The sequence below is a fragment of the Aestuariivirga sp. genome (assembly GCF_037139295.1).
GTDB lineage: Bacteria > Pseudomonadota > Alphaproteobacteria > Rhizobiales > Aestuariivirgaceae > Aestuariivirga.
In genome coordinates this window covers 1-57,058 of record NZ_JBAXGR010000013.1, presented here as the reverse complement: position 1 = coordinate 57,058, position 57,058 = coordinate 1, and the positions used below count along the sequence as shown (strand labels likewise).

Annotated in this window: 46 protein-coding genes and 2 pseudogenes; 19 read left to right on the top strand and 29 right to left on the bottom strand. The window is 62.4% G+C overall.

Annotated elements, in window-relative coordinates:
* Positions 1-350: 350 nt before the first annotated feature.
* From WCJ41_RS06145 to WCJ41_RS06130, 4 genes are all read right to left on the bottom strand, one after another.
* Positions 351-3,803 carry a DUF3971 domain-containing protein gene (locus tag WCJ41_RS06145; protein WP_336904960.1) on the bottom strand — a complete coding sequence of 1,151 codons (3,453 nt, stop codon included), beginning with the start codon at positions 3,801-3,803 and terminating at the stop codon, positions 351-353.
* Between the two features lie 254 nt (positions 3,804-4,057).
* Positions 4,058-4,843, bottom strand: coding sequence for an ion channel (locus WCJ41_RS06140; protein ID WP_336904959.1), 786 nt, complete (start codon positions 4,841-4,843; stop codon positions 4,058-4,060).
* Positions 4,844-4,915: 72 nt separating this feature from the next.
* Entirely contained in the window at positions 4,916-6,928 is a 2,013-nt protein-coding gene (locus WCJ41_RS06135) for a VWA domain-containing protein (protein ID WP_336904958.1), read from the bottom strand.
* Positions 6,915-7,457 carry an RNA polymerase sigma factor gene (locus tag WCJ41_RS06130; RefSeq protein WP_336904957.1) on the bottom strand — a complete coding sequence of 181 codons (543 nt, stop codon included), beginning with the start codon at positions 7,455-7,457 and terminating at the stop codon, positions 6,915-6,917. Before WCJ41_RS06130 ends, WCJ41_RS06135 begins: the two co-directional genes overlap by 14 nt.
* Positions 7,458-7,571: 114 nt before the next feature.
* On the opposite strand from WCJ41_RS06130, the gene WCJ41_RS06125 reads away from it, so the two are divergent.
* From WCJ41_RS06125 to WCJ41_RS06115, 3 genes are read left to right on the top strand one after another with little or no spacing between them, the layout of a single operon-like run.
* Entirely contained in the window at positions 7,572-7,859 is a 288-nt protein-coding gene (locus WCJ41_RS06125) for a DUF1330 domain-containing protein (protein ID WP_336904956.1), read from the top strand.
* A 48-nt stretch (positions 7,860-7,907) separates the two neighbouring features.
* Positions 7,908-8,717, top strand: coding sequence for a 4-hydroxy-tetrahydrodipicolinate reductase (dapB, locus tag WCJ41_RS06120; RefSeq protein WP_336904955.1), 810 nt, complete (start codon positions 7,908-7,910; stop codon positions 8,715-8,717).
* 2 nt (positions 8,718-8,719) lie between these two features.
* On the top strand, positions 8,720-9,337 hold the full coding sequence (locus WCJ41_RS06115; protein ID WP_336904954.1) for a 2,3-bisphosphoglycerate-dependent phosphoglycerate mutase: 618 nt from the start codon (positions 8,720-8,722) through the stop codon (positions 9,335-9,337).
* A gap of 120 nt (positions 9,338-9,457) precedes the next feature.
* On the opposite strand, the gene WCJ41_RS06110 is transcribed toward WCJ41_RS06115, so the two are convergent.
* From WCJ41_RS06110 to WCJ41_RS06085, 6 genes and pseudogenes are all read right to left on the bottom strand, one after another.
* Positions 9,458-10,462: an aromatic ring-hydroxylating dioxygenase subunit alpha gene (locus WCJ41_RS06110; RefSeq protein ID WP_336904953.1), complete on the bottom strand. Its 1,005-nt coding sequence runs from the start codon at positions 10,460-10,462 to the stop codon at positions 9,458-9,460.
* Between the two features lie 42 nt (positions 10,463-10,504).
* Positions 10,505-11,636 (bottom strand): peptide chain release factor 2 gene (prfB, locus tag WCJ41_RS06105; RefSeq protein WP_336904952.1). Its coding sequence is split into 2 segments (ribosomal slippage): positions 10,505-11,566 and positions 11,568-11,636, totalling 1,131 coding nucleotides; the frame shifts between segments, so codons are not numbered across the junction.
* 36 nt (positions 11,637-11,672) lie between these two features.
* The gene (locus WCJ41_RS06100; protein ID WP_336904951.1) at positions 11,673-14,153 is read right to left on the bottom strand and encodes a penicillin-binding protein 1A; all 2,481 of its coding nucleotides are present in this window, start codon (positions 14,151-14,153) and stop codon (positions 11,673-11,675) included.
* Between the two features lie 219 nt (positions 14,154-14,372).
* The gene (locus tag WCJ41_RS06095; RefSeq protein ID WP_336904950.1) at positions 14,373-15,062 is read right to left on the bottom strand and encodes a hypothetical protein; all 690 of its coding nucleotides are present in this window, start codon (positions 15,060-15,062) and stop codon (positions 14,373-14,375) included.
* A 217-nt stretch (positions 15,063-15,279) separates the two neighbouring features.
* Positions 15,280-15,990, bottom strand: a pseudogene (locus WCJ41_RS06090) (DUF1194 domain-containing protein).
* Positions 15,991-16,221: 231 nt separating this feature from the next.
* Positions 16,222-17,475 (bottom strand): N-acetylmuramoyl-L-alanine amidase, encoded by a 1,254-nt coding sequence (locus tag WCJ41_RS06085; RefSeq protein WP_336904949.1) that lies wholly within the window; start codon positions 17,473-17,475, stop codon positions 16,222-16,224.
* A gap of 507 nt (positions 17,476-17,982) precedes the next feature.
* Here WCJ41_RS06085 and WCJ41_RS06080 point away from each other — a divergent pair.
* From WCJ41_RS06080 to aat, 7 genes are all read left to right on the top strand, one after another.
* The gene (locus tag WCJ41_RS06080) at positions 17,983-20,871 is read left to right on the top strand and encodes an Rne/Rng family ribonuclease (RefSeq protein ID WP_336904948.1); all 2,889 of its coding nucleotides are present in this window, start codon (positions 17,983-17,985) and stop codon (positions 20,869-20,871) included.
* 102 nt (positions 20,872-20,973) lie between these two features.
* On the top strand, positions 20,974-22,362 hold the full coding sequence (locus WCJ41_RS06075) for a M48 family metalloprotease (protein WP_336904947.1): 1,389 nt from the start codon (positions 20,974-20,976) through the stop codon (positions 22,360-22,362).
* 59 nt (positions 22,363-22,421) lie between these two features.
* Positions 22,422-23,180, top strand: coding sequence for a DsbA family protein (locus tag WCJ41_RS06070; RefSeq protein ID WP_336904946.1), 759 nt, complete (start codon positions 22,422-22,424; stop codon positions 23,178-23,180).
* A gap of 79 nt (positions 23,181-23,259) precedes the next feature.
* Complete coding sequence (gene aroQ, locus WCJ41_RS06065) at positions 23,260-23,709, top strand: type II 3-dehydroquinate dehydratase (protein ID WP_336904945.1); 450 nt, start codon at positions 23,260-23,262, stop codon at positions 23,707-23,709.
* Between the two features lie 3 nt (positions 23,710-23,712).
* Positions 23,713-24,201: an acetyl-CoA carboxylase biotin carboxyl carrier protein gene (gene accB, locus WCJ41_RS06060; RefSeq protein WP_336904944.1), complete on the top strand. Its 489-nt coding sequence runs from the start codon at positions 23,713-23,715 to the stop codon at positions 24,199-24,201.
* A 6-nt stretch (positions 24,202-24,207) separates the two neighbouring features.
* Positions 24,208-25,551 carry an acetyl-CoA carboxylase biotin carboxylase subunit gene (gene accC / locus WCJ41_RS06055; RefSeq protein ID WP_336904943.1) on the top strand — a complete coding sequence of 448 codons (1,344 nt, stop codon included), beginning with the start codon at positions 24,208-24,210 and terminating at the stop codon, positions 25,549-25,551.
* The gene (gene aat, locus WCJ41_RS06050; protein ID WP_336904942.1) at positions 25,551-26,210 is read left to right on the top strand and encodes a leucyl/phenylalanyl-tRNA--protein transferase; all 660 of its coding nucleotides are present in this window, start codon (positions 25,551-25,553) and stop codon (positions 26,208-26,210) included. Before accC ends, aat begins: the two co-directional genes overlap by 1 nt.
* On the opposite strand, the gene WCJ41_RS06045 is transcribed toward aat, so the two are convergent.
* From WCJ41_RS06045 to WCJ41_RS06030, 4 genes are all read right to left on the bottom strand, one after another.
* Positions 26,195-26,650, bottom strand: coding sequence for a DUF2155 domain-containing protein (locus WCJ41_RS06045; protein WP_336904941.1), 456 nt, complete (start codon positions 26,648-26,650; stop codon positions 26,195-26,197). The two genes, aat and WCJ41_RS06045, sit on opposite strands and share 16 nt — an antisense overlap.
* Complete coding sequence (locus WCJ41_RS06040; protein WP_336904940.1) at positions 26,647-27,414, bottom strand: class I SAM-dependent methyltransferase; 768 nt, start codon at positions 27,412-27,414, stop codon at positions 26,647-26,649. The genes WCJ41_RS06045 and WCJ41_RS06040 overlap by 4 nt, the downstream gene beginning before the upstream one ends.
* Complete coding sequence (gene mlaD, locus WCJ41_RS06035) at positions 27,414-27,962, bottom strand: outer membrane lipid asymmetry maintenance protein MlaD (RefSeq protein WP_336904939.1); 549 nt, start codon at positions 27,960-27,962, stop codon at positions 27,414-27,416. Before mlaD ends, WCJ41_RS06040 begins: the two co-directional genes overlap by 1 nt.
* A 63-nt stretch (positions 27,963-28,025) precedes the next feature.
* Complete coding sequence (locus WCJ41_RS06030) at positions 28,026-28,424, bottom strand: NADH:ubiquinone oxidoreductase subunit NDUFA12 (RefSeq protein WP_336904938.1); 399 nt, start codon at positions 28,422-28,424, stop codon at positions 28,026-28,028.
* A gap of 270 nt (positions 28,425-28,694) precedes the next feature.
* Here WCJ41_RS06030 and WCJ41_RS06025 point away from each other — a divergent pair, with 270 nt between their 5' ends.
* The 3 genes from WCJ41_RS06025 to WCJ41_RS06015 are packed head-to-tail and all read left to right on the top strand — an operon-like array spanning position 28,695 to position 31,317.
* Entirely contained in the window at positions 28,695-29,312 is a 618-nt protein-coding gene (locus WCJ41_RS06025; protein ID WP_336904937.1) for a PepSY domain-containing protein, read from the top strand.
* On the top strand, positions 29,312-29,980 hold the full coding sequence (locus tag WCJ41_RS06020) for a response regulator transcription factor (RefSeq protein ID WP_336904936.1): 669 nt from the start codon (positions 29,312-29,314) through the stop codon (positions 29,978-29,980). The genes WCJ41_RS06025 and WCJ41_RS06020 overlap by 1 nt, the downstream gene beginning before the upstream one ends.
* On the top strand, positions 29,977-31,317 hold the full coding sequence (locus tag WCJ41_RS06015; RefSeq protein WP_336904935.1) for a HAMP domain-containing sensor histidine kinase: 1,341 nt from the start codon (positions 29,977-29,979) through the stop codon (positions 31,315-31,317). Before WCJ41_RS06020 ends, WCJ41_RS06015 begins: the two co-directional genes overlap by 4 nt.
* Positions 31,318-31,324: 7 nt before the next feature.
* Here WCJ41_RS06015 and WCJ41_RS06010 read toward each other — a convergent pair whose 3' ends face one another.
* Entirely contained in the window at positions 31,325-33,343 is a 2,019-nt protein-coding gene (locus WCJ41_RS06010) for a phosphatase PAP2 family protein (RefSeq protein ID WP_336904934.1), read from the bottom strand.
* A gap of 429 nt (positions 33,344-33,772) precedes the next feature.
* Between WCJ41_RS06010 and WCJ41_RS06005 the strand changes: the two genes are divergently transcribed.
* From WCJ41_RS06005 to WCJ41_RS05995, 3 genes are all read left to right on the top strand, one after another.
* Positions 33,773-35,329, top strand: coding sequence for a DHA2 family efflux MFS transporter permease subunit (locus WCJ41_RS06005; protein WP_336904933.1), 1,557 nt, complete (start codon positions 33,773-33,775; stop codon positions 35,327-35,329).
* Between the two features lie 485 nt (positions 35,330-35,814).
* A complete protein-coding gene (locus WCJ41_RS06000) occupies positions 35,815-39,510 on the top strand; it encodes a vitamin B12-dependent ribonucleotide reductase (protein ID WP_336904932.1) in 3,696 nt (1,231 codons plus the stop codon).
* 555 nt (positions 39,511-40,065) lie between these two features.
* Positions 40,066-40,203 carry a hypothetical protein gene (locus tag WCJ41_RS05995; protein WP_336904931.1) on the top strand — a complete coding sequence of 46 codons (138 nt, stop codon included), beginning with the start codon at positions 40,066-40,068 and terminating at the stop codon, positions 40,201-40,203.
* A 126-nt stretch (positions 40,204-40,329) separates the two neighbouring features.
* Here WCJ41_RS05995 and WCJ41_RS05990 read toward each other — a convergent pair whose 3' ends face one another.
* Positions 40,330-41,166 carry a L,D-transpeptidase gene (locus WCJ41_RS05990; protein ID WP_336904930.1) on the bottom strand — a complete coding sequence of 279 codons (837 nt, stop codon included), beginning with the start codon at positions 41,164-41,166 and terminating at the stop codon, positions 40,330-40,332.
* A gap of 136 nt (positions 41,167-41,302) precedes the next feature.
* Between WCJ41_RS05990 and WCJ41_RS05985 the strand changes: the two genes are divergently transcribed.
* Positions 41,303-42,508, top strand: a complete 1,206-nt coding sequence (locus WCJ41_RS05985; RefSeq protein ID WP_336904929.1) for a hypothetical protein — start codon at positions 41,303-41,305, stop codon at positions 42,506-42,508.
* A gap of 76 nt (positions 42,509-42,584) precedes the next feature.
* On the opposite strand, the gene aspS is transcribed toward WCJ41_RS05985, so the two are convergent.
* Positions 42,585-44,363, bottom strand: coding sequence for an aspartate--tRNA ligase (aspS, locus tag WCJ41_RS05980; protein ID WP_336904928.1), 1,779 nt, complete (start codon positions 44,361-44,363; stop codon positions 42,585-42,587).
* Between the two features lie 210 nt (positions 44,364-44,573).
* On the opposite strand from aspS, the gene WCJ41_RS05975 reads away from it, so the two are divergent.
* Entirely contained in the window at positions 44,574-45,638 is a 1,065-nt protein-coding gene (locus WCJ41_RS05975; protein ID WP_336904927.1) for a DUF1615 family protein, read from the top strand.
* A gap of 10 nt (positions 45,639-45,648) precedes the next feature.
* On the opposite strand, the gene WCJ41_RS05970 is transcribed toward WCJ41_RS05975, so the two are convergent.
* A complete protein-coding gene (locus tag WCJ41_RS05970; protein WP_336904926.1) occupies positions 45,649-46,296 on the bottom strand; it encodes a L,D-transpeptidase in 648 nt (215 codons plus the stop codon).
* 140 nt (positions 46,297-46,436) lie between these two features.
* Between WCJ41_RS05970 and rimO the strand changes: the two genes are divergently transcribed.
* A complete protein-coding gene (rimO, locus tag WCJ41_RS05965) occupies positions 46,437-47,762 on the top strand; it encodes a 30S ribosomal protein S12 methylthiotransferase RimO (protein WP_336904925.1) in 1,326 nt (441 codons plus the stop codon).
* On the opposite strand, the gene WCJ41_RS05960 is transcribed toward rimO, so the two are convergent.
* The 11 genes and pseudogenes from WCJ41_RS05960 to tdh all read right to left on the bottom strand — a co-directional run.
* A complete protein-coding gene (locus WCJ41_RS05960) occupies positions 47,759-48,307 on the bottom strand; it encodes a hypothetical protein (RefSeq protein WP_336904924.1) in 549 nt (182 codons plus the stop codon). The two genes, rimO and WCJ41_RS05960, sit on opposite strands and share 4 nt — an antisense overlap.
* Complete coding sequence (locus WCJ41_RS05955; protein ID WP_336904923.1) at positions 48,228-48,656, bottom strand: hypothetical protein; 429 nt, start codon at positions 48,654-48,656, stop codon at positions 48,228-48,230. The genes WCJ41_RS05960 and WCJ41_RS05955 overlap by 80 nt, the downstream gene beginning before the upstream one ends.
* A gap of 226 nt (positions 48,657-48,882) precedes the next feature.
* Positions 48,883-49,683, bottom strand: coding sequence for a hypothetical protein (locus WCJ41_RS05950; protein WP_336904922.1), 801 nt, complete (start codon positions 49,681-49,683; stop codon positions 48,883-48,885).
* A 10-nt stretch (positions 49,684-49,693) separates the two neighbouring features.
* Positions 49,694-50,962, bottom strand: coding sequence for an MgtC/SapB family protein (locus tag WCJ41_RS05945; RefSeq protein WP_336904921.1), 1,269 nt, complete (start codon positions 50,960-50,962; stop codon positions 49,694-49,696).
* A 43-nt stretch (positions 50,963-51,005) separates the two neighbouring features.
* Positions 51,006-52,538: an acyl-CoA carboxylase subunit beta gene (locus WCJ41_RS05940; protein WP_336904920.1), complete on the bottom strand. Its 1,533-nt coding sequence runs from the start codon at positions 52,536-52,538 to the stop codon at positions 51,006-51,008.
* Positions 52,539-52,623: 85 nt separating this feature from the next.
* Positions 52,624-53,319 (bottom strand): ATP12 family protein, encoded by a 696-nt coding sequence (locus tag WCJ41_RS05935; protein WP_336904919.1) that lies wholly within the window; start codon positions 53,317-53,319, stop codon positions 52,624-52,626.
* On the bottom strand, positions 53,316-53,990 hold the full coding sequence (locus WCJ41_RS05930; RefSeq protein WP_336904918.1) for an HAD-IA family hydrolase: 675 nt from the start codon (positions 53,988-53,990) through the stop codon (positions 53,316-53,318). The genes WCJ41_RS05935 and WCJ41_RS05930 overlap by 4 nt, the downstream gene beginning before the upstream one ends.
* Complete coding sequence (locus WCJ41_RS05925; protein ID WP_336904917.1) at positions 53,987-54,973, bottom strand: RluA family pseudouridine synthase; 987 nt, start codon at positions 54,971-54,973, stop codon at positions 53,987-53,989. Before WCJ41_RS05925 ends, WCJ41_RS05930 begins: the two co-directional genes overlap by 4 nt.
* On the bottom strand, positions 54,970-55,353 hold the full coding sequence (crcB, locus tag WCJ41_RS05920; protein WP_336904916.1) for a fluoride efflux transporter CrcB: 384 nt from the start codon (positions 55,351-55,353) through the stop codon (positions 54,970-54,972). Before crcB ends, WCJ41_RS05925 begins: the two co-directional genes overlap by 4 nt.
* Positions 55,353-56,357: a magnesium/cobalt transporter CorA gene (corA, locus tag WCJ41_RS05915; protein WP_336904915.1), complete on the bottom strand. Its 1,005-nt coding sequence runs from the start codon at positions 56,355-56,357 to the stop codon at positions 55,353-55,355. The genes crcB and corA overlap by 1 nt, the downstream gene beginning before the upstream one ends.
* A gap of 225 nt (positions 56,358-56,582) precedes the next feature.
* Positions 56,583-56,789: pseudogene (tdh, locus tag WCJ41_RS05910) on the bottom strand (L-threonine 3-dehydrogenase); the annotation flags it as partial.
* Between the last annotated feature and the right edge of the window lie 269 nt (positions 56,790-57,058).

Below are 57,058 nucleotides of genomic sequence, written 5' to 3'. Positions count from 1 at the left end.
ACCCACCAACGACAAGCAATTGAATTTATTCGGTTTTTAACCGGACACTAGTGAAGCAACAGAGAGTTTCTTAACATGAGGATTGCGCGAGTGAATAGTGCCGAATTGTGGAGTATCCACCCAAAGTTATTTCGTTCTAGATTCTTTCGTTATATGGGAGGGGCGCGTCCGCGAGCCTTTGGGGGCGTTAAAGCTGCAAACATTCAGGAACGGACAATTGCGCGGTGCAGCAGTCCGGGCATGTCGAAAAAAAGCCCGTGCTCTTTCAAAACGGCCGGGTTGGCTCTCACGAAAAAGTGTAAGGCGGGCAGCCGGGCTGCTTACGCGGAGCTCGATGCACCCCACGCAATCTACTGGCCGGGGACTACCGGCTCCTCGGCACCCTTGCCGGTCTTCTTCACCGGCTTCATCGGCTCGCAGCGGCTGCTGTATTCAAAGAACTTCCGCAGGAATCCGGGCGCCACCGCAGAGACCGGGTTCATCTGGAAGTCCGGCTTGTCTACCGTACCCCCCATGGCGAAGGTAACGCCAATGATGCCCTGCCCCTTGCCGCCGGTGATGATGTCGCCGAGCAGCGGGATGTCGCCCAGTGCGGCATTGAGCGCATAGGCAGGGGTGATCGTGCCGGCAATGTCGATGGCACCGTCCGACTTGCGGATGAGGCCAGCCGCGCTGGCGCCGAGCTCGGGCCCGCGCACCAAAGCCTCGCCGATGCAGATGAAGCGACTGTCGGAGGTGAAGGGCAAGGTGAGCTTCTTGAAACTCAGCGCATCGCGGCGTGGGCCGTCGCGCCGGGGGGCGTCGCGCTTCGGCTTGCCGCGGGCATCGAGCTCAGCCAGGGCGGCCTCGTTGCGCACCTCGAAGTCGCGCAAAATCAGCTTGCCGTTGCGCACCGAGGTGCCATCACGATTAAGCAGCGCATAGAACTCGATCTGGCCGCCCGCCACCTTGGAATAGAGATTGGCGGCACGGATCGCAGCGCCGCCGTCACGCCCGTTGATCCGCATCTCGCGACCGCCGTCAACCGGTGTTACCCGGAAGACGATGGGCTGGCCACTGAGGAAAGTGCCGTTGATTTCCGCCGCGGTGAGGCGGGAGGATTGCGAGGTGAGGTTGCCGGTAACGCTGGTGATGATCTCGCCCAAGTTGGCATAGATGCGGCCGATCGAGAGGACGATCTTTACAGTGCGGCCAGAATTGGCCTTGGCCTCTTCCGCCGCCTGGGCGGCTTCGTCCCGGTTCTGGTTGCCGAACAGGCCGCGGATGAGCGGACGCGCGTCGAAGCTGTCACCCGTGACCTGCACATCCATCACGCTGTCGGTGACCGTCACCTTGGCAGCGAAGCGGTTCTCATCGGAGAGCTTCATTTCGGTGAAGGTGGCCGAGCGCAGGCCCTGGCGCTTGGGAGCAAGCAGCATGCTGCCCTTGATCGACAGGCCCTTGCCCTTGATCTCAAGGTCCTCGACGCGCGGTCCCTTGTCGCCCTTGCTGTAGAAGGTCATCTTGGCCGTCGTCTTGGGGATTGCCGGCCGCGACCAGCCGATCTGCTGGATGCGCATGTCAACCTCACCAAGATCAGCCGTGAGGTCCACCCTGCCCTGCGGGTCGGCGAGATTGTCAATCGTGGCTGTGACGGCGACGGGGCCCCTGACGAAGGTTCCGAGGTCAATCCCCAGCTTACGGCGCTGCTCGCCATCGAGCCTAGTTTTCAGCACGGCCGACTGGAGGAACTCCGGTGCCGGACCTCGCTGCCAGGCAATCTCGGAGGGGATGCCCGCAATCTTGGCGGGTCCCTTGGCGGTGAGCATGCCATTCTCCATCGCCACATCGATCTTGCCGTCGGTCACGTCGACGCCTGGCAGCGCATCCTTGAGCGAGGCGTTGACGAGCCTTGCCACGGCAGCGACCTTCACACGCTCCGGCGGGAGCGGCTTGATCATGGGGAAGGACAGATGGACCTTCATCGTCGCGTCGCCCTGGAGATTCGAGGTGTCGAGGCCAGTGTGGCGGATGAGGTTGAGGTCCGGCTGGTCGAGATACTCGATGAGAGCCTGCGCGCCCGCGGCAATATCGAGGTCGAAGTCCGACATGGTCTCGAGGGCGAGAATGCTCTTGGCGGACATGGTGCCAGAGGCGAGGCGGCCCTTTGCGCCAGAGGGAAGCACAACGTCGGCGCCGTCGATCTTGAGCGAAAAATCATTGTCGACCAGATGCGCCTCACCCGAGGCGTTGATGAGCGGCGGCAATTTCTTGAAATAGCCGCTGGTGACGCCCTCCATCTTCATGTTCATGATGATCGAGCCCGGCGGCAGCTTGCGCACGCGCTTGGCCTGGGCCATCGCATCTGCCTGCAGCACAACCTTGAAATCGCCATCGGTGATGATGCCGTCCTTGACGTTCTCATTGACGAAGTTGCGGGTCTTCTCGGCAATGATCGGTGGCCAGAGGCGCTTGAGCAAGGCAGCCGGCATCTGCTGGATGCGTCCGCCCATCGAGATGGCAGGCGACTCATTGCCGCCGGCGATGGCTCCCGTCAGGCGCACCACAGCGTTGCCGGAGATGATCCGGAGGTCACCAATGTCGAGGCGCGCCTCCTCGATCCCGGCGCGGCCCTGGAACAGCACCTGGTCGATCGCCACCGGGTTCTTGATCGAGCCTTGAGCGTCGATTGCCGCATTGCGCGCGCCGAGCGAGATATCGATGGCGGTGAGACGACCATCGGCGGTGCGCTCCGGCGAGAGGCGGCCCGTCATCTGGGCATGCGAGCTGCCGATGAGCAGCGTGGAATCGGTGATGGCGATGCTGCCCGTGGCAGGGTCATATTCGGCGCGCAGCGAGCCTTCGTCGACGTTGAGCTTGCCCGCCAGATATTCCGGAAGCTCCACGACGCCCGCCGCCGCCGTGAACTCGCCCACCGCGCGGGTGACAAGGCCGGTGTCGGTCATCTCCATATCCACCCGGCCCGACAGTGGAACGTCGACGCGGGCGAGTTTCGAAAAGGCATAGACCTGGTCCGAGATCTTGGCCGGCGACACATCCGTCACATGGGCGCTGACGAGGAAGGAGTGGGTGTCGCGCCGGTAGGTGGCGCTGCCACCCGCGGTCCAGCTCCCCTCACTCAGGTCGCCGTTCATGACTGCGGCGTTCGCCTCCACCCGGAAACCGTCCGGCTGGCGGGTAAAGGCCAGGTCGGCGTCACGGATGTTCCAGCTCGCGTCATTGGCCTCGTCATAGAAATTGATGTTGGCACGGTTGATGTTGATGGCGTCGATCGAGCCCATGCCCGCCGCACGCGAACCGCCACTGACCAGGTCAATCAGGGCGGTTCCCGAGCTGCTGAACTTGGGTGGGGCGGAACTCCCCGAGCCCGGCTGCAGGTCGGACTTTCCGCCATCACCCGCATCGATGGTGACGGATTCGTTTTCAGGCGTGGGTTCGTCGAAACCCAGCGCAAAGCTGCCGTCGAGATCCCGGCGGGCGCGGATTCTTGGCCCGATGAGTGTGATGGAGGTGGGCACCACGCGGCCGGAGAAAAGAGCCGCCTCATCGATCCCCAGGGAGGCATGAGGCGCGCTGGCGAGGTAGGTGCCCTGCTTGTCCTCCAGCCGCAGATTGTCGAGCAGCACATGCGGAACGCCGCCCGAGCCGGTTCGCTGCAGCGTCACCCCGCCGACCGTGACGGACATGCTCGGGAGGCTCTGGTTGATCTTGTTCTGTACTGTCGAGCGCAGAAAATCCAGTTGCACCGGCCCCTGCGCCAGGCGGACATAGACGCCAACGGCGAGAACCAGCAGAACGGCCAAGACCGACATCAAGCTGTAAGCGCTTATCTTCACAAGGCGCCGCAACGTCTTCCTGTTCCACTGACCCCATTCAGACCAAACATGTGCCACCGCAGCTTGCCGCAGGCAATCCGGAAAGCCACCGTGGCCGCTTCCCTCGTCATTGGCCACCAAAGATAGGCCAAACCGTGGCTTTCAATCCTGTAATGTTCCGCTGCGGCAAAGCTGTCAATGCAGGGCTGTAAATCGGCTGCAAATGTGACGCCTGGGCGGGGCTAGACCTCGCCCTCGTCGGGAATATTGAGGAGCCGGCCACAAGCCTTGCAGTGGACGGCATCCCGGTCATGCCGGGTGAGGCCGCAATCGGGGCATTTGAAGAACACCTTGTCCGGCCGCAGCATCACCTGGACGAGCCGCAGGAAAAGCGAAATCCCGAAAATCATGATGACGACCGCCAGCAAACGCCCGCCGGTGCCAGTCAGCACCACGTCACCGAAGCCCGTGGTGGTGAGCGCCGTCACCGTGAAATAGAGGGCGTCGGCATAGTCATTGATGTCGGCGTTGGAATGATGCTGGGTCTCATAGACCAGCGCCGTCATTACGAAGACGAATATCCCGAGGTTGAGAGCCGAGCCGATGAGCTGCTCATGCCTCCTGAACCACGGGAAGTCCTGCCGGAGGCGCCTCACCATCGTGTAGGAGCGCAACAGCCGGAACACCCGGGCGACGCGCAGGAAGCCCAGCCCCTCGCCGCCGATCGGCGCCAGCATGGCGATGATCACAACGATGTCGATGAGGCCATAGAAGCTGAACACCATGCGCCAAGGCCGCTTGGCGATGAACAGCCGCGCCGCGAAATCGAACAGCAACAGCACGCCCAGTGCCACGTCGACATACTTGGTGCCCTGCCACTGCAGGAAGGAGGTGGCAATGATGAAGGCGACGGTTGCGAGATCGAAGATGAGGAGCGCGTAGCGGAAGCGATGGCCAGCCGGCACGTTGCCCTCATAGAGGGTCCAGATGCGCTTTCTGAGCGTGTTGGTATTGGCCGCCGCGTCCATCGCCCATGGTTAGGGCAGTCGGAAGCCGCCGTCCAGACCGGACGGCGGCCTTAGTCATCTGAAATCAAGCCGCTACTGCATCGCCCTCGCCGACTTCGCGAGGCGCACCAGGTTGATGAATTCGGCACGGTAGCCATAAGGGTCGGGTCCGCGATTGGCCGTAGCGAGCGCGATCACATCGTCATAGCCATACGCTTTTGTGAACTCCGCCCCCCGCAGGAGCTGGCCGAAAGCGGCAACGGCGGCTGCGAAATTCGCTTCCGCATCGGGCATCTCGTCAGCTGCGGTGACAGGCTCGGTGATCAGGTGGCTCTTGTCCTCACCCGGCAGCTTGTAGCGGATCTTGACGAAGGCATAGTCGCCGGCGGTGCTGCCCGGCTGCTCCGCCGTGCCATAGCGCAGCGGATCGACGAGCTGGCCTTTGGAGCCCTTCGGCGTCACCTCGTAAAGCGCGGTGACGGTGTGGCTTGCGCCGATGTCCCCTGCATCCACGTGATCGTTGTTGAAGTCGTCCTTGTTCAGAAGCCGGGTCTCGTAGCCGATGAGACGATATTCGGAGACGGCGGCGGGGTTGAACTCGACCTGGATCTTTACGTCGTTGGCGATGGGGAAGAGCGTGGACGTGGCCTCGTCGACCAACACCTTGCGGGCTTCGCTGAGGCTATCGATGTAGGCCGCATTGCCGTTGCCGTTCTGCGCCAACGTCTGCATCAGCTCGTCATTGTAGTTGCCCTCGCCGAAGCCGAGGACGGACAGATAGACACCGGACTGGCGCTTCCGCTCCACGAAATCCTGCAGCTCGCGCGGGTCCGAGATGCCGACGTTGAAGTCGCCGTCGGTGGCAAGGATGACGCGGTTGACGCCTGCCTTGTCGAAGTGTTGTTCAGCGAGGTTGTAAGCCTGGCGTATGCCCTGCGCACCCGCCGTCGACCCGCCAGCAGATAGGCTGTCCAGCGCCGCGAGGATCTTCGTCTTCTCGGAGGCCTTCGTTGGCTCCAGCACCGTGCCCGCACTGCCGGCATAGGTGACGATGGAAACTGTATCTTCAGGGCCCAGCGTATCAAGGAGCAAGCGGAAAGAGTTGAGCAGCAGCGGCAGCTTGTCAGGCTCTTCCATCGACCCCGAGGTATCAATGAGTAAGACGAGGTTGGAATGGGGCTTGGTCAGGCCGTCGAGTGAGAAGCCCCTGATGCCGATGCGCATGAGCTTGGTATCGGCATTCCATGGCGTCTGCATGAGGCTGACGTTCGCCTTGAAGGGCTCGGCGCGGTCTTTCGGACCCGCATAGTCATATGGGAAGTAATTGACCATCTCCTCCACCCGCACCGCATCCTTCGGCGGCAGCACGTTCTGCATCAGCGACCGCCGCACGAAGCTGTAGGAGGCCGTGTCGACATCGAGCGAGAAGGTGGAGAGCGGATCTGTCGCCACCTGCTTCACCGGATTTGCCGTGATGTCGGTGAAACGGTCGCGGCCCGCTTCCAGTGCAGGTGGCGGCGGTGCATAGACAGTGCTGTCCGCTTCGGGCTCGGACGACATGATGCCCGTTATGGCCTTGGCAGGCGCAATCTGTGACGTCAGGTCTGGCACGCCATCCGTTGATTTGTTCAGAAGCGACTCGAGCTGACTGGTCGGAAGCTTCGCGGGAGCCGATCGGGGCGGAAGCTGTGCCGTTTTATGCAGTGCGTCCTTCGGCGCGACCCCATTGGGCGCGATCTGCTGGGCATTCTCGTTCGAGGTCCTTGTGATGATGGTTTCGTTCTTCCACTCAGGCAGCCCGGTCTGCCCCTCCTTCATCATCTGCAGGAAAGCGGGGCTTGCCACCACCAGCAGGGTGAGTGCGGCAAGGCTTCCGCCGTAAACGAGGGCGTGGTTGCGGGTGAAGCTGCGCATGTGTGTTCTCCGGTTCCAGATGTTGGCCATCCGGTTCCTGAGACGCTTGGCGATGCCGGCTTCTTGGAACGTATCCGAGATTTTTTCCGCATGAGACATGGCCGCGGAGATGGCGGTCGCGCGTGCTCCTTCATCCGGACGCGGCAGCACCTCGTCGCGGAATAGCTTCTTGAGGTCGTCAAACTCGTTCATCGTCATGATCCGCCATTGCCCGCAGGCGCTTCTTCACCTCGCTCATGCGCCAGGCTACGGTCCCCGCACTGATGCAAAGGATCGTGGCTGCGTCTTCTTGGGTAACCTCCTCGGCAAGGATGAGGAGTGCCGTTTCCTTCAGGTCGGGCTTCAAATGGTCCAGCGCCCTGTAGAGCCAGCGCACCTTCATGTCGCTGTCGGCCCAGTCCGCCCGGTGCCCCGCCACAGCCAGCGCGAAGCCCTGTTGCAACTCTCTCACCCTGCCCTGTCGCCGCCTGTGGTCGTGACAGGCGTTGAGCACCAGCTGGTAGAGCCAGGTGGAGAAGCGGCTCTCGCCCCGGAAAGAGCCGATCCGATCCACAAGCCTGATGCAGACCTCCTGTGCCACGTCCTGGGCATCGGCCCTCGAGCCGAGCAGGCGGTAGGAGAAGCGGAAGGCCGTGTCATGGTGGCGCTCCAGCAGGCGCTGCAGCGCCGGCCTGTCACCCCGTCCAGCCCTCTGGGCCAGTGCCTCGTCGGTTTCACTCATGTGTTTCGGGGAGTTAGACGCCGCGATTGGGCGGATTCTTGGGAGCCCTGAAAGAATATTTTCGGGCTGTCGCCTCCCGCGCTATAGTGCTGCTGAAATCAAGGAGTTGAGAGAATGCCGAAGGGATACTGGATCGCCCATGTCACGGTCACCGACCCGGAGCAGTACCAGCACTATGCGAGCGGGACGCGTGAGGCCTTTCAGAAATATGGCGCCAACATCCTGGCCCGTGGCGGCAGCTTCCAGCAGCTGGAAGGCCCCGGCCATCCGCGCAACGTGGTGATCGAGTTCCCGAGCCTCCAGGCGGCCGTCGACTGCTACAATTCGCCAGAATACCAGGCGGCGAAGAAGAAGCGCGAGGGAGCGGGCATCGCCAACATCGTGCTCGTCGAGGGCGTCTAGGTGCTTTCCATCACCGGGGTCCGTTGCTAAAGCCGGACCCAACGAGGGGTGACCGACATGAAGATTGCCATTGCCGGAGCAGCGGGCCGCATGGGCCGGGTGCTGACGCGCATCATCAACGAGACGCCGGGGGCCGAAGTTGCAGGCGGGCTGGAACCGAAGGGTTCGCCGCATGTGGGTGCCGACATGGGCGAACTTGCGGGTGTGGGGCGGCTTGATGTGGCGATCACTGACGACCCGATCGCGCTGCTCACCCATGTCGACGGCATCATCGACTTCACCGTGCCGAAGGCGACGCTGGCGCTGGTTGAGCTTTCCGCGCAGGCCCGCATCGTGCACGTGATCGGCACCACCGGCATCGACGAGGCAGGCGAAGCCAAAATCAAGGCGGCGGCACGCCATGCGCGCGTCGTAAAGTCCGGCAACATGAGCCTGGGCGTGAACCTGCTCGCCGTGATGGTGAGAAAGGTGGCGGCCGCGCTGGGCGAGGACTTCGACATCGAGGTGCTGGAGATGCACCACAAGCACAAGATCGACGCGCCATCGGGGACTGCCCTGCTGCTCGGCCAGGCGGCTGCCGCTGGTCGCGGCATCGACCTCAAGGAACGCTCGGTGCGTTCGCGCGACGGGCATACGGGTGCAAGGCCGGTGGGCGACATCGGCTTTGCCACGCTGCGCGGTGGTTCCGTGGTGGGCGAGCATACGGTGATGTTTGCGGGTGCTGCCGAGCGCATCGAACTCACTCACAAGGCCGAGAGCCGTGACATCTTCGCGCGAGGTGCGGTTCGCGCGGCACTCTGGGCCTTCGACAAGAAGCCCGGCCTCTATTCGATGATCGACGTTTTGGGATTGGAGTAAGCATGGACCGTCTTCTCGTGCTCGTCCGCCATGGACAGAGCGAATGGAACCTCAAGAACCTGTTCACCGGCTGGAAGGACCCCGACCTGACTGAACAGGGCGTGGCCGAAGCCCATGCGGCGGGCAGGAAGTTGAAGGCCAAGGGGTTCCACTTCGATATCGCCTACACCAGCGCGCTCGGCCGCGCCCAGCGCACGCTGAAGATCATGCTCGAAGAACTGGGCCAGCAGGGCCTTGCGACGGTAAAGGACCAGGCGCTGAACGAACGCGATTATGGCGACCTGACCGGCCTGAACAAGGACGACGCGCGCGCGAAGTGGGGTGAGGAACAGGTGCACATCTGGCGCCGTTCCTATGACGTGCCGCCTCCCGGCGGCGAGAGCCTGAAGGACACACTGGCCCGCGCGTTGCCCTATTACATGAAACATATCCAGCCGGACGTCCTTTCCGGCAAACACGTGCTGGTGGCAGCGCACGGCAATTCCATCCGTTCACTGATCATGGCAATCGAGGGGCTGACGCCGGAGCAGATCCTGAAGCGTGAACTGGATACAGGTGTGCCGGTGGTCTACCGGCTGGGGGCGGATTCAAGGCCGGTGTCGGTGGAAGTGCTGGCTTAAGACCTATCAACCACTCATCCCATCATGCCCGGGCTTCACTCGGGCATCTTTTTTGGGCGACCTTGAAAGAGGATGGCCGGGTCAAGACCGGCCATGATGAGAGAGAACCGGATGCTGGGCTCAGACCCCCAGGCTCTCCTTCACCTTGTCCTGGAAATACCGCACCCCCTGCTCATGGCGGGGTGACAGCGGACCGGCGCTGTAGTTGCCGGCTTCGTAATTATTGTGGGTCTTGGCACAGATTTCGAAGTCTTCGCGGACCACGGCGAGGTTGCGGGCGATGGTGTCGCTGCGCTTCTCGTCGAGTTCGGGCGCCAGATCGGCAAAATAGAAGTGATAGAGCTGCTCGGTGCGCTTGGTGCCGATGGGATTGATGCGCGAGGTGTTCATGCCGCCCTCGAACAACGAGAGCGTCCAGTTAGGCCACATCCACAGCCACTTGCCCCGATAGAACAGGCCCTCGCGTGGGGGGGCCGTCATGCGGATGAAGCCCTTGTGGGCCGTGGTCTTGAACTGTTCGAAGTCGATGGCGGCGAAGAACTTCGGGTGGATGCCGGGGATGTGGTATCCCTCAACGAAATTGTCAGTGTAGATCTTCCAGTTGGCGTCGAAATTCACCGTTTCAGTGCGGACCGACTGGTAGGTTTCGATCGGTTCATCGGCAAGCTCGGCGACGAGGTCACCGAGCTGCGAGACGAGATCTTCCTGCGGGTCGATGGCGACGAAGAGCAGACCGCGCCAGGTGGCGACGTGGATCGGCTCCAGCGGCCAGTCCACGGGATCGAAGCCGGGCTCCTCGCCAAACCATGGCGCATTGATGAGGTGGCCGTCATCGGCGAAGACCCACTGGTGATAGGGGCAGCGGATAGTGGCGCAGCGGCCCGTGCCCTCCTCCAGCAATTGCGCGCCGCGGTGGCGGCAGACATTGCGGAAGGCGCGGAGTTCACCGTCACGACCCCTGATGGCAAAGACCTTGATGCCGGCAATGTCGGCGGCGACATACTGCCCGCGCTCGGCCACCTGGGCTGCAGGCCCCAGCATCTGCCAGGTTTTGGCGAAAATATCGATACGCTCGCGCGGCAGCACGGCGGGATCGACATAGAGGCGCGGATCGAGGTTGAGCATGGCGGCACTCCTTCGGCGGAAAGAGTGCCTCAGTTGCGCGGGCTATTCAATATCCTCGATCACCTGATCACCGCCGCCCTTCACCTTGTGGGCGAGCGAGGCCTGGATGAACTCCTCAACTTCGCCATCGAGCACATCGCCCGGGGCGGTCGAGGTGTGGCCGGTGCGCAGGTCCTTCACCAGCTGGTATGGCTGCAACACATAGGAGCGGATCTGGTGGCCCCAGCCGATCTCAGTCTTCTTGGCGTTGGCAGCGTCGATCTTTTCTTGCTGCTTCTGCAGTTCCATTTCGTAAAGGCGCGCCTTCAGCATCTTCATGGCGGTGGCGCGGTTCTTGTGCTGCGAGCGCTCCGCCTGGCAGGCGACGATGATGCCGGTGGGCATGTGGGTGATACGCACGGCGGAATCGGTGGTGTTGACGTGCTGGCCGCCAGCACCCGACGCGCGGTAGGTGTCGATCTTCAAGTCGGACTCCACCACCACGATGTCGATGTTGTCATCGACCACCGGATAGACCCATACGGAAGAGAAGGACGTGTGGCGGCGCGCATTCGAGTCATAGGGCGAGATGCGCACCAGGCGGTGCACACCCGACTCGGTCTTGAGCTTGCCGTAGGCGTTGTGGCCCTTGATCTGGAGCGTGCAGGACTTGATGCCCGCCTCTTCGCCCACGTGTTCGTCCAGCACCTCGGCCTTGTAGCCGTATTTGTTGGCATAGCGCATGTACATGCGCATCAGCATCGAGGCCCAGTCCTGGCTCTCGGTGCCGCCTGCGCCGGCGTTGATCTGGACAAAGGCATCCAGGGGATCGGCTTCGCCCGAAAGAAGCGTCTCGATCTCGGTCTCGGCCACCTTGGGCTTCAGCGCGAGCAGCGCCTTTTCGGCGTCGGTGACGATCGACTGATCGCCTTCGCTCTCGCCCATTTCGATCAGCTCAGCATTGTCGGCGATCAACTGCTCGAGGTCGCGGATCATGGTGATGCGCTTGTCGAGGTCCTGGCGCTCGCGCATGAGCTTCTGCGCCTTCTGGGGATCGTTCCAGATCGACGGGTCTTCGGACTTGGCATTCAGTTCAGCGAGGCGGCGGAGGGAATTGTCCCAGTCAAAGATGCCTCCTCAGCAGTCCGATGGACTGCTTCATTTCGTCGACGACCGACGAGACTTCAGCGCGCATGATTCCTGCTCAGAATGAGAGTGACATTGAGTGGGCTCAATAGAGGCCGCCGCCCTGCCCCGTCAACCCGCCACTGGCGGCGGGCTGGTCGGGAGCCGGGGCAACGCCCTGCGACGGCGGCACCAGCATGACCCCGCCTCCGGCCGTGGTCCCGGCAGCTGCAATGGCGCCCTCGCCGATAATCTTGGTCGAATCAGGCGGCTCATCACCCGGCTTGAAGGCCTCGAGGATGACGCCGTCATGGCCAAAGATGGCGCGCTTGCCGCTCTTGGCGTCGATGGGGATGAGCTCGATGGCACGCGGCACCCGGAAGGGCTTGGCGGGCTCGTCCTTGAGCGCCAGCTTCATGAAGTCGGCAACGATGGGTGCCACGAGCTCGCCACCGGTGCGCCCTTTGCCCATGGGCTTTGGGTTGTCGAAGCCGACGTAGGTTCCGACGACCATGTCCGGCGTGAAGCCGATGAACCAGGCATCGCGCTCCTCGTTCGAGGTGCCGGTCTTGCCCGCCACGGGCTTGCCCACCGCCAGCACCTTCTTGCCGGTGCCGCGCTGCACGACACCTTCCATCATCGAGGTGATCTGGTAGGCGGTGTAGGGGTTCATCACCTGCTCGCTGACGTCGACCAGCTCTGGCTCCGGCAGTTCCGGGTTCCAGCCCGCAGCCATGCAGTTGGCGCAGTCGCGCTTGTCATGCTTGTAGATGGTCTTGCCGTAGCGGTCCTGAATACGGTCGATGAGCGTCGGCTCGACGCGCTTGCCGCTGTTGTCAATCATGGCATAGGCGGTGACCATCTTCATCAGCGTGGTCTCGCCCGCACCCAGTGCCATGGCGAGCTGGGCGGGCAGCTTGTCGTAGATGCCAAGCCTGGTCGCGAGGTCGATGATCTTGGCCATGCCGAGCTCGTTGGCGAGACGCACCGTCATCACGTTACGCGACTGCTCGATGCCACGGCGCAACGTCGAGGGGCCGAAGAACTTGTTCTGGTAGTTCTTGGGCTTCCACATCGAGCCGTCCGGCATCTTGAACTCGACGGGCGCGTCCATGATCACCGAGGCTGGCGAATAACCATTGTCCAGCGCCGCCGCATAGACGATCGGCTTGAATGACGAACCGGGCTGGCGCAGCGCCTGAACGGCGCGGTTGAACTGGCTGCGGCCATAGGAGAAGCCGCCGACGAGGGCGAGCACGCGGCCGGTATGTGGGTCCATGGCGATCATCGCGCCATCAACCTCCGGCATCTGCATCAGGTGATACTGGCCGGTGTCCTTGTTGGGCGCGACATAGACGATGTCACCAGGCTTCAGGACGTCCGAAGCCTTCTTGACCTGCGGCCCCAGCGAGGTGCCGTCGACATAGGGCCTCGCCCAGCTGAGAAGCGCCAGCGGCACCTTGCCGGTCTCGCGCTCGGTCGCCAGCGTGCCGTCCGGCTGGGTCTTGGGCTGCAGGCCGATCGTCGCTTCCTCGTCATTGGCGTCAAGCACCACGGCGATGCGCCAGGGCGCCATATCGTCAGGCACCTTCTTGCCCTTCATCAGCAAGGCCCAGTCCGGGACGGCGCCGAGTTCGGCCACGGCGAGCGGGCCGCGGAAGCCACGCTTGCGGTCGAAGGCGATGAGACCACGCGCCAGCGACTGGCGGGCATAGAGCTGCAGCTTGGGATCGAGCGTCGTCCTGACCGACAGGCCGCCCTTCTCCATCTTGTCCTTGCCATAGAGCCCAATCAGCTCGCGGCGTACTTCCTCGGCGAAGCTTTCAGCGGCGAAAAGTTGAGCGCCGAAGGGACGCGGCGTCACCTCCAGCGGCTTGGCCTGCGCCGCCTTCATCTGCTCCTCGGTGATAAAGCCGTTCTCCTGCATTTGCAGCAGCACCCAGTTGCGACGCTCGATGGCGCGCTCCTTCTGGCGGAACGGATGGTAGTTGTTGGGGCCCTTGGGCAGCGCCGCGAGATAGGCCATCTCTTCGAGCGACAGCTGGTCGAGCGACTTGCCGAAGTAGTTGAGCGAGGCGGCGGCCACGCCATAGGAGTTCATGCCAAGGAAGATCTCGTTCAGATAGAGCTCGAGGATCTGGTCCTTGGTGAAGGTCTGCTCGATACGGCGGACGAGGATCGCCTCCTTCAGCTTGCGGTCGATCGATCGCTCGTTGCTGAGAAGGAAGTTCTTGGCTACCTGCTGAGTGATAGTGGAGGCACCAACGATCTGACCCTTGCCGGTCATCTTCACCTGGGCATAGCGGTAGGCGGCGGCGGCGATGCCCTGCCAGTCCAACCCGCCATGCGTGAAGAAGGTCTTGTCCTCGGCCGAGGTGAAGGCGTCGATCAGCAGCTTCGGCATCTGGCTGACCGGCACGAAGAGGCGACGCTCCTCGGCATACTCGGCCAGCATCGAGCCGTCGGCGGCATAGATGCGCGTCATCACCGGGGGAGCATAATTGGCGAGCTGGGTGTAGTCGGGCAGGTCCTTCGAGGCGGTCCAGATCACAAAGCCCACGCCCGCCGCACCGGCGACGAAGAGCATGAAACCAACCGCAAAAAGCCACCCGAGGAAACGAAGCATTCTCTGAAACGACACCTGCCTGCTGAGGTCCGCCGGATAACACAGCCGGAGGGACCATTTACAATTAATTCGCTAGGGGGCGATTGTGGCCTCGGGGTGGCAGGGCAAGGGACCTTCTGACGAAAATGCCCGCGGGACGAATGTCCCACGGGCAAAATCTGGGTGGTCGACGAATGTTGGTCAGAAGCCGCCGACGGGGTGGTCGTAACAGGCAGCTTGCTGAGCCTCGGCGGTGGCCTCGGTGCCATCGGAGGCAGCGCCACCGGCGTCGGTGAAGAAGCTCGTCGCCGGAGCGGCCGGGAGTGCCGAGAACACGTCCTCACCCAGCGGGCAGTGGCAGTCGGCGACCTTGATGGTTCCACCGCCATCAACGGCCTGGGTGCGGATGTTGTCGCACTTGAAGCTGAAGCAGTTGGCGTATTCACGGCCCTGGTTGAGGCTCGCCGAGCAGGTGTGAGGATAGGCGGTGACACTCTGCCAGCCAGCCGTTTCCTGCGGGAAGGGAGAAACCAGTGAATAGAGCGACCAGACAGTCGCCACGTTCGGTCGGGCGCAGCTGCCCTGCATGTTTCCGCCCGTCACGTTGGCGATGGCGGGACCCGTGTCATTGGTGTTCAGAACGGGGCAGGTGCAGACGGACTCACGAAACCAGCGCTTGCCGCCACGCGGCGTGTTGACTGCGATGCGCTTGCCGGTGGGCGTGCAGGTGGAGGCGGCGCAAAGGGCAAACTCGTAACCCTCGGGCTGGTTGGACTTGCAGAGCTCGATCGAGGTTTTGGAAGACCCGGACGGCGCCGGCGCCGCATTGACGGTGTAGGTGATGGCCATGGCGGAGATTGCCAGCGCCAGAAGCCTGATGATGAGTTTCATTTGCACTCCGGAAAAATTTGTTTGCAGCTTTCGGAAGGCGATCTGTTGGGAAAGGTTCGCGCACAGGGTGCACAGCAGTACCATGACCAGCAAAAGCCTGCGAAACAGGCCGATATTTATCGTAACTTAATCTACTGTAATGTCCACGCCAGAAACATGGGTGTTACTACTTAGTCGCCAGGAAGATGCAGCTGGGACTAGTAAGTCCGAAATCAACTCAGGGTGTGGGGATCGAAGGCGCGATGGCAAGCGATGAGACGACCCGCGGGCTGATCTCGCGGATCAGCTTGCGCCGCAATGCGTCGCCGAAGCCAGCATAGTTGTGGACTTCCATGACAAAGGCATCAGGGCCGGTGATGACATTGTAAGTTTAGTACTGAGCAAGGCTCGGCTTGTTGGAGATAGCGAGCGCGTTGATCTCAACCTTCAATGCTTCTGCAAGGTCCCTGACCTGCTTCGGGAACGAAACGCGGCGCGTGCCACGCACCGCACGTGTTTCCTCGCCATCGCCAGAGACATTGATGATCCTGCGGACAGTGCAGCTGTCGAGGGACTGGAGTTTTGCCACTGACGTCATGAGTCCTGAAGCGAGGCCAGTATCTCCAGTAACCTGGCGTGGCATGGATTCCACGATGCGGGCGAATTGCTCGGCAGCCTGCTTGCCGTCAATCATCACCCAGGCGGACTGCGGTTTGGCTTGGCCTTCCGAGCCCCAGAACACTACGGACACCGCAACGCGACCCGCCATGGCCATGGCGTTCAGAACGCTGTCATTGCGGAAAGCGGCGACGATCCCCTGCTGCTGAAGCAGGTACTCGCCCGGCGATACGCTGGCCGAGGAATCGACCGCCAGCACCAAGGCCACATCGATGCACGGCTGTGCTGCTTCCGCCTTCGGAGTGAAGTTCAACGCGATAACCGGCACCATCAGCGCAGCGCCGAGCAGAAGAGCCCTAACGATCCAGCTTGTCATGAATTGCCCTCGTCGAAACCGATAAGACCGCTACAAAGCGCAACCTCAGCGAACAACGATAGAAAACTGCAATCGTGACGGCTGTGCGAAAAACCACCGGCGGAAGACCTGATTGTGATCAGTTCGAAAGAGAACCGTCGATAACGGAAGTTTCATCAGGTCTGGGTTGTATAAATGACCCGAGGATCAGGGCGCCTTGGATGCGAGCTGTGTCGCGAAATACTTCTCAACGGCGCGGGCCATGGCACCCGCCACCTTCTGCTGCCATTCGGGTGAGGTCAGCTGGCTCTCGTCGTGCTTGCTCGACAAAAAACCGAGCTCGATGAGGACCGAAGGAACGTCTGCTGCCTTCAGCACCATGAAGCCCGCCGAACGCATCGGCTTGCCGGTGAAGGCGGTAACAGGCGCCATCTCGGACACAGCCTTCTTGGCAAAGACGAGTGAGTGGGTTTTCGACTCCCGCTGGACGAGGTCGATCAGGATGTCGGTAACTTCCTTGTTCTCGGCCTCGAGGTCAACGCCCGCGATGATGTCAGCACGGTTCTCCTTGTGGGCGAGTGCTTCGGCCTCGGCGTCCGAAGCCTTCTCCGAAAGCGTATAGATTGTGGCGCCGCGTGCATCGCCTCCCCGCACCGTGTCGGCGTGGATGGCGATAAACAAGTCCGCCTCCTTGTCGCGCGCCACCTTCACGCGGTCGCGCAGCGTGAGGAACGTGTCGTCCGAGCGAGTCATCACCACGTCGATGGTGCCGGTTGCTTCAAGGATTCGCTTGAGCTTCAGCCCAAAAGCGAGGACGACATCCTTTTCCTTCGTCTTTTTAACGCCGATGGCACCGGGATCGATGCCCCCGTGTCCTGGGTCAATGACCACCAGCTTGCGTTCGCGAGGACCAGCCGACGCTGCCTCGGCGGGCGGCGCGTCCTGCGGCGCGGCGTCTGCCGTTTCGGTGTCCTGATCCGCTGCGAGCTGGGCATCGAAGGCCTGCTTGGTAGTCTTGACCACATCGACGACGATACGGGCCGGTTGACCGTCCTTCGGCTTCAGCAGGAAGGCCTTGTCGATCAACACCGGTCCATCAGTCTCGAGCACGATGCGGGAATGGGCATCATCCACCGGGCCATAACGATATTGTGTGACCAGGCCCCGGGCGTCGTCACCTGACCCCTCCGGCAGGGAAAAGGCGACCTGCGGCAGGTCGATCATGACCCGGTAGGGGTTCGCCATGATGTACACGGTATATCCGACTGGCACCGTAAGATCGGCCACGAAGCGCGTGCGGGTGTCATCACCGGCGAGGCGGGCTGCGGTGGCCACCGGCAGATCTGCGGCGTCGGCGGCAGGCAACCGGAAACCGGCGAGCATGAACAGCGCGGCAAGCAGAAGCCCTGGCAGCAGACGGGCTGCGGCCCAGCGGCTGGGACTGGCTGTTTCTCGCTTCATTCGAGTCGGCGGTACTGCGGTTTGTGGACTGGGAGCCAGAGGCTAGGCCCTCCAAGGTTAATCAATGGTTGCCGGGTGCCCATGAGACGAATGCTTGCAATTTGACGACCCGCCTCATAGAAGGTTTCTGTCTCCTAGGCGTCAGGGCCGCGAATCCGCGGCAGAATCGACCTCAGGTGGAGAATTTCGCGAGAAGCGTGGGTCCGGAGGCAGTTCCTGCCACCCCCGCTCGACGCGGTCGAAGAGCGTGATCCTTCGAAGGGTCCGCCATTTGAACCGTTCCGCTGAATCGGAACATAAGGAAATCCTGGGCATGTCCCACGCCACGACGAGCGCGCTGAACGAGGACCGGTCAAGACCGGATCCCGTTGCTTGTTTGCCTCCGTCCGCTGGCTGGACCCACATGCCCCATTCGCGCTGCAGCACCCGCATCTCCAACAGGCGTCTCTTCACCGGAGCGGAGAACCTATCGGCACGTTTGCCGGGCTGGCGCAGAGGACGTGACTCATGGGCAGCAAGATGCTCATCGATGCCAGCCACCCCGAAGAGACCCGCGTTGTGGTTCTCAAGGGAAATCGCATCGAGGAATTCGACTTTGAAAGCGCCGCTCGCCGGCAACTGAAGGGCAATATCTACCTCGCCAAGGTGACGCGCGTAGAGCCGTCACTCCAGGCGGCCTTCATTGAATATGGCGGTAACCGCCATGGCTTCCTCGCCTTCTCGGAAATTCACCCGGACTACTACCAGATTCCGCTCGCCGACCGCATGGCTTTGCTGCAGGCGGAAGAGGAAGAGCACGCTCGGGAAGCCGAGGACGAGGACGACGAGGGCGAAGGCAATGGCCGCCGCCGCAGCCGTGGTCGCGACCGTGATCGTGGCCGTGGCGGACGCCGTGGCCCGCGTGGCGAAGAAAACACCGAAGGCGGCGTGGAGGAAATCTCCGAGCCCGAATATGCCGAGGACGCCGAAGCCTCGGGCGACGACTCCTACGCAGAGGACCACGGCCCGGAAACAAATGAAGACGAGAGCCCGGATTCGCATGTCCTCGACATGTCGCAGTCCGAGGTGATCGAAGGCGAGGCCGTCGAATATCACGACGAGACGGATGAGGATGGCGACGACACGCCGCCGCGCGCCGAACCGATGTCGACGAACCATGACGATCCGTCGGTTTCCGAACCGGTGGCGGAAGGTTCCGAGCCGTCTGAACCCGAAGAAAACATCGAAGCCCGCCTCGCCGAACCGAACTCCGACGAACCGACTGACGCCGAGATGGAGGCTGCGGCCCCTGCCCCGCACGTCCAGCACGGCATGCCGGGCGAACTCGGCAACGGCATCGAGGAAGTCGGCGAGGATCCGGAAGCGGTTCGCGTCGAGTCGATCGGTGCTGAAGACGCTCTCGAGGAAGTGCCGCAGCGCCGCCGCAAGGTGCAGCGCAAGCAGTACAAGATCCAGGAAGTGATCAAGCGCCGCCAGGTGATCCTTGTGCAAGTCGTCAAGGAAGAGCGCGGCAACAAGGGTGCCGCCCTCACCACATACCTCTCGCTGGCCGGCCGCTATTGCGTGCTGATGCCCAACACCGCACGCGGTGGCGGCATCTCCCGCAAGATCACCGACTCGGGCGACCGTCGCCGCCTGAAGGACATGGTGAAGGAAATCGAAGTGCCGCAGGGCATGGGCCTCATCGTCCGCACTGCCGGCGCACAGCGCACCAAGACCGAAATCAAGCGCGACTATGACTACCTGCTCCGACTGTGGGAGAGCGTGCGCGACCTGACTCTGAAGAGCCAGGCCCCCGCACTCGTCTACGAGGAAGGCAGCCTGGTGAAGCGCGCCATCCGCGATCTTTACACCAAGGACGTCGACGAGGTGATCGTCGAGGGCGACGAGGCCTATCGTGAAGTCAAAGACTTCATGAAAATGCTGATGCCCAGCCACGCCAAGAACGTGAAGCCCTACAAGGATTCACGCCCGCTGTTCTCGCGCTACCAGGCGGAGAGCCAGCTCGATGCGCTCTACTCGCCCACCGTCACGCTGCCGTCGGGCGGCTACATGGTGATCAACCAGACGGAAGCGCTGGTGGCGGTCGACATCAACTCGGGCAAGGCAACGCGCGAGCACAACATCGAGGACACAGCCTACAAGACCAACCTCGAAGCCTCCGATGAAATTGCCCGTCAGCTGCGCCTGCGCGACCTGGCTGGCCTTGTCGTGATCGACTTCATCGACATGGAGGAGAAGCGCAATAACCGGAACGTCGAGCGCCGCCTGAAGGATGCGTTGAAGAACGACCGGGCACGCATCCAGGTCGGGCACATCAGCCACTTCGGCCTTCTCGAAATGTCGCGCCAGCGTCTGCGGCCCGGCCTTCTCGAAGGCTCATCGCGCACTTGCCCGCATTGCGAAGGCCGTGGCGTCGTCCGCTCGATCTCGTCCTGCGGCTTGTCGGTGTTGCGCGCCATCGAGGAGCACCTCATTGCCCGCAAGCCCGAAAACCTCACCGTCAAGTGCACGCGCGAGATCGCCTTCTACATTCTCAATGAGAAGCGCGACAACCTGCTCACCATCGAGACCACCTATGGCATCTCGGTGTTCATCACGCCGAGCGACGAGTTCAAGGGCTCGCAGGCGCTGATCGAGCGCGCTCCGGAACGCAACATCCCGCCGCGCAAGGTGATGGCTGCCCCGGTTCGCATGGACTCGGCCTTCGAGGAAGAGGACGAGGAGATCGATGTCGAGGTGAACGAGTCCGAGGTCGAGGCCGAGGATGAGAACGGTCCGGACGAGACCAGCGAGGCCTCGGCCGAGGATCTGCAGAACGGCAATGGCGGAGACCGCGAAGGCGGACGCCGCCGCCGCCGCCGCCGTGGCCGCCGCGGTGGACGCGGACGCGACGACCAGCCGACCCAGGATGCCCAGGGCAACGACATCCCGGGAACTGGCGACCAACCCGATTTCGAAGCCGACGAGAATGGCGACGAACAGCCGACCGAGTTGAACGATGACGCGTCCGAAGCCGCTTCAGCGGGTGAGGCTGCTGAAGGTTCCGAGGACGGAGAGCGTCCGCGTCGCGGTCGTGGACGCCGCGACCGCTGGGGCCGCAGCCGCGACCGTGGCGATCGCCCGCGGGGCGAAGACCGCGGCCGCCGCGAGGAGCGCTCCGAGATCGCCGCAGAACCCGCAGCGGAAGCACCGGAGGCCGCTCCGGCGCCGGTGGAGACCCCTGCTCCGGCATCGGTGGAGACCCGTGCTCCGGCACCCGCCCCAGTCTATGCCCCGCAGCCCGCAGCCATGGCAGTTGCCCCGGAAGAGCCTGCGCGCCGCTGGCAGCCCCCGGCACCAACCGTGACGCCCGCCGCTGTGGAGCGCAAGTCCGGCTGGTGGAGCAAGCGCTGATTACAAATTCGTCAGCCGACCACGTGCCGGCTGACGCCGCCTTGCTGAGCCTCAAACTCGCCTCATTCTCCACCGATTGACGGTCCGAGAGGCAGATATCCAATGCGTGCAAGGGCCATTCTTTATCGTGCGACGGCCCGCCTGATGGCGGTGCTGGTTGCCGTCATGAGCGTGGCCATCAGCGAGGCCGAAGCGGCTCAGAAGCGCGGGCCGGCGCTTCCTATTATCCGCGATGCCGAAATCGAGGGTCTGCTGAGGCTCTATACCAAGCCCATCTTCAAGGCGGCTGGGCTCAATCCCAAGGCGGTGAGGGTCTATGTACTCAAAGACCGCCACATCAACGCCTTTGTGGCCGGTGGACAGCGCATCTTCATCAATACCGGACTGATCCAGCAGGCGAAGACACCCAACGAGGTGATCGGTGTGCTGGCCCATGAAACCGGGCACATCGCAGGCGGCCACCTGGCCCGCATGGGTGTGGAAATCGACTCGGCCAACTACACCACCATCATCGGCATGCTGCTCGGCCTGGCGGCCATCGCCGGTGGCGTTGCTGCAGGCAATGCGGAAGTGGCGCAGGCGGGACAGGGCCTGATGATCGGTAGCCAGGGCCTGGCGCAACGCAACTTCCTCACCTATGCGCGCGGCATGGAATCCTCCGCCGACCAGGCGGCACTGACCTTCCTGACCGACACACACCAGTCAGCCAGGGGCATGATCACGCTGTTCGAGAAACTGGCGAGCGAGAACATCGCGGTGCTTGCCAATGTCGACCCCTATGTCATGTCGCATCCCATGCCGATGGAGCGAATTCGCAACCTCGAGGACGAAGCCAAGAAGTCGCCCTATTGGAACGCCAAGGATCCGCCGGCGCTGATCCTGCGCCACCAACTGGTGCAGGCAAAGCTGACGGGCTACATTGACGGGCCACAGGCGGTGATGCAGAAATATCCATCCTCCGACCAGTCGATGCCGGCGCGCTATGCCCGGGCCATTGCCATGTTCCGGCGCGGTGACATCAGGAACGCACTGCCGATCATCGACGGGTTGACGAAGGATCTGCCAGAGAACCCCTATTTCTGGGAACTGAAAGCGCAGGCTCTCCTTGAAAACGGCCGCGCGGCTGAAGCCGCCGTACCGGTGAAGAAGGCGCTTGAACTGCTGCCCAGCAACGGCCTCATCCAGATCCTTGCGGCGCAGGCCTATATCGACACCGAGCAGCCCGCCAATGCCAAGGAGGCGATCAAGCTCTTGCGCCAGGCGCAGCGCACCGAGGGCGACACTGCGGAGACCTACCGCCTGCTGGCCCGCGCCTATGCCCAGACGGGTGACATTCCACGCGCCGAGCTCGCAACCGCCGAGGCGGCCCTGATCATGGGCGACCGCAAGCTTGCCATGGAAAAGGCCCAGGCGGCCCAGGCGGCCTTCAAGACAGGAACCCCGGAATGGACACGCGCCAGCGACGTGATGAGCTTCGCCGGGCGTGACTGAGATGGACTAAGACGCCGCTTTGCGGCAAATAGACACCCGAACCAAGAGGACGACACTCAATGAATTTCCTGTTCCGCCTTGCCGCAGCCGCGGTCGCCCTGCTGGCCCTGACTCCCGTGGCCTTCGCCGATGGCAGCTTCAACGACTCCCAGAAGAAGGAGATCGGCGAGATCGTCCGCCAGTACCTCATCGAGAATCCCGAAGTGCTGCTCGATGTTTCCAAGGCGCTCGAGGCCAAGCAGCAGGAACAGGAATCCGCGCAGCGCAGCGCAGTTCTGCAATCCAACGCCGACCAGATATTCCGTTCGCCCGCCGACTACGTTGCCGGCAACCCGAAGGGTGACGTCACCATGGTCGAGTTCTTCGACTACAACTGCGGCTGGTGCAAGAAGGGCTTTCCCGAGGTGATGACTCTCCTCGACAACGACAAGAACCTGCGCTTCGTGCTCAAGGAATTCCCGATTTTTGGCGGCGACTCCGATTATGCCGCTATGGCTGCCATCGCCGCCAAGAAGCAGGACAAGTACTGGGAACTGCACAAGGCCATGTTTGAGCATGAGGGCAAGATCACCAAGGAGGCGGTCGACGAAATCGCCGCCAAGCAGGGGATCGATGTCACCAAGCTCAAGGCCGACATGAAGGACCCGTCGGTTGCCAAGGAACTGGCCGACAACCACGCCCTGGCCCAGGCGCTGAACATCAACGGCACGCCCGGCTTCATCGTCGACGACAAGGTCTCGCCTGGCTACCTGCCGGCCGATGGCCTGGCCCAGATGATCGACCAGATCCGCAAGGACGGCGGCTGCAAGCTCTGCTGAGCCGATGGCGCAGACCGCTTCCAACCGTCGCGGCGAGCGCCTATATTCGGCGGAACGGCGTGGGGAATCGCGGGGACCGATGAAACCTGTCTATGTGCTCAATGGCCCGAACCTGAACCTGCTGGGCCTTCGTGAACCGGCTATCTACGGTTCGGCGACGCTCAAGGACGTGGAGGCGCTTTGCCGCGCCCACGTGGCCACGCTGGGGCTCGCCATCGAGTTCCGTCAGAGCAACCACGAAGGCGAACTGGTCAGCTGGATACACGAAGCCCGCGAGAAGGCCTCCGGTATTGCCATCAATGCCGGCGCCTACACCCACACGTCGGTGGCACTGCATGATGCGCTGAAGGCCGTCGATCTGCCGTCTGTCGAACTCCACCTGTCCAACGTCCACAAGCGCGAGGCTTTCCGGCACACCAGCCTGCTTGCCCCTGCGGTCAGTGGCGTCATCTGCGGATTTGGCAGCGACAGCTACGTGCTGGCGCTCACCGCGCTCCACTCCCTCATCTCAGCCAACAAGAAGGGTTGACCAATGCCCCCCACGAAAAAGACGTCGGCCAAGTCCTCACTTACCGATCCCGATCTCGCGCTGATCACAAGCCTCGCCGAGATCCTCAACGATACGGGCCTGAGCGAGATCGAACTGGACCGCAAGGGCACCAAGTTCCGCGTGGCGAAGCAAGTGACGGCGGTTGCCACCGTGGCCTCCGCGCCCGTCATGCACGCTCCGGCCGCTCCGGCACATGAAGCGCCCGCTACCGCGGCACCCAAAGCCAGCGCCGATCATCCCGGCACGGTGAAGTCGCCGATGGTTGGCACCGTCTACATGGCACCCTCGCCGGGTGCAGCGAACTTCATTGAGGTTGGTGCAAGCGTGAAGGAGGGCCAGACGCTGCTCATCATCGAGGCGATGAAGACGATGAACCAGATCCACGCACCACGCGCCGGCAAAGTCACCGCGATCTACGTCGACAACGGCCATCCGGTCGAATACGGCGAACCCCTCGTGGCGATCGAGTAGAGGCCGATGTTCGACAAGGTCCTCATCGCCAACCGGGGTGAAATTGCGCTTCGCGTTCTGCGCGCCTGCCGCGAACTTGGCATCCAGACGGTGGCCGTCCACTCCACCGCAGATGCCGACGCCATGCATGTACGGCTTGCCGACGAAAGCGTGTGCATTGGCCCGCCGCCGGCGCGCGACAGTTACCTCAACATCCCCGCCATCGTCGCTGCCTGCGAGATCACGGGGGCGGATGCCGTGCACCCGGGCTATGGCTTCCTGTCGGAGAATGCCCGCTTCGCCGACATCCTGACCGAGCACGGGGTGAAGTTCATAGGTCCCTCGGCGGAACACATCCGCATCATGGGCGACAAGATCACCGCGAAGTTGACCGCGCATGAACTGGGCATTCCCGTCGTGCCGGGCTCGGAAGGCGGCGTGAATGACATCACCGAGGCGAAGAAGGTTGCGAAGGACATCGGCTATCCGGTGATCATCAAGGCCACGGCAGGCGGCGGCGGGCGTGGCATGAAGGTGGCACGCACCGAAGCCGACCTCGAACTCGCGATGAGCACCGCACAGTCGGAGGCCAAGGCCGCATTCGGCAATGGCGATGTCTATATCGAGAAATATCTCGAGAAGCCTCGCCACATCGAGATCCAGGTTCTAGGCGACGGTAAGGGCCGCGCGATTCACCTCGGCGAGCGCGACTGTTCACTGCAACGCCGCCATCAGAAGATCTGGGAAGAAGCGCATTCCCCTGCCCTCAACGCGACGCAGCGCGATGAGATCGGCGGCCGTGTGGCACGCGCCATGGAGAAGCTCGGCTACGAAGGTGTCGGCACCATCGAGTTCCTTTACGAAAACGGCGAATTCTATTTCATCGAAATGAACACCCGCCTGCAGGTGGAGCACCCGGTGACGGAGGCCATCACTGGCCTAGACCTTGTGCAAGAGCAGTTGCGCGTCGCGTCTGGCGCTGATCTTGCCTATACGCAGTCGGACATTTCATTCTCCGGCCACGCCATCGAGTGTCGCATCAATGCCGAGAATCCGAGGACTTTCGCGCCATCGCCGGGCCGGGTCGACGCGGTGCACTTTCCGGGTGGCCTCGGCGTCCGCGTCGATTCCGCGCTTTACGCCGGCTATCGCATCCCGCCCTATTACGACAGCCTGATCGGCAAGCTGATCGTTTCCGGCAAGAGCCGCACAGAATGCATGATGCGGCTGAAGCGGGCGCTCAGCGAGTTTGTGGTGGAAGGCATCGAGACGACCATTCCATTGTTCCAGCAGCTGCTCGCGGAGCCGGACATCATCGACGGCCACTACGATATCCACTGGCTGGAGCACTACCTCGCCCGCCAGGCCTGATGAGCTCAATCACGCCACAAATCCTGCTGCGCGCCTATGCGGCGGGAATCTTTCCAATGGCGGAGAGTGCGGAGGACAACGCACTGTACTGGGTGGAACCAGAAGAGCGTGGCATTATACCGCTCGATGGGTTGAGAATTTCCCACTCCCTGAGGAAGACGGTTCGCCGCAAGATCTTCGAGGTGTCCGTCGATCGTGATTTCTCAGCCGTGATCACAGCCTGCGCTGCGAAGACACCAGACCGGCGCTCCACGTGGATAAATGCGCGCATCAAGGCCCTCTACACCCAACTCCACCGCATGGGGTGCTGCCACAGCATCGAGTGCCGCCTCGATGGTGCGCTTGTGGGCGGACTCTATGGGGTGAGGATCGGCTCGGTTTTCTTCGGAGAGAGCATGTTCTCGCGCACGACGGATGCCTCGAAGGTGGCGCTCGTCCACCTCGTGGCACGGCTCAACCGAGGTGGTTTCGGCTTGCTGGACGCGCAGTTCGTGAACCCGCATCTTGAACGGCTGGGCGCAGTCGCCATGCCGCGCGCTGATTATCACAAGGTGATGGAGCCGTTGCTGGGCCGCGATGCGGAATTTTCCGCCTTCCGACAGGATGACGACCCTGAGGCAGTTCTCACCTGGGCGACGACGCCTCAGTCCTCGGGCTGACCTTCCTTGGGCTGTTCGGGCTGGCCAGCGGTGTCAGGCGTCGGCGTTGTTTCGACAGCAGGCGGCGGTGCATTCGGATCGCGGCAACCCGTCAGCCACACGTCATAGGTGGCGTGCTCAAGCGCATTGAGGCCGGGGCTCTCGGCAAACATCCAACCGGAGAAGATGGGCTTCCGGCTGTTGTCGGTTTCGACCTGATCGATCTGCACGAAGCTGGTGGTCATCGGCTCCTCGGTGACGGGCCTCGTAAAGCAGACATTGGGCTTGACGATAACGTTGCCAAACTGACGCTGCTCACCGATTGGAATTTCGAAGGACGTCGTAACGCCCGTGACCTTGTCCAATCCCGCGAACAGCGCGATCGGGTTGGCGATGCGCTCTGCCTTTGCAGGCCCGAAGGTGCAGGTGACGAGCAACAGGCTGAGAAACAAACGGTTCATGACGCCACCGCCTCTACGCGCAGCCGCACATAATCCGCCGTCCAGTTACCATCTGCATCACAAAGAGCAGGGCGCAAGAGGTCGATGGTTTCGGCCAGTGCATGCTGCGCCCCATCGCCGAACTGCGCGAAGAATGGCTTGCGGAACAGCATGAGCCAGCCCTCGATACCGGTTTTCAGCACCACGGGGCGCGGAATGAGCGCGATGCGCTTCACGTTGAAGCCGTGACGCTCAAGCAGCGCCTGATAGACCTGGGGTGCTGGAAAATACCACGGATTGGCAAGCGCCAAATCGCCACCACGCCTTTCGCCGATTGCCCGCATGGCGGTGACGATGGCCGCGACATTTCCATGACCACCAAACTCGGCCACGAAGCGGCCACGGGGCTTCAAGGCGCGGGCTATGCCGGACACGACGGCGTCGGCCTTTGGCATCCAGTGCAGGGCGGCGTTGGAGAAAACCGCATCGAATTCTGGTCCGAAGCTCAGTGCCTCCCCATCCATCAGACGGGCATCAAGCCCGCGCGCCTGGGCGACCGTGACGAAGTCGTCGCTGGAATCGACACCGACCACGTCGAGGCCCATGTCACGGAGTTCGGCTGTGAGGACGCCGTCGCCACAACCGACATCCAGAATGCGCTCGCCCGGCTTGGGTGACAACCACTCAACCACACCGGTGGCGAGGTCGGACACGAAGCGCGCATGGGTGTCATATGATCCGGCGGACCAATGCTGATGGCGCGAGTCAGGCCGGGCTTGCGCCATTACGGGGTCTTGGTGTCGGTGGAGGGCACGCCCTCTTCCGGAGCGGCCTGGTTGCCTGCGCCCTGATCGCTTCCGTCCGACGGAGTGGATCCCTGATCGCCCGACCCCTTGTTGGCGAACATCGCCTGGCTGATCAGCGACCAGATGTCGACAGCACCCTGGGTGTTGGAGATGACGCCACCATCGGCCAGCAACGCATCGGAACCGCCCTGCTCGAGGGCAATGAACTTGGAGCCGAGAAGACCTTCGGCCGTCACCTTGGCCGTGGCGTCGTCGGTGAACTTCACCTTGGGATCGAGTTCCATAACGACATTCGCCTGGAAATTCTCCGGGTTCAGCGTGAAGTCGACGACGGAGCCGATCTTGACGCCAGCAACACGCACATCTGTGCCAACGCTCACACCCTCGGCATTGTCGAACTCGGCGCTGACGCGGTAGGCGCCCGCAGCGTGACCTTTTCCGGATGTCTGATAGGCGAAGAAAAAGAACGCCGCTGCGATGATGATGACCGCAGCGCCAATCAGGGTTTCAACCGTTGAATTCTTCACGCCGCCCCTCCATTCAGTCGCTTGCCGGGAATAGCCGGGAACCCCAGCCGAAATATGACGGCCCTATTCCGGGCGCCAGGCTGAATAATCCGGTACGCTCGGCGCAGGCTTTGCGCCCGACAGGATCGAACCCTTGGGCCGGTAGGCGTTGGGCGTGCCCGTCTGATTGGCAACGAACGGCTTCTGCCAATCATACGGGACATAGTCTTCCTGGGTCGGTGGCACGTCGATACGATGGTGCATCCAGCCGTGCCAACCGGGCGGGATGGACGATGCCTCGGAATAGCCGTTGTAAACCACCCAGCGGCGCTCCTTGATTGATTCCGGCAGTGCCGACTTAGCACGGTAGTACTTGTTGCCGAACTGGTCGGCGCCGACGAAGTTGCCCTTGCGCCAGGTGTAGAATCGCGTGTTCAGCGTCTCGCCGTTCCACCAGGTGAAGAGCTGCTTCAGGAATAACATGTCGACTCGTCCGCTATGGGCAAATAGCCCCTGAAATTGCGGCGGAATATGACGGAAGGCAGGGCGCGCGTCCAGTGCCGAATTGCCATCTTGGAGGAGCTTGACGGGAGAGATCGCAGGTTGCACCAGCAATCCAGTGCAGACTGCTGATCTCCAGGGATTTTCCACCGAAACACCGACGCAGGGTTGAACGTTTCCCATTGTTTTCGGGGTGGAGCAGTTTGATTTTGTCAGCAGGATGAAAGGAAGCTACATCTAAGAAATAGACCAATGACAACACCTTCGGGCAAGACGCGAATCCGGCGTCGCGGGGCCCTGCTCCTGATCCTTTCTTCCCTGGCAGCGGCCTTGCCGCTGACCGGGCTTGAAGCCATGCAGGCTCGCGCCGATGACGGCGGCGGCAGCGGTGGTTCTGGCGGCAGCGATGGTTCCGGCGGCAGCCGCGGCACTGGCAGCGATGACAGCGGCAGCGACGACGGAGGCGGAGACAGCGGCAGCGACGACGGAGGCGGCGACAGCGGCAACGACGATGGCGGTGACGACGGCGGCGACGATGGTGACAGTGACGGTAGCGGTTCCAGCAACTCGGGCAGTGGGCGGAGCGGCAGCAGTTCGCAAGGTTCCAAGAGCGATGGCAAGCAACAGGGCCAGCCGAACTCACAACGAGATGGCGCTCTCGCCGTCCAGCTGAAGGGCCGCATCGCGCCGATTGGCGAGGTGGAAACGATCGCCGGAAAGGCGGTACCCGGCGAGATCATCGACGTCCGACTTTACCGCAAGAAGGATCTCTACGTTTACAGAGTCAAGATCATCCAGCGTAGCGGGTCAATCTACGATGTTCGGATCGATGCCGTGACCCGCAAGGTGCTGAGCGCCAGGGAACGCTGATGCAGGTACTGCTGGTTGAGGACGAGGCTATCGTGGCGCGAGGACTCACCGACGCGCTGCGGAAATCGGGCCTCGCCGTCGACCTTGCAAAGGATGGAGAGGACGCATGGTACCTCGCCGGCACCGGCCAGTATGCCGCAATCATCCTCGACCTCGGCCTGCCGCGCATTGACGGAATGACGGTGATGAAGCGCTTGCGTAGCGAAGGCGTCACCACACCCATCCTCATTCTTAGCGCGCGCGGCAGCTGGGCCGAGCGCGTCGACGGCATCAACGCGGGTGCTGACGACTATTTGCCCAAGCCATTCCAGACCGAAGAACTGCTGGCCCGCGTGCACGGCCTGATCCGACGCAGCAGCGGCATGACTGCCGCCAAGCTATCTAGCGACGGTCTTGAAATCGATCCCGCGTCCGCCACGGTCACAATCAAGGGCGTGCCGGTGGAACTGACACAGATGGAATACCGCCTGCTTTATCACCTCGTATCGAACGCCGGGAAAGTGGTCCCTGCAGCGGTACTGGCAGAGACGCTCTATTCGCATCACCACGAGCGCGACACCAACGCCATCGAGGTTCTGGTGGGCCGCCTCCGGCGCAAGGTCGGCAAGGACTACATTGCCACGCGACGGGGGTTTGGCTATTTCTTCAAGGGATCGGAAGAGACTTGAGCTGGTCCCTCAGGAAGCGCTTCCTGCTGACGTCCATGGCGGTAAGTGCTGCAGCCCTGATTGCTGCCGGGGCATTCCTCTACTACCTCTTCGAGCGGGACTTCAAGGCGCGCATTAACACCGAGGTTCATAACCAGTTGATGCAGCTGGTGAGCGGCCTCAACATCGACCCTGATGGCGAGATCCAGACCGAGCCCATGGCGGACCCACGCTTCCGGACGCCGCTGAGCGGCCTCTATTGGCAGGTAGAGGCAAAGAACGGCATGCTGCTGCGTTCTCGCTCGCTGTGGGATGGGACGCTGTCCACCGGTAATGGACCATGGACCGACATTGATGAACCCCAAGCCTTTACCGGACCCTTCGGCGAGCCCGTGCTGATCCACGCCCGATTGGTAATGCTGGGCGAAGCACCAAACCGCAAGCAACTGCGGGTGCTCATCGCCGTCAACGAGAGTGAAATCACCAAGCCCGCAAAGCACTTCGCCATGAACATGGCACTCTCGCTACTGGTCCTGGCGCTCGCCATGCTGGTGATCAGTTCGGTGCAACTCGGCATGGTGATGCGCCCCATCAACAGCCTGCGCACCTCGGTGCGTGACATCCGCGACGGCAAGGATACGCGGGTAACTGGCGATTATCCCATTGAATTCGACCCGGTCGTCAGCAAGCTGAACGCGCTCCTCGCGCAGCGTGAGGCGATGGTGGAGCGCGCACGCGCGCGGGCTGGCAATTTCGCCCACAGCCTCAAGACACCACTCACCGTGATCGACACGTTGCTCCCGGACTTGCGTGAAAGCGGACAGGGTGCCAGTGCAGGTGAAATCGGACGCCAGACGACTCAACTCAAGAAGCATGTCGATCGCGAGCTGGCGCGCGCGCGCATGGCGGCAGGTCACGGCGAACCGGTGCGTGACATCCGCTTGGTGATTGATGAGGTCGTGGCCACCATCCGGCAGCTGCCACGCGGTCGCGAACTGGAGTTTCGCGTGGAGGTGCCGAGGCACCAGCCCGTACGGATGGAGCGCGAGGATTTCATCGAACTCATCGCCAATGTTCTCGACAATGCGCGTAAGTGGGCCGGCTCAACCATTGAAATTCGGATCGAGAAAGTCACCTCCGAGGTGTTGCTGTCCATCAGCGACGATGGTCCTGGCATTCCTGCGATCCACAGCGAAACCATTCTGGAGCGAGGGCGGCGTCTCGACGAGGGCACCGAGGGCACCGGGATTGGCCTTGCCATCGTCAAGGACATCGCCGACGCCTATGGCCTGGCCACCACCTTTACCACGTCACCCCTTGGTGGCCTGCGCTTCGCCGTGACGTTGCCCGCCGCCTGACGAAACCTCATGGGATGGCGGTGATCAGGTCCTGCCGCGTACCCGAGCGCTCATGCTCCGACAGAATGGCGATGCCCTGAGCCCGTGCAAGTACTTCACGCAAAGCGGCGACGTCGGCATCTGACGCCGGGCGCTGCGAGGGCATCGCATAAAGATCGAAGCCATGCGTGCGCACCTCGCGCGTCAGGCTCACAAGGTAGATCGGCTTGTAGGTCGACTCTTCGGCAGTGGCGAGGCCAGTCTTGTAGATGCGGATGACTTCGCGAGCGTCGCTCTCACCCGACGCTGCGCGGATGAGTGTCAGCTTCGCCTTGAGGCCTTCATGCAGGGCGGGCCGCGGCGCCAGATCGGTCAGCATCGCATTGGGATTGAGGTAAGGAAGGCTCTGGCGCCATGTCCAGACCGGCGAGACCGTCCAGCCATTTGCCTCCAATTGGCCAGCGAGCTGATCGAGATTGCCTGCGAATTGCGCGATGAAGGTCTCTTCGGGCTTGCCAGCAAGGTCGATGCGGCGGGCGGGAAGCTTCTCCCAGTCCTTCTCCACCCATTGCGCGACGGGAACGAGAATCTGCGGTTCCGGCATGGCATACATTTCGCTTGCCCGCGTGAAGCCAGAGGCAACATGGAAAACACCGGCGGCCAGGAACGCGGTAAGCGCTGTGGCGAACAGGCCGAGTGGCTTTATCCGGCGCGGCGGAATGGCCTCGATGGCAACACCGAAGGCCGCCATCATGACGACACCGAAAGTGAGCCCCGCCAGCACATCCGAAAGCCAGTGGGCACCAAGATAAACCCGCGAATAGGCAATGGCCACGACGAGTATGGCGCAGATGGCATAAACAACCGCCCTGCCCCATCGGCCCATCGAATGGCTGACAAGCACTGCGAGAATGCCGAAGATCACGGCAGCCATGGTTGCGTGCCCCGATGGGAAGCTGAAGATGCTGGCGCCTGAATAGGAAAGCTCGGTTGGCCGCGCCCGCTGGATGCCGAGCTTCATGACGAGTTCGAAGAACTTCGCGGCAACGATGGCAATGCCCGCCGCCCATGCAGCACGATACGCCCGGTGCCAGACCAGCCAGCCGAGAATGGCCAGCGCCAGTGCGCTCATCACCATGGTGTCGCCCATCATGGTGATCACTGTCATCAGCTCGTCGGCCGGCGCATTGCGCGACTCGCGCATGAGCGTGGCGATGGAGACGTCGATGTTCGAAACCGCACTGGTCGATGTCGCACGGATCGCGAGGTTGATCAGAGCGATGAGGCCGGTGAAAATGATGGCGGCAAACAGCACGATCATTACCGAGCGCGGATTGTCCGGCGCCACGGCTCTGGCGAAACGCTGCCAAGAGCGGCCGCGCTTTGCTCGTGCCCAGTCCGAGACGCGCCCAAGCAGGTGATTGAGGAACGGCGAGACACCTGCCGCCGCAAGCCGGATAACAAACCCCGCCACTGTCAGGATGACGAGCAGCACGAGCAACACGACCAGGAGCCGGCCAGACAGCTCTCCGGCAAAGGCCAGCCCCTGCCCGATCAGCACGCCCGGCACGACATGTGCGAAGGACCAGAATATTCCCGACGTCACGTTGACGAAGACGAAGAACAGCTGGTTCATGCCGAACATGCCAACGATACCCGGCACCACCGACTTCACACCAGGCACGAACCGACCAATGGCAATCGACTTGCCGCCATGCACGCGTACGAAATCCTCACCCTTGGCAACGAGCTGCGGATAGCGGTTGAGGGGCCACAGCGTCTTGAGCCGTTCGCCGAACATCCGGCCTGCCCAGTAGGACAATTGGTCGCCCACAATGCAGCCCAGGCAGGTGGCAATGATAACCGGCCAGAAATGCAGATGCCCCGTGCCCACGAGGACTCCCGCCCCCACCAGAATAGCTGTCGAAGGCACGAAAAGCCCAATAATGAGAAGCGCCTCACCCAGCGCGATCAGGAAAATGATGACGAGCGCCCACTCCGGATTGGCGGTGAAATAGTCCAGATAGGGCTGAATATAGTCCAACACGACTGAGCGGTTTCCTTGAGGTGCGCGGCGCGGAGTTTAGCGAAATGGCGGCAAGTTCATAGCAGCGTCAGTGTTCGACCTCCCGCGCTTCCGCGGAAGCGCGACAATCCGGCCCAACCAACGGGATCTGCTCGTTGGGGTTCGCCGTGCTGTTCCGGCCGTCCACCCGGCAGCAGACCAGTGGCTGCAGCAGGATCAGCGCATGCGGCACCGCATCCATGTAGAAAATGGCCCGGGGCCAGTTCCGCCATCCAGTCGACGTGACCTTCCCGGGTCATGGCCTGGGCGGGACCGAAACAGGCAATCAAAAGGCATGTCAGAAGCGCACGCATGTTGCACACTTAATGAAATCGGTGTGGCAAATACAAGTCTCACAACTGCGTATCGACCATTGGATCGGCCCGGCGGCTGGTCCATAGTGCGACCGCGATGTCGGAAAGTGCCTGGGCCGCAGATTCGTTGAGTGTAACCCGCAAGTGGCTGGGCTTCGCGGCGTTGTGCGCGGGCATGTTCATGGCAGTTCTGGACATCCAGATCGTCATCACCTCGCTCGGCGTGATCGAAAAGGCACTGAAGATCGGTGCCGACCGGATGAGCTGGGTGCAGACCTCCTATCTCATCGCCGAGATCGTCACCATTCCGCTGACCGGGCTTCTGATGCGCATCTTCTCGATGCGCAAGTTGCTGGCCATTGCCGTGGTCATATTCACTTTGGCCTCGATAGGCTGTGCGATGAGCACGGGATTTGCGACGCTGGTGGGCTTCCGCGTGCTGCAGGGGATGGCGGCCGGCGTGCTGATGCCGTTGGTCTTTGCAGCCGTGTTCCTGTTGTTCAAGCCAGGTACCGAACAGGGCGTGGCGACCGTGCTGGCGGGCGTCGTGGCGGTGATCGCGCCCTCCACCGGCCCGATCGTCGGTGGGCTCATCACCGAAAACCTGTCCTGGCAGTGGCTGTTCCTGATCAATACCATCCCGGGCGTGATCACCATCGTGCTCGGCCTGCTTTGCCTGCCGTCCGAGAAGATGCAACTGCGGCTGCTGCGTGATCTTGACGTGCTGTCGGTGGTGTTCATCGCCATTTCGCTGGCCTGCCTTGAGATTGGCCTGAAGGAGGCTCCCGACCTCGGCTGGTTCTCGCCGGTGACGCTGTCGCTGTTCGCGGGTTTTGCCGTGCTGATGGTGCTCACCATCAGAAGACCCCGTCCCGCAGTGGATTTCAGCCTGTTCAAGGACCGCTATCTTGCCTATGGCTGCGCACTGTCCTTCGTGCTCGGCATCGGGCTTTATGGCTCGGTTTACCTGCTGCCGGTCTTCCTTTCGCTCGTGCGCTACTTGAGCCCTGTGGAGATCGGCCTCGTGGTCCTGGTCACCGGGCTCGCACAGCTCATATCGGCTCCGGTCTCGGTGCTGCTTGACCGTGTCTTGCCGGCACGCATGCTCAGCATGATCGGTTTTGCCATGTTTGCTGCAGGACTGTTCATGAGTGGCTTCGAGACAAGGCTCTCGGGCTATGACGAGTTGTTCTGGGCACAGGTGGTGCGAGGCGTGGCGCTGGGCCTGTGCATCGTGCCGGTCACCCGCTTCTCCATGGGCTTCCTGCCGCCCGAGAAGGTGAGCGATGCGAGCGGCCTTTATAACCTGTCCCGGGCGCTCGGCGGCATCATCGGCATCGCGCTCATCGACACCATCCTGTTCAGCCGTTCAGCGGAACATGCCGACCGTATCAAGGACCTGATGACGGCGGATCCGGAGGCGGCCGCCCGCCTGCTGCGCATTACCGCCGATGAGCTTCCCGACCCGACTGACCCCATGGGCCTGCTCGGCGTGATGGACACGATTCAGGAGGGGGCGGTAACGATTGCCGTCAACGAGGCATGGCTGCTCATGGGGGCCTGCACCCTCTCCGCGCTCGTCCTGCTCGTCATGCTTGGCCCGATTCGGGAGCCGAAACCCGGGGTACCCCTGGGGCAACAGGCGGAATTTTAGACCCTGGCGCGCAATCGCCCCCTGGGGATAGCGGTGATAGACATCTCCTGGGGTGCAATGGCCAAACTCTTTGGCAGCTTGACCAAACGGAGTTTACCACTCGCGCAACGGGGACACCCCTGTGGACAGCGCGCATAAGCCAAGTGAGTTCTTGAGCTTACCCTGAGAATCGTATGAACCTATGCAGGCGAGCGGCGACCTCCGGTCTTAAGGCACAATATCTGGTGTTAATCTTTCGTTAAGACACTATGTATTGACGTCCCTGTGCCTGAGGTACTAAATTCGGTTCAAAGGCTGAGGGGCTGAGAGGATGGGGTTGCGGGGGCAGCCTCTTCTTCAACGGAACACTCAAAAGAAGAGCCTGAAAGGCTCGGGGACGGCAGTTTCCGAGGACAGGGTGTGTGTGTCTTTGCAGCTGGGTGGATGGAGCACCTCGGGCGCTTTCGTGTGCTCGTGGCAACGATTAAAAGAGGGACTAGAAGAGAATGCGCATTGAACGCCGCTACACCAAGGCAGGGCAGGACGCTTACGCGGAACTCGATTTCCGCCGCGCCACCAGTGAGATCAAGAATCCCGATGGGTCGATCGTGTTCCGCCTAGAGAACATCGATGTCCCCTCGTCCTGGAGCCAGGTGGCGACCGACATTCTCGCCCAAAAGTATTTCCGCAAGGCGGGCGTTCCGGCCGCGCTGAAGCGTGTCGAGGAAGAAACCGTTCCCTCGTGGCTGTGGCGTTCCGTGCCCGACGAGGAAGCCCTCGCCAAGTTGCCCGAGAAGGAGCGCATCGTGGGAGAGCGCTCTTCCACCCAGGTGTTCAACCGTCTCGCCGGCACGTGGACCTATTGGGGCTGGAAGGGCAAGTACTTCAACACCGAGGAGGACGCGCGCGCCTTCTACGACGAGATGTGCTTCATGCTCGCCACCCAGAAGTGCGCCCCCAACTCGCCGCAGTGGTTCAACACCGGCCTGCACTGGGCCTATGGCATCGATGGTCCCGGCCAGGGACATTACTACGTCGACCCGGAGACGGGCCGCATGACCAAGTCCAAGTCGGCTTACGAGCATCCGCAGCCGCATGCCTGCTTCATCCAGTCGGTGGCCGACGACCTCGTCAACGAGGGCGGCATCATGGACCTGTGGGTGCGTGAGGCGCGCCTCTTCAAATACGGTTCCGGCACTGGCTCCAACTTCTCGGACCTGCGCGGCGAGAACGAGAGACTGTCGGGCGGTGGCAAGTCCTCTGGCCTGATGAGCTTCCTCAAGATCGGCGACCGCGCGGCGGGCGCCATCAAGTCGGGCGGCACCACGCGCCGTGCGGCCAAGATGGTGATCGTCGACGTCGACCATCCGGACGTCGAGGAATTCGTCGAGTGGAAGGTGCGCGAGGAACAGAAGGTGGCAGCCCTCGTCACCGGTTCCAAGACCGTCAAGAAGCACCTGCAGGCTGTGATGAAGGCCTGCGTCAACTGCGACGGCCCCGATGGCGACTGCTACGAGATCGATAAGAACCCGGCCTTGAAGCGCGCCGTCAAGGACGCCCGCAAGGCGCTGGTTTCGGACAACTACATCAAGCGCGTCATCCAGTTCGCCAAGCAGGGCTATACCGAAATCGAGTTCGACACCTATGACACGGACTGGGACGGCGAGGCCTATCGCACCGTCTCCGGCCAGAATTCCAACAACTCGGTGCGCGTCACCGACGAATTCCTGCTTGCCGTCGAGCGCGATCTCGACTGGCAGCTGAACTCGCGCCTGTCGGGCAAGGTGACCAAGACCGTCAAGGCCGCCGCCCTGTGGGACAAGATTTCGTTTGCCGCATGGGCCTCGGCTGACCCGGGCATACAGTATCACACCACCATCAACGACTGGCACACTTGCCCGGCATCTGGCCAGATTCGCGCATCGAACCCGTGCTCGGAGTACATGTTCCTCGACGACACGGCTTGTAACCTCGCCTCGCTGAACCTTCTGCAGTTCCGTGACCCGGTGACGGGCAAGTTCGACATCGCTTCCTTCGAACACGCCGTCCGCCTGTGGACGATGGTGCTCGAAATCTCGGTAATGATGGCGCAGTTCCCGTCGAAGGAGATCGCCAAGCTGTCCTACGAGTTCCGGACCCTTGGCCTCGGCTTCGCCAACATCGGCGGCCTGCTGATGACTGCCGGCATTCCCTATGACAGCCATGAGGGCCGCGCCATCTGCGCCGCAATCTCGGCGATCATGACCGGCATCTCCTATGCCACCTCGGCCGAGATGGCGAAGGAACTTGGACCCTTCAATGGCTTCGCCAAGAACCGCGAACACATGCTGCGTGTCATGCGCAACCACCGCCGCGCGGCCTATGGTGCGGCCGTCGGTTACGAGAACCTGCGCACCATTCCGGTAGCCCTCGACGAAACCGAGGTGAAGGACAGGGAACTCGCCATTGCAGCCCGCCGCGCCTGGGACCTCGCGGTCTCGCTGGGCGAGGAACACGGCTACCGCAACGCCCAGGCGACCGTCATCGCGCCAACCGGCACGATCGGCCTTGTCATGGATTGCGATACCACCGGCATCGAGCCTGACTTCGCGCTGGTGAAATTCAAGAAGCTGGCTGGCGGAGGCTACTTCAAGATCATCAACCAGGCCGTTCCGGAGGCGCTGCGTACGCTGGCGTACAACGCCGAGCAGATCGAGAAGATCATCGCCTATGCCGTGGGCCATGGTTCACTGGCCGACTCCCCCGGCATCAACCACCAGGCGCTGAAGTCGAAGGGCTTCGGTGAGGAACAGATTGCCAAGATCGAGTCGGGCCTCGCCTCAGCGTTTGACATCAAGTTCGTGTTCAACAAGTGGACGCTGGGTGAGGAGTTCTGCCGCTCGGTTCTCGGCCTGTCGGACGAGAATCTGAACGACTTCGGCTTCGACATGCTGGCCCACCTCGGCTTCTCCAAGGCCGACATCGACAAGGCCAACATCCACGTCTGCGGCGCGATGACGCTGGAAGGGGCACCTGCCCTCAAGGATGAGCACCTGCCGGTGTTCGACTGCGCCAACGCCTGCGGCCGCCTCGGCAAGCGCTACCTCTCGGTCGATAGCCACATCCGCATGATGGCGGCGAGCCAGCCCTTCATCTCGGGGGCCATCTCCAAGACCATCAACATGCCGAACGACGCTACCGTCGAGGACTGCGCCAGCGCTTACATGCTGTCTTGGAAGCTGGCCATCAAGGCCAATGCCCTCTACCGCGATGGCTCCAAGCTGTCGCAGCCACTCTCCTCGCAACTCCTGTCCGATGATGACGAGGACACCGACGACGTGGCTGAGGCGCTGATGACCAAGACCGTTGCGGCCCGGGTTGAGACAGTGGTCGAGAAGATTGTCGAGCGGGTGGTGGAGCGTGAGCGCTCGCGCCTGAAGCTTCCCAATCGCCGCAAGGGCTACACCCAGAAGTCGGTGGTGGGCGGCCACAAGGTCTACCTCCGCACCGGTGAATATGATGACGGCAAGCTGGGCGAAATCTTCATCGACATGCACAAGGAGGGTGCTGCCCTCCGTGCCATGATGAATAATTTCGCCATCGCGGTGTCGGTCGGCCTCCAGTACGGCGTGCCGCTGGAAGAGTTCGTCGACGCCTTCACCTTCACCAAGTTCGAACCAGCCGGCATGGTGCAGGGCAACGACTCGATCAAGAACGCCACGTCGATCCTCGACTACGTGTTCCGCGAACTTGCCGTGTCCTACCTCGGTCGCAGCGACCTCGCCCATGTCGAACCCTCGGAGATGGGCTTTGACTCTCTTGGCAAGGGCGAAGGCAGCGATAACGGACCGCGCGTTCCGGCGTCCCGCGTGCTCTCGTCGGGCTTCGTGCGGCGCCCCAACCTTGCTACCTCCAACGTGGTGGTGATGTCGAGCTCTCAGCCGATGTCGAACGTGGCTCCTGCGGCGGCGGTGACGACGGCCCGTGCCGATGCCGCACTGGCGCTGGTGGATGCACCGGTGCAGGTGACGACCAAACGCCAGGAGATGTCGGTGGCGGTCGAGACGACGACCTCTACCATCTCCGCAAATGACCGCCGTGCGGAAGCCCGCATGAAGGGCTACGAGGGCGAGAGCTGCTCCGAGTGCGGAAACTTCACGATGGTACGCAACGGCACCTGCCTGAAGTGCGACACCTGCGGCTCGACGAGCGGTTGCTCGTAACAGAGCGCGCGCGACAAGAAGTGATGGAGAGGCCGGACATGTTCCGGTCTCTCTGCTTTTTGGGGGCGGATAAGGCCGCCAAAGGCGATCCACCTGCGGTCGCTGTCATGTCATCTCGGCATCATCGAAGGCCTCTCAGGCCCTCGCCAAGGGCTCAAAACGGCACTCGAACCGCCTGCCCCAGAAAAATTATCCACAATTTCCTCGCCACCATGCCTGCAGAACTTGACAGAAACCAGCACCTGCGGGAGGTGCTGAAACGGCCGTTCATCCGTAGACTGACGAGCGTGAAAACGCCTAGTTTTATTGAGTTTTCCACTCTGTTCCGCGATTTTGTCCGTGCACGTACGGTTTCGCCATTTTTCCGAGCGTTTACCGATTGTTAGAAAGAATCCGAGAGCATACAAGATGTTGTTCGGCATATTGCCGAATCACACAAGCGGGTGCAGAAAACAAAACTATGACTGGTCAAGCTCGTATCCAACATGCCAGCTTACCTGTCTATGTGAGGCTTACCTGCGTTGTGGGGCACTAACAACTCTAGGAGAGACAGCAATGGCTGCGAAGAAAGCTGCGAAGAAGCCTGCCAAGAAGGCCGCCAAGAAGGCCGCCAAGAAGCCGGCTAAGAAGGCCGCCAAGAAGCCGGCCAAGAAGGCCGCCAAGAAGCCGGCCAAGAAGGCCGCTAAGAAGTAATACTTCGAGACTTCAGGACTGGACCCCGGACGGCGAAAGCCTCCGGGGTCAGTTCTTTTCTGGGGTTCGGAGCCCAAACGAAAAGGGCCGCAGCATGCTGCGGCCCTTCGTGTTTCTGTCGAGACCTTACTGGTAGACGTAGACCTTCGCGCCCACCTTGACCTTGTCATAAAGCTCTATGACGTCGGCATTCATCATGCGGATGCAACCCGATGAGGCCGCAGTGCCGATCGAGCCCGGAGAGTTAGTGCCATGGATGCGGTAGAGCTTGCCGCCGATGTACATGGCGCGCGCGCCGAGGGGGTTCTCGGGCCCACCCGCCATCTCCGGCGGGAGGATATGGCCCTTGGCCGCCTCGCGCTTGATCATTTCCTCAGGCGGACGCCAGGTCGGCCACTCCGCCTTGTTGACGATCGTCGAGTTACCGGACCATTGGAAGCCTTCACGCCCCACGCCTACGCTGTAGCGTCTCGCCTGACCGGGGGCCGTCACGAAATAGAGCGCCCTCTCAGGCGTCTGGACGATGATGGAACCGATGGCGTATTTGCTGGCCGGTGCCCAATCTATGTCCTTGCCCGTCGTTTCATCCATGGATGCGAGCTTGCCGCCGGACGAGGACCTCGTTGAAGCCCGCTGCACACTGGTCCGCGGCCTGTTCTGCTTCTCGAAAAGGCATTCGAGGAATCCTTCACAAGCCCAACCCGGCTGCTGCGCCTTGCGGGCGGCGGCGAACTTCTTCGCATCGGCCGACTTCTTGGCGTCTGCGGCCTTCTTGGCCTGGGCCGCCTTCCTGGCATCCGCCTGTTTCCTGGCGTCGACAGCCTTCTTGGCATCTGCCGCGGCCTGCTTCTTCTTCAGCAGCATCTGTTGCTGTTCGGTCGTCGGCGCGGTTGCCGCGGATGCCGATGCCATAACACCCGCAGGCAGAAGCACCAGAATGAGAGCCACCAAGATCTTGCGCATGAACATTGCCCTTATCATTCCGCGCTCTTTAACAATGGCCACGACGATGGCGCAAGCCTGCCATAATCTGGTGACGTTCATGGGGTGTTCACCTATTCTCGGCCAATACGGCCACGCCCAATGCCCAGGAGACGTCATGAAGTTGTTCCATAAAATCCTCACTGCCGCCTGCCTGTCCTCGGTGGCGCTGATCCCGGGCCTTGCCCAGGCTGACGATGTACCGCCAGCGGTTCAGGCCTTCCTGGACAACCTCCAGCGGCAAACCTCCGTGAAGCCGACCTACGACAGCCTGAAGGTGGACGGGGGCAACGTCACCATTACCAACCTGTCGCTCGCCAAGCCGGCCAAGGATGCCGAACCAGCGATGAGCGTCAAGACGGCGGAAGTGGACCTGACGGACATCACCGACCAAGGCAATTCGCTCTGGCAGATCGGCAAGGCGAGTTTCACCAACACGGCGGTGGAGGTGATCGGCAAGGACACCAACGTCTCCGTCAGCATTCCCGGGGCATCGGCCGAAGGCTGGTACATCCGCGCCCTGCCCGCGACGCCAACACCCAAGGACGAGCTGCTGGCAAACCTCACCTTCGCCAACAAGATGAATTCAGGACCGATCACCATTACGACCTCGGGTCAGACGGTGAAGATCGACGGCATTGCTACCGCCTGGACAGGCGACCCGGCTACCGGAATCGGCAAGTTCTCGCTGAAGGTCAACAATCTGGCTGTGCCCGAGGCAGTGCTGGCGGCATTGGACGCCGGCAACATGTGGAAGCAGCTGGGCTACAACGGCCTCCACTTCGACATCGGCACCGAAGGCGACCTCACCCCGTCCGGCGACAACCTGGCCTACAGTTTCAAGCTGTCGCTGGGCGCGCGTGACGTCGGCTCGCTCAGCCTCAACGCCGCCGTCGACAACCTGCCGGTTTCTGCCTACGCGCAGATGCTGAAGGACCAGATGGCCGGCAAGGGCATCGACTTCGCCGCCATGTCGCCGCAGCTACAGGGTGTCGAGATCAAGGGCGGCTCCATCCGCTTCGACGATGCCTCGATCACCAAGAAGATGCTGCCGCTGGTGGCCGCCATGCAGGGCATGGACGAAAAGGTGCTGCTGGCCTCCATCCCACCCACGGTGCAGCTCACCCTCGTGCAGTTCCAGCACGAGGCGCTCACCAAGCAGGCAGTTGACGCGGTGAGCAAGTTCCTCGCCGACCCCAAGAGCCTCATGCTGAGCATCAAGCCAACGGCGCCGATGAAAGTATCGGAGTTCAGCGCGCTCGATCCGGCGAAGCCTGGCGATGCCATCACCAAGCTTGGCGTAACCGTGACGGCGAACGAGTGAAACATCAGCACTCTGCACTGGCCAAATGAAAACGCCCGGGCATGCCCGGGCGTTTTTCACTTCACGTGGGGCGATCTCACGCCTCAGGCAGATTCAGCCGGATGTGCAGTTCGCGGAGCTGCTTGGGGCCTACCTCGGAGGGTGCACCCATCAGCAGGTCTTCGGCCTGCTGGTTCATCGGGAACAGCACCACCTCGCGGATATTGGGCTCGTTGCACAGCAGCATGACGATGCGATCGACGCCCGGCGCGATGCCGCCGTGCGGCGGTGCGCCATACTGGAAGGCGCGATACATGCCGCCGAACTTCTCGATCAGCACGCTCTCGGGGTAGCCGGCGATCTCGAAGGCCTTCTTCATCACCTCGGGGCGATGGTTGCGGATAGCGCCTGAGGAGAGCTCCACGCCGTTGCAGACGATGTCGTACTGGTAGGCGAGGATGTCCAGCGGGTCCTTCGTCTCCAGCGCCTCAAGGCCGCCCTGGGGCATGGAGAAGGGGTTGTGCGAGAAGTCGACCTTCTTGTCTTCCTCGTTCCACTCATACATCGGGAAATCGACGATCCAGCAGAACTCGAAACGGTCCTTGGCGGTGAGGTTCAGTTCCTCGCCTACCTTGTTCCGCGCCTCACCGGCGAACTTGTAGAACTTTTCCGGGCGACCCGCGACGAAGAAGCAGGCATCGCCCACGCCGAGGCCCAACTGGGTGCGGATGGCATCCGTGCGCTCCGGCCCGATGTTCTTGGCGATGGGGCCAGCGCCGCCCTCCTCGCCCTCGCGCCAGAAGACATAGCCGAGACCCGGCTGGCCCTGCGCTTGGGCAAAGGAGTTCATGCGGTCGCAGAAGGCGCGGGAACCGCCCTTCGGTGCCGGGATGGCCCAGACCTCGACCTTGGGATCGCCTGAGATCATTCCGGCGAAGACCTTGAAGCCCGAGTCCTTGAAATGCTCGGTAACGGCCTGCATCTTGATCGGGTTCCGGAGGTCCGGCTTGTCGGAGCCATACCAGCGGATCGAGTCGCGATAGGCGATGTGCGGGAACTTCTGGGTGACGGGCAGCCCGCCGCCGAATTCCTCGAACACGCCGCGCAGCACCGGCTCCACCGCATTGAACACGTCTTCCTGGGTGACGAAGCTCATCTCGATGTCGAGCTGGTAGAATTCGCCCGGCGAACGGTCGGCGCGGGCATCCTCGTCACGGAAGCAGGCGGCGATCTGGAAGTAGCGGTCGAAGCCCGACATCATGATCAGCTGCTTGAACTGCTGCGGCGCCTGCGGCAGCGCATAGAACTTGCCGGGATGAATGCGTGACGGCACGAGGAAGTCACGCGCGCCCTCGGGCGAGGATGCGGTGAGGATTGGCGTCTGGAACTCGAAGAAGCCCTGGTCGGTCATGCGACGGCGCAGCGAGTTGATGATCTGGCCGCGCTTCATGATGTTCTTGTGGATGCGCTCACGGCGGAGGTCGAGGAAGCGATAGCGGAGGCGAATGTCCTCCGGATACTCGGTATCGCCGAACACGGGCAGCGGCAGTTCGGCCGCTTGGCTGAGCACCTCGATGTCGGTGGCAAAGACCTCGATGAGGCCGGTGGGGAGCTCTGCGTTCTCGGTGCCGGCCGGACGCGGGCGCACCTTGCCGTCCACACGGATCACCCACTCCGAACGCACCTTTTCGGCGGTCTTGAAGGCGGGCGAATCCGGATCCGCCACCACCTGGGTCATGCCGTAATGGTCGCGCAGGTCGATGAACAGCAGGCCGCCATGGTCACGGACGCGGTGAACCCAGCCGGAAATCCGGATGTCCAGTCCGGCATTTTCGGGGCGGAGCTGGCCACAGGTGTGGCTGCGATAGGCGTGCATTGAGTCCTCACGAGAAATCAGGTTTCGGGGCGCTAGAGCGCATGGAGGGGGCGGTTTGTCAAGGAATGGCTGCCCCACAATTCGCCGCAAAGCCGCCCCGCTTGCACCATCACTGCCCATTAAGTCTTTGCCACTGACATGAAACGACTTTTCGTAACCGCCCTAGCGGTTCTGACCCTCCCCCTGCCCGTCCGCGCCACGGAACCAGAGATGACCCGTGCCGATGTCCGGGTTCTGGCCCAGCAGATCGTGCCGCCGGGCAAGGACGCCCCTGGCTGGGCGTCGGACATTTCCAGCGCGCTGGAAATGAATGCCATCCGGCCCACACGCAGCAATGTCTGCAGCGTGATGGCGGTGATCGGGCAGGAATCGACTTTCACCGCCAACCCCGAGGTGGCCGGGCTGGGTCGCATGGCAGAACAGCAGATCCTGCTGAAGCTGTCGTCGCTTCCGGTGCTGCCGGGAGCCGCCGCACTGGGTGTCGAGATCTTCCTCGCCACCAAACCCGCACCCGAGAAGAGCTATCTCTCGATGATCCGCTCAGCCAGGACCGAGCGCGACCTCGACCTGGTCTACCGCAACCTTACCTTCTACCTGTTCAGGGAATATGCCTCGACAAGGCTGCTGAACGCGGGCGCTGTCGCGCACCGCATCGATGCCGCGAACCCGGTCTCGACCCTCGGTTCCATGCAGGTGTCCGCCGCCTTCACCATCGCGGAGATCGAGAAGGCGAAGAACCGCCGCCTGGGCTTGGGCGCGGTCTGGAAGCTTCGCGATGAACTCTACACGCGCAAGGGTGGGGTGGCCTATGGCACGCGCATGCTGCTCGGCTATCGCGCGGAGTATCCTTCCCGTCTCTTCGTCTTCGCCGACTATAACGCCGGCCGCTATGCCAGCCGCAACACCGCCTTCCAGTACATGGTTGCGGAGCTCTCCGGCAAGGACCTGGCGCTGGACGGCGACCTGATGCTGTATGAGAGCGGCAAGCCAAAGGCGGAGGCCAGCGTCACCGAATTGGCCCTGCGGAGTCTGACGCTGATGGACAATGATTCCCTTCGCGCTGACTTGCTACAGGAGAAGGACTTCGCCTTCCGCGATACCGACACGTACCGGATCGTATCCACGGCCTTCACGGAGAAGGCCGGCAAGCCCGCTCCCTACGCCATGCTGCCGCAGATCAGGCTGAAAAGCCCCAAAATCCACCATCACATGACCACCGAGATCTTCGCCCGCGCCGTCATGCGCCGCTACGACCGGTGCATGGCGGCGCGCTAGTTGCTGCGCCTCAGTTGAACCAATTCTTGAACGGATTGCTGCGCTTCACCTTGTCGGTGGTGACAGTACCATCGGCAAAGAGGCCACCCTTGACGATGACGCGGGTGTTGGCGGTGCCCGTCTTCTGGACAAGCGCGAAGAGCTTTGCAGCATTGTCGGGATGAAGGCGCACACAGCCGTGCGACGCGCGGCGGCCGAGGCTCTTGACGTGATAGCTGCCGTGCACGGCGTGTCCTTGACCGGTGAAGAAGATCGAATAGGGCATCGGCGCATCATCCCACTCCTTCGAAAAGTGTTCCTTTTCGAGGCGGAAGGGGCGGAAGGTTCCTGATGGCGTCTCGAAGCCCGGTGCACCCGTCGAAACCGGCCACTTGTAGACCTCGTTGCCGTCGAGCTCGACGGTCATCTTCTGGCTGACCTTGTTGATGGTGATGATCAGGCGCGGCGGCGCCGGGGGAGCCTTCTTCTTGGCAACCTGCTTCTTTGCGGCTGGCTTTGCCACGGCCTGCTTTTTGGCCGCGGGCTTGCTGGGGGCGGGCTTCGCTGCAACAGGCTTGGCCTTCTCTGGCGGCGGGGGCGTGGTGCCAGTGGCGGCCTGTGACGCTGCAGGCAGCAGCGAGGCGCTGAGCGCCAGAATAAGCTTACGTCTTGAAATCATTTCACCTTCCCCACTACAACACGACCGTGCAACGCGCCGAAGCCATTAGACCGGATTATGCCGGAAGGCGAGTGTTTCGTGAAGTGTAGCGAAGCGCGAGTGATTTGCGCTTTCTGGCCCCCTCCGCTATGGACCCTGTCATGAACAAGCATGTCCCCAAGGTCGGATTGGTCTCGCTCGGTTGCCCCAAGGCGCTGGTCGACTCGGAACGCATCATCACCCAGCTCCGCGCCGAGGGCTATGTCATGTCGTCCGGCTATGAGGATGCCGATGTCGTCCTCGTCAACACCTGCGGATTCCTGGACAGCGCCAAGGCGGAATCGCTCGCCGCCATCGGCGAGGCCATGGCCGAAAACGGCCGGGTAATCGTGACGGGTTGCATGGGGGTCGAGGCCGACACGATCATGAAGGCGCACCCGGGCGTTCTCGCCGTCACCGGCCCGCACCAGTATGAGGCGGTCGTCGGCGCGGTCCACAAGGCGCTGCCGCCGATGCATGACCCGAAGATGGACCTCGTGCCGCCGCAGGGCCTGCACCTGACGCCAAAGCACTATGCCTATCTGAAGATTTCCGAAGGCTGCAACAACCGCTGCTCCTTCTGCATCATTCCCTCGATCCGCGGTGACCTCGTCTCGCGTCCTGTCGCGTCTGTGCTCTACGAAGCCGAGCGACTGGTAAAGGCGGGCGTGAAGGAACTGCTCGTCATCAGTCAGGACACGTCGGCCTATGGCGTCGACATCAAGTATGCGACGTCAAAGTTCCACGGCCGCGAAGTGCGCGCCAAGTTCTACGACATGGCAAAGGAACTGGGCGACATCGGCGCATGGGTGCGCATGCACTATGTTTACCCCTACCCGCATGTCGACGAGGTGATCCCGTTGATGGCGGAGGGCAAGATCCTTCCCTATCTCGACATTCCCTTCCAGCATGCAGCTCCCAATGTGCTGAAGGCCATGAAGCGCCCCGCGAACCAGGAAAAGGTGCTGGACCGACTTGCCACATGGCGCTCGATCTGCCCGGACATCGCCATCCGCTCCACCTTCATCGTGGGCTTCCCCGGCGAGACGGATCAGGACTTCGAGTATCTGCTGCAGTGGATGAAGGAAGCCCGTATCGAGCGTGCGGGCTGCTTCAAGTACGAGCCCGTCTCGGGGGCCAAGGCCAATGATCTGGGCCTCCCGCAGGTGCCCGACGAGGTAAAGCAGGAACGCTGGGAACGCTTCATGGAAGCCCAGCAGGAAATCTCGGCTGAAATCTTCCAGGGAAAAGTTGGCCGCGAGATCGACGTGCTGGTGGACGAAATCGACGAAGAGAACGAGGAAGCCATCGCCCGCTCGCCCTGGGACGCGCCGGAAATCGACGGCAATGTTTTCATTCCGGGCGCCACGGACCTTTCACCCGGAGAGATGGTCCGTGTGAGGATCGTCGAAGCGGAAGAATACGACCTGGTCGGAGAGCGGGTCTAGACCTCGCGGCCCTCAACGAACATACCGAACAGCACGGCCACCGACGCGGTGACGAAGATGACCGTCAGCCCACTTGCGAGTATGGCAGTAGCACTCGCCAGCAGGGCGGAAGCGCCGGCGGTTCCGAATTGCAGGGTGATCAGGAAACTGGCTGCCCACATCACTGCAACAAGAGCGGTGACCGCAAAGGTGAAGGCGGCGAGCGGCAGCGGCTGGCCGCCGCTATCGCGCCAAGCGTCGCCTAGCCCATAATCCTCCCGGCCCAGCGCGATGGCGACGAGCTTTATCGACAGGCGTTGCACAATGGGGAGGCCGCCCAATATGCCGAGCAGTGCGGACCCGGCAATGTTCAGAGTCCACGGATCTTGCAGCCATTCGGACGCTGGTGGCACGGCGCGTGGGAATTCGGGCAATGTGTAGCCCGAGAATTGGACGAGCAGCGGCAGCGCCACAAAACTGATTAGGCTACCCAACAGGAACACGCCCGAGCAGGCGAACCAGATGAGCAGCGCATTGCAGGCGAAGCGCCAACACTGGACGGTCAATGCGCAGCCGGTCCCACCCCGTGGCGATCTCGCCGAGAAGAAGGAAGCGACTCCAGCTTACGGAGAGCGAGGACACGGCAAGCAACTTCACCGCCAACAGCAGGCTGACCAATACCACGCTGTCCTCGTCGCCAGTGGGTGCGGGGTGCAACAGCAGAGACAGCGGATAGCCTGGCCCCAAGCGCGCCGCCAGGTCGAGACCGGCGAGAATGACAAGCCACGGCCAGCACATCCTCAGGGCTAGGCCTGCATTCTCCCACGCCGAACTGATGCCAAAGCGAAGCGCCGGCGCGATGCGGAACTCAGCAGCAGCGAAAGGCCCGGCAAAATTCATGGCAATGCCCGCCATGGCAGCACCCATGCGCAGCGGTCAGCAACTGGAGCACTCGAACACAGAGCTGGCATGATTTCTCTTTCCCATTGTCATGTTGCGTCAGAGAAATCGTTTGTGCAATCAGAAAGAGATTTTTATACTGATTTCGATACCTCATCTTGGCCTGGGTCGGGGTTCGTCTTGATGCCCACCACGTCTGGCGCAAAGTTACTGGCACCAATCCCTTCCCGCGGTCGCCTGATCAGCGGAACACACGGTAGAGTGCAGCGGGCACGCTGTGGAGGATCAGCAGCGCCAACCAGGCAAGGATTGCAATGGCGGCCCAAGCCACCGGCCTCACCCAGGGCTGCGGTAGCGCCTGCTGCGCGAAGAACGCCCCGGTGCCCAGCGCACCCATGACCGCGAGGCTGAACAGCAGCCAGAAGGTGAAGGCCAGGAAAGCGATGCGATTGCCGCGCGACACGCGATAGGCTGTCATTACAGTATACTCGCGATCACCCGACGCCACGGCGGCAAGCCAGCTCAAGAGGCGATAGAGGCTGAACACCGCCGAGAGCCCGATCAGCACCGTAACAGCCAAGCCAAGCGGTCTCGCCGCCGCACCCAGCTGAGCCGACAGGGCAGGCACAGCAGCCATCATCACAGCAAGGCCTGCGGCGACGTGAATGGCGAGCACCACGAGCAAGAGGAGAACAGCCGCCATGTAGCGCCACACCACACCATCCAGCCGCCAGCGCAGCACCCCCCGGGGCCGCTCGTCACGCAAGATGCGGCGGTTCCAGTTCACACCCATTGAGAAGCACGCAAGCAGCACGCCGAGCCCCAGTAGACCGAGCGCGCCCATCGCGGCAGGCGATAGCGATTTGAAATCCGGCAGCCCGATGCGGAATGCCACGTACCAAGCAAGTGCCAACAGCGGCAGCAGCAGAATGGTCCAACCGATCACCAAGCCCAAGGCGAAGAAGCTATGGCGGAACGCCTTCTCGATGGCGAATTCGATCGCCTCCATGGGCGGCAGGCTGCGGCGCTCAGGCACTGTCATGCTATTCCCCTCAAAGATGGAGGGAGGGTACCAGAAGATAGCTGACGACCGCCACCGCCATTGCAGCGATGTTGAGCAGGAGGAGCGTGATACCGATCCATATGCCACCAGCGATTCCTGCATAAACGGCCTTGGCGATGGTGTTGACGCCAATGCACAGCAACACCGCCCCCACCCCGATGGCCGATGCGGGGCCCATGTTGGCGACCGACAATGTCAGCGCGTCGACGTCGGCGAGGCCGGAGATGGCTGCGACCGCCATCAGCCCGCTGTCGCCGAACAGGCTCTTGGCGATGCCCGCCGCCAGCATGACGATGCCGAGAATGGCACCGAACTTCAGCACTTCGGACAGCTGGAAGGGGTTCTTGTGGACAAGGCCTTCGGGCTTCTGGTCGTCGCCACCCCGGCCTTCGCGCCCGATCAGGAGCCATGCGGCAACGGCCTGAAACACCGCAGCCCCGAGAAGCGGCACTGCGAGGGCCACGGCGAGAGAGAGATTGATGACACCCGCCAGGACGAGAACGCGTGCCATCATCACCGCTCCCGCCGCCAGGATGCTGCCCGACAGGAGACCCAGTCGCGCCGCATTGTCCCGCGCCAACCGCGCCAGGGTTAATGTCACGACTGTGGACGAAACGAGGCCACCCATGGCCGCTGCCAACACCAGTCCGCGCGAGGGTCCGACGAGTTTCACCGAGATGTAGCCCCCGAAGGAAACGGCCGCGATGAGGATCGTGATGAGCCACAGCTGGTGCGGGTTCAAGGCGCCCCATGGGTCGATGGCGCGATCAGGCAGCAGCGGCAGGGCGATGAAGGTCATGGCCGCCAGCAGCAAAGCCGAGCGCAGTTCCTGCGAGGTGATGCGGGAGAGGAAGCCGTGCAGGGTGGACTTGTAGGCGAGCAGGCCCACCGTCACCACGCCTGAGCCCGCCGCGATGCGCATGTCGCCCAGTACGGCGACGGCACCAAGCATGAACGTGACAAGGGCCGCCACCATGGTGGTGGCGCCATAGACACCCTCGCGGGTATTCTCGCGCCAGATGAATACGGCCATCACGGCGGAGGTGGCGATGAAGCCTGCTGCCAACAGGATGTGGTCGCCACTCAACGACAGGCTGCCGAACAGCCCGCCCAGCAGGCCGATCAGCGAAAAGGTTCGGATGCCCGCAGCCCGCTGGCCCTCGCCCTCGTCACGCTCCTTCCAGCCGCGCTCGAGGCCGATGACGAAGCCGAGGGCGAGTGCCAGGCCGAGGCGGGTAGCGAGTTCCTGCAGTTCCATCGTGGGCTTAGCCTAGCCCAAACGACGTGGCGTGCCGAGGGCATTACAGCGGGATGTTGTCGTGCTTCTTCCAGGGGTTCTGGAGTTCCTTGCCGCGCAGCATGTTGAGGGCGCGGGCGATGCGCTTCCTCGTCGAGTGCGGCATGATCACCTCGTCAAGGAAACCGCGCTCGGCGGCGACGAAGGGGTTGGCGAAGCGGGTTTCATAGTCCTTCACCCGGGCCTGGATCTTGGCCGGATCGGAGAGTTCCGAGCGGTAGATGATTTCAGCAGCGCCTTTGGAGCCCATCACCGCTATCTCGGCGGTGGGCCAGGCATAGTTCACGTCGCCCCGCAGGTGCTTGGACGCCATGACCACATAGGCGCCGCCATAGGCCTTGCGGGTGATCACCGTGATCTTGGGAACCGTCGCCTCGGCATAGGCAAAGAGCAGCTTGGCGCCGTGCTTGATGAGACCGCCATATTCCTGCGCCGTGCCGGGCAGGAAGCCGGGCACGTCCACGAGCGTCACGATCGGGATGTTGAAGCAATCGCAGAAGCGCACGAAGCGCGCCCCCTTGCGGCCCGCGTCACTGTCGAGAACACCCGCCAGCACCATCGGCTGATTGGCCACGATGCCCACGGTGCGACCGTTGATGCGTGCGAGCCCCGTGATGATGTTGCGGGCATGCGCCTCCTGGATCTCGAAGAAGTCGCCCTCGTCGACCATCTTCAGGATCAGTTCCTTCATGTCATAGGGCTGGTTCGGGTTCCCCGGGATCAGCGTGTCGAGCGAGGGGTCAAGGCGCTCGGCGGAGTCGAAGCTGGGGAGTTCGGGAACGGGCGAGGTGTTGGAGGACGGCAGGAAGTCGATGAGGCGGCGCATCTGAAGCAATGCTTCAACGTCGTTCTCGTAACCCTTGTCTGCAATGGAAGATTTCGTGGTGTGGATGGAGGCACCACCGAGTTCTTCGGCAGTCACCGTCTCGTTGGTGACGGTCTTCACGACGTCGGGACCTGTCACGAACATGTAGCTCGTGTCGCGCACCATAAAGATGAAATCCGTCATGGCCGGTGAGTAGACGTCGCCGCCTGCGCAGGGGCCCATGATGAGCGAGATCTGCGGGATGACGCCCGAGGACAGCACGTTCCGCTGGAACACCTCGCCATAGCCGCCGAGCGCGTTGACGCCCTCCTGGATGCGCGCGCCACCGGCATCGAACAGGCCGATGATGGGCGCGCGGTTCTGCAGCGCCATGTCCTGGATCTTGGTGATCTTGCGGGCATGGGACTCCGACAGCGAACCGCCGAACACCGTGAAATCCTTGGCGAAGACATAGACCACGCGGCCATTGACCGTGCCCCAGCCAGTGACCACGCCGTCGCCCGGCAGTTTCTGGTCTTCCATGCCGAAATCGGTGCAGCGGTGCTCGACGAACATGTCGAACTCCTCGAAGGAGCCTTCGTCCAGCAGCAGCGCGATACGCTCGCGCGCTGTCAGTTTGCCCTTGGAGTGCTGCGCGGCGACACGCTTTTCGCCGCCACCGGCCCGCGCCTGCACGCGGCGGGCTTCAAGCTTCTCGAGGATCTCCTGCATGGGGCACTCCGGGAAAATTCGGTTGTTTCAACAGGTGTTAAGGCCGCAAGCTGGTCCCGTCAAATCAGGCGAAAGGTTATGAGTCTCAGGCGCGCGCCAGTTCCATGAAACGGCAGCAGACCGTGAATTCCTTGTGCCGGCCGACGCGCCTGTCGCGAGCCTCGTCATCCTGGCCCCAATGCTCGATCTGGTAGTCCTCGTCCACGTGGGCGGCGGCCCAGGCGGCGTCGGGGGTGATCGCCTGCCGGGCCAGCATCATGGCGATGAGGGCGGAACCGGTCAGGGTCATGATGGTGTAGAAGGCGGAAAGATCGAAGTCACTCAGGCTTTTCAAGGCCTCGCCAAAGGCATTGATTGCGGCTTCGGGTTGCGGGCGGTGGATGATGCCGTCGGTGACTTCAAAGGGTGCGTCGAGCGCAGTGCGGGCCCAGTCGACCACCGGGTCCCACATCTTCAACTGACGGGCCACGAGGTCCGGCGGGCGCGCGGTGCGGTAGCACACGAGGTCGGAGTTGGCGTAGTCCAGCACCTCGGACTCGATGGCCTCGCGGTAGGCCGACACCCGGTCGATCGCCGTATTCGCGAGCTTTGTCAGGTACATGGTTGCAGGCTTGATCTCCTCACCCTGCTCTGCCCATTCGGCAGCGACCGCCTCGGCCAGCGCGCGGGTTGGCAGCACCAGCGGGGCCTTCATTGGGGTCTTGACCGGGCGGGTGTCGAGGGCAATTCCCAAGTCGTCGGTGACGGTGACGTCCTTATAGAAGCGGCGGCGGTTGGTCATGCGGCGCTTTCCTGCCAAAGTGAGTCAAGCTGGAGATCCAGCTCATTGAAATCATTGGCTATGGTGTGGGCGCCGGCCTTGGTCAATTCGACTGCGGGATGGTTGCCCCAGGTGACGCCGGCGGCCCAGACACCCGCCGCGCGGGCCATGGCAATGTCGTAACTCGTGTCGCCGATCATGATGGTTCTGGTTGCCGCCGTAGCTGCCTCAGCAAGTGCCGTTGCGATCATCGACGGATGCGGTTTGGATGGATGGTCATCGGAGGTTTGCACCGTCGCAAACCACCCTTCCCAGCCATGCTTCTCGATGAGGTGGGCAACGCCGCGGCGCGACTTGCCGGTGGCGATCCCCAAGGCAGTGTCGCCCCGTGCCCGAAGTTTCACCAGCAGCGCCTCGGCGCCGGGGAACAGCGTCTCGGTGTGCTCGCCATTGGCCCGGTGTTGCCAGAAGGCCTCCTTGTAGGCGGCGGCGAGGCGCTCGTGGCTGGTGTGATCTTCCGCCGGCGTGAGGGCCGCCATGGCATCGACCAGCGACAGTCCGACGATGGACATCATCCGCGCCCGCTCCGGAACGGGCAGCCCCTCCGCCCGGAAGGCGGCGGTGAGCGAGGCGGCGATCATGGCCTGGGAGTCGACCAGTGTGCCGTCGACGTCGAAGATGGCGAGCTTCACCCCTCGCCCTCCTCGAAGCGGCTGGCATCGAAGCCGAACAGCGCGAAGCTTTTCATCATGTGCTCCGGCAGGGGCGCGGTGATGTCGATCGTCCCCTCGCGCGGGTGCGGGAAGATGATGCGGCGGGCGTGGAGGTGGAGATTCCTGTCCATGCCGTCCGGCATGTCATCGAGCCCGCCATATTTCTCGTCGCCCATGATCGGCGTGCCGATGTGGGCCATATGGGCGCGCAGCTGGTGCTGGCGACCGGTGACGGGCTTCAGCGACACCCAGGCGGCGGCGGGCGGGGCCTTGCCCACGACGCTGTAGAAGGTGACGGCGCGCTGCTCGTCCTCCTCCTCGCCTTCGCGCGAGGCGCGCATGCGGTCGCCGTCGGGGCCCTTGGCCTTGATGAGGGCCACCTCGATGCGGCCCTGCGCGGGGCTGGGCACGCCCTTGACCACGGCCCAGTAGGTCTTCTTCACTGCCCGGGTGGCGAAGAGCTTTCCCAAGGCTGCGGCGATGGAGCGACGCTTGGCGATGACGATGATGCCGGAGGTGTCGCGGTCCAGCCGGTGGACCAGCAGGGGCCGCTCGCCCAGCTCGGCACCCAGCCCCATCAGCAGACCATCGAGGTGGTGATGCGTCTTGCTGCCGCCCTGCACGGCAAGGCCCGAGGGCTTGTTCAGCACGAAGATGTCGCGGTCCTGGAACAGCACCATGGAATCGAACAGGCGGCGCTCCTGCGGGGTCAGGGGCTTCACGTCGGCCTTGGGCGTATCGGCGGGGCGCGTATCGAAGGCCAGCGGCGGCACGCGGATTTCCTGGTCGGCTTCGAGCCTCGTATTCGTCTTGGCGCGCGCACCGCCGACGCGCACCTGGCCGGTGCGGGTGAGCTTGTTCAAATAGGCGAAGGTCACCTGCGGGAAATGCAACTTGAACCAGCGGTCAAGCCGCATGCCCGCCTCGTCGGCCGAGACGACGTGCCGTTTGACCTCGTTCATGCGGCGTAAAGCGTGCGGATGAGGTTCATGCCGGCGAAGACGGCCAGCAGCGAGATCACCACAGAGGCCAGCGCATAGCTGCCAGCTGCCACGAGCTGCTTCCTCTCCACCAGATAGGCAAAGTCCAGCGAGAAGGCCGAGAAGGTTGTGAAGCCGCCGAGGATACCGGTGATGAGGAAAGCGCGCGTCTCCTGCCCGACGTGGAGCTTCAGCGCCATCAACTCGGTCAACACCCCCATGATGAAGCAGCCGAGGATGTTGACCGTCAGCGTGTGCAACGGGAACTCGGTGCCGAACATGCGGCCAGACCAGACATTGACGCTGTAGCGCGCCGCCGAGCCGATGGCGCCACCAAGGGCAACCCACAGGATCACCGGCATCACAGCCAGCCCTTGCCCTTGAAATAATAGTAGGGAAGCACGGCGGACATGATCATCAGCAGGATGGCGAAGGGATAACCCAGCTGCCATTGCAGCTCCGGCATGAAGGCGAAGTTCATGCCATAGATCGAGGCCACCAGTGTGGGCGGCAGGAACACGACGGCCGCCACCGAGAAGATCTTGATGATGCCATTCTGCTCGATGGAGATCAAACCCAGCACGGCATCGAGCAGGAAGCTGATCTTGCCGGACAGGAATGTGGCGTGATCGGTCAGCGAGACGATGTCGCGCTGCAGGATCTTGATGCGCGCCTTGTTCTCCTTCACCTGCTTGTTCTCGCGGGTCTGGTCCTCGATCGCCTGCATGAAGGCGATGGCGCGGCCGATGGACACAAGGCTCTCGCGCATCTTGGAGACGAAGTCGCCCTCCTCGCCGATGTTCTCGATCAGCTCCTGCAGGTTCACGCCCTTGCGCGGGTTCTGCTTGTGAACGCCGGCCAGCGTGCGCTTGGCGCCGAAGGTCTTCTTCGAGGTGTCGTCGACGATCTGGCCGGCGCGTTCCAAGTGGTCGGCGGCGCGGTCGACAACGGCTTCCAGGAGCGAAATCAGGATGCCCCAGCCGTTCATTGTGGTGGCCTGCGGCTTCATCGCCCGCTTCACATAGGCCGGGAAGGCCTGCGGATGATGGTAACGCACGGTGATCAGCGTCTGATCCTTGATGATGAAGGTGACGGGCGAGGATTCCGGCTCGTCGTTCTCGCCGCGGCGGATGAGGTTCGCCGTCATGAACACCGCCCCGTCCTCCTGGTAAAGCCGGGATGAAGCCTCGATCTCGGCCAGTTCTTCACGGGTGGGAATGTCGATCCCCAGCACGCCCTCGACCTTGGATTCCTCGTTGGCCGTAGGCTCCACCAGGTCAATCCAGACCGCATCCGGCGGCAGTTCCGGGGTATCCGCCGGGAGCTCGGTCAGGCAGCCATTGGCCGCGCCATAGATATTCAGCATGGGGGACTCGGGAAAGCAGGGTTACGGGAGTTTCACTCCCTCCGTAACCCTGATGGGCGGGATTGGCAAGGTGGGGTGGGAGGAGCCGGATAACCTGCCCGTTTTCCAACGTCCCAACAGTTCATCATGCCCGGGCTCCGACCCGGGCATCCATCAGTGGCAAGAAAAGGATACGCGGGTCAAGCCCGCGTATGATATTTGGTGAGAACGGCGAAAGCCATTGACTCAACCCCAGTCGAGCGCGTCCGTGCCCCAGCTGCCCTGCTTCATGAACGCGAAGCCTTGTGCAGAATCGATCGCCTTCTTGCGGTGGGTGATGACCTTGCGGACGTCGATGCCGGACTGCAGCATGGCGATCATCTTGTACCAGGTCTCGAACATCTCGCGGCCATAGATCCCTTTGATGGTGAGCGACTTGAAGATCACGCCATGTTCCGGGCTCTGGGAACGCGGGATCACCCCAACACCTCAACGCCAAAGCACAATCGATCTATGATCCGCGCCCGCATGCCTTGCCCGCAGGGACGTCAAGAAGCTGTCATGATTGACTCCTAGCTTCCCGACGAAATCAGTATTTATTCTTAGCCAGGTGAGATTTCAGATCCATGTCCGACACGCCCGTGCACACCCCGTCCATGCTGGACAGCAGCCCTCCGAAGCTGTGGACCAAGCTGCTTTTCGTGGCGGTTCTCGCTGGGGGC

What these genes read in the sequence shown, in the direction of transcription:
- WCJ41_RS06100 (WP_336904951.1), bottom strand. Translation starts at nt 14,153, where the DNA reads ATGCTCTTCGTCGCCGGTGCGGCGGGCGTGGGCTTTGTGATCTGGACC.
- aspS (WP_336904928.1), bottom strand. Translation starts at nt 44,363, where the DNA reads ATGCACGCCTATCGCAGCCACACCTGTGGCCAGCTCCGCCCCGAAAAT.
- WCJ41_RS06110 (WP_336904953.1), bottom strand. Translation starts at nt 10,462, where the DNA reads ATGCTCAACCTCGATCCGCGCCTCTATGTCGATCCCGCCGTGCTGCCG.
- WCJ41_RS06130 (WP_336904957.1), bottom strand. Translation starts at nt 7,457, where the DNA reads ATGAGTGAAACCGACGAGGCACTGGCCCAGAGGGCTGGACGGGGTGAC.
- WCJ41_RS06040 (WP_336904940.1), bottom strand. Translation starts at nt 27,414, where the DNA reads ATGGCGCAAGCCCGGCCTGACTCGCGCCATCAGCATTGGTCCGCCGGA.
- WCJ41_RS06135 (WP_336904958.1), bottom strand. Translation starts at nt 6,928, where the DNA reads ATGAACGAGTTTGACGACCTCAAGAAGCTATTCCGCGACGAGGTGCTG.
- WCJ41_RS05995 (WP_336904931.1), top strand. Translation starts at nt 40,066, where the DNA reads ATGGCTGCGAAGAAAGCTGCGAAGAAGCCTGCCAAGAAGGCCGCCAAG.
- WCJ41_RS06070 (WP_336904946.1), top strand. Translation starts at nt 22,422, where the DNA reads ATGAATTTCCTGTTCCGCCTTGCCGCAGCCGCGGTCGCCCTGCTGGCC.
- WCJ41_RS05990 (WP_336904930.1), bottom strand. Translation starts at nt 41,166, where the DNA reads ATGCGCAAGATCTTGGTGGCTCTCATTCTGGTGCTTCTGCCTGCGGGT.
- accB (WP_336904944.1), top strand. Translation starts at nt 23,713, where the DNA reads ATGCCCCCCACGAAAAAGACGTCGGCCAAGTCCTCACTTACCGATCCC.
- aroQ (WP_336904945.1), top strand. Translation starts at nt 23,260, where the DNA reads ATGAAACCTGTCTATGTGCTCAATGGCCCGAACCTGAACCTGCTGGGC.
- WCJ41_RS05935 (WP_336904919.1), bottom strand. Translation starts at nt 53,319, where the DNA reads ATGACCAACCGCCGCCGCTTCTATAAGGACGTCACCGTCACCGACGAC.
- accC (WP_336904943.1), top strand. Translation starts at nt 24,208, where the DNA reads ATGTTCGACAAGGTCCTCATCGCCAACCGGGGTGAAATTGCGCTTCGC.
- WCJ41_RS05950 (WP_336904922.1), bottom strand. Translation starts at nt 49,683, where the DNA reads ATGACAGTGCCTGAGCGCCGCAGCCTGCCGCCCATGGAGGCGATCGAA.
- WCJ41_RS05985 (WP_336904929.1), top strand. Translation starts at nt 41,303, where the DNA reads ATGAAGTTGTTCCATAAAATCCTCACTGCCGCCTGCCTGTCCTCGGTG.
- WCJ41_RS06000 (WP_336904932.1), top strand. Translation starts at nt 35,815, where the DNA reads ATGCGCATTGAACGCCGCTACACCAAGGCAGGGCAGGACGCTTACGCG.
- WCJ41_RS06030 (WP_336904938.1), bottom strand. Translation starts at nt 28,424, where the DNA reads ATGTTATTCCTGAAGCAGCTCTTCACCTGGTGGAACGGCGAGACGCTG.
- WCJ41_RS05945 (WP_336904921.1), bottom strand. Translation starts at nt 50,962, where the DNA reads ATGGAACTGCAGGAACTCGCTACCCGCCTCGGCCTGGCACTCGCCCTC.
- WCJ41_RS06005 (WP_336904933.1), top strand. Translation starts at nt 33,773, where the DNA reads ATGTCGGAAAGTGCCTGGGCCGCAGATTCGTTGAGTGTAACCCGCAAG.
- crcB (WP_336904916.1), bottom strand. Translation starts at nt 55,353, where the DNA reads ATGCCGGTGATCCTGTGGGTTGCCCTTGGTGGCGCCATCGGCTCGGCG.
- WCJ41_RS05925 (WP_336904917.1), bottom strand. Translation starts at nt 54,973, where the DNA reads ATGAACGAGGTCAAACGGCACGTCGTCTCGGCCGACGAGGCGGGCATG.
- WCJ41_RS05975 (WP_336904927.1), top strand. Translation starts at nt 44,574, where the DNA reads ATGACCCGTGCCGATGTCCGGGTTCTGGCCCAGCAGATCGTGCCGCCG.
- WCJ41_RS05955 (WP_336904923.1), bottom strand. Translation starts at nt 48,656, where the DNA reads ATGGCGGGCATTGCCATGAATTTTGCCGGGCCTTTCGCTGCTGCTGAG.
- WCJ41_RS06020 (WP_336904936.1), top strand. Translation starts at nt 29,312, where the DNA reads ATGCAGGTACTGCTGGTTGAGGACGAGGCTATCGTGGCGCGAGGACTC.
- WCJ41_RS06095 (WP_336904950.1), bottom strand. Translation starts at nt 15,062, where the DNA reads ATGAAACTCATCATCAGGCTTCTGGCGCTGGCAATCTCCGCCATGGCC.
- WCJ41_RS06085 (WP_336904949.1), bottom strand. Translation starts at nt 17,475, where the DNA reads ATGAAGCGAGAAACAGCCAGTCCCAGCCGCTGGGCCGCAGCCCGTCTG.
- WCJ41_RS06080 (WP_336904948.1), top strand. Translation starts at nt 17,983, where the DNA reads ATGGGCAGCAAGATGCTCATCGATGCCAGCCACCCCGAAGAGACCCGC.
- aat (WP_336904942.1), top strand. Translation starts at nt 25,551, where the DNA reads ATGAGCTCAATCACGCCACAAATCCTGCTGCGCGCCTATGCGGCGGGA.
- WCJ41_RS06075 (WP_336904947.1), top strand. Translation starts at nt 20,974, where the DNA reads ATGCGTGCAAGGGCCATTCTTTATCGTGCGACGGCCCGCCTGATGGCG.
- WCJ41_RS05970 (WP_336904926.1), bottom strand. Translation starts at nt 46,296, where the DNA reads ATGATTTCAAGACGTAAGCTTATTCTGGCGCTCAGCGCCTCGCTGCTG.
- WCJ41_RS06140 (WP_336904959.1), bottom strand. Translation starts at nt 4,843, where the DNA reads ATGGACGCGGCGGCCAATACCAACACGCTCAGAAAGCGCATCTGGACC.
- corA (WP_336904915.1), bottom strand. Translation starts at nt 56,357, where the DNA reads ATGCTGAATATCTATGGCGCGGCCAATGGCTGCCTGACCGAGCTCCCG.
- WCJ41_RS06045 (WP_336904941.1), bottom strand. Translation starts at nt 26,650, where the DNA reads ATGAACCGTTTGTTTCTCAGCCTGTTGCTCGTCACCTGCACCTTCGGG.
- rimO (WP_336904925.1), top strand. Translation starts at nt 46,437, where the DNA reads ATGAACAAGCATGTCCCCAAGGTCGGATTGGTCTCGCTCGGTTGCCCC.
- WCJ41_RS06025 (WP_336904937.1), top strand. Translation starts at nt 28,695, where the DNA reads ATGACAACACCTTCGGGCAAGACGCGAATCCGGCGTCGCGGGGCCCTG.
- WCJ41_RS06125 (WP_336904956.1), top strand. Translation starts at nt 7,572, where the DNA reads ATGCCGAAGGGATACTGGATCGCCCATGTCACGGTCACCGACCCGGAG.
- WCJ41_RS06115 (WP_336904954.1), top strand. Translation starts at nt 8,720, where the DNA reads ATGGACCGTCTTCTCGTGCTCGTCCGCCATGGACAGAGCGAATGGAAC.
- WCJ41_RS05940 (WP_336904920.1), bottom strand. Translation starts at nt 52,538, where the DNA reads ATGCAGGAGATCCTCGAGAAGCTTGAAGCCCGCCGCGTGCAGGCGCGG.